The sequence below is a fragment of the Cupriavidus sp. HY129 genome (assembly GCF_059492215.1).
In genome coordinates, this window is record NZ_CP083255.1 from 344,766 (window position 1) to 402,436 (window position 57,671).

The 57,671-nt window shown below is 61.2% G+C and carries 54 protein-coding genes and 2 pseudogenes (2 of these 56 cut by a window edge); 38 read left to right on the forward strand and 18 right to left on the reverse strand.

Annotated elements, in window-relative coordinates:
• The 10 genes from K6G35_RS17935 to K6G35_RS17980 form a co-directional block, all read left to right on the forward strand.
• Positions 1–1,833: the 3' portion of a LuxR C-terminal-related transcriptional regulator gene (locus K6G35_RS17935; RefSeq protein ID WP_035880803.1), read on the forward strand. 933 nt of this gene lie to the left of the window's left edge; the window shows 1,833 of its 2,766 coding nt (coding positions 934–2,766); its start codon lies beyond the left edge, outside the window; the stop codon is at positions 1,831–1,833.
• Positions 1,834–1,945: 112 nt separating this feature from the next.
• Positions 1,946–3,085, forward strand: coding sequence for an acyl-CoA dehydrogenase family protein (locus tag K6G35_RS17940; RefSeq protein WP_035880799.1), 1,140 nt, complete (start codon positions 1,946–1,948; stop codon positions 3,083–3,085).
• 22 nt (positions 3,086–3,107) lie between these two features.
• Positions 3,108–4,295: a lipid-transfer protein gene (locus tag K6G35_RS17945; protein ID WP_008641216.1), complete on the forward strand. Its 1,188-nt coding sequence runs from the start codon at positions 3,108–3,110 to the stop codon at positions 4,293–4,295.
• A gap of 33 nt (positions 4,296–4,328) precedes the next feature.
• A complete protein-coding gene (locus tag K6G35_RS17950) occupies positions 4,329–5,309 on the forward strand; it encodes a Bug family tripartite tricarboxylate transporter substrate binding protein (protein ID WP_008641214.1) in 981 nt (326 codons plus the stop codon).
• A gap of 48 nt (positions 5,310–5,357) precedes the next feature.
• Positions 5,358–6,290: an SDR family oxidoreductase gene (locus K6G35_RS17955; protein ID WP_008641212.1), complete on the forward strand. Its 933-nt coding sequence runs from the start codon at positions 5,358–5,360 to the stop codon at positions 6,288–6,290.
• A gap of 15 nt (positions 6,291–6,305) precedes the next feature.
• Entirely contained in the window at positions 6,306–7,859 is a 1,554-nt protein-coding gene (locus K6G35_RS17960) for an acyl-CoA synthetase (protein ID WP_495676828.1), read from the forward strand.
• On the forward strand, positions 7,856–8,959 hold the full coding sequence (locus tag K6G35_RS17965) for an NAD(P)H-dependent flavin oxidoreductase (protein ID WP_495676829.1): 1,104 nt from the start codon (positions 7,856–7,858) through the stop codon (positions 8,957–8,959). Before K6G35_RS17960 ends, K6G35_RS17965 begins: the two co-directional genes overlap by 4 nt.
• Positions 8,943–9,716, forward strand: a complete 774-nt coding sequence (locus K6G35_RS17970) for an enoyl-CoA hydratase/isomerase family protein (protein WP_008641206.1) — start codon at positions 8,943–8,945, stop codon at positions 9,714–9,716. Before K6G35_RS17965 ends, K6G35_RS17970 begins: the two co-directional genes overlap by 17 nt.
• A gap of 26 nt (positions 9,717–9,742) precedes the next feature.
• Entirely contained in the window at positions 9,743–10,900 is a 1,158-nt protein-coding gene (locus K6G35_RS17975; RefSeq protein WP_035880788.1) for an acyl-CoA dehydrogenase family protein, read from the forward strand.
• A 12-nt stretch (positions 10,901–10,912) separates the two neighbouring features.
• Positions 10,913–11,911, forward strand: coding sequence for an acyl-CoA dehydrogenase family protein (locus K6G35_RS17980; RefSeq protein WP_035880785.1), 999 nt, complete (start codon positions 10,913–10,915; stop codon positions 11,909–11,911).
• 408 nt (positions 11,912–12,319) lie between these two features.
• On the opposite strand, the gene K6G35_RS17985 is transcribed toward K6G35_RS17980, so the two are convergent.
• The gene (locus tag K6G35_RS17985) at positions 12,320–12,505 is read right to left on the reverse strand and encodes a hypothetical protein (protein ID WP_495676830.1); all 186 of its coding nucleotides are present in this window, start codon (positions 12,503–12,505) and stop codon (positions 12,320–12,322) included.
• A gap of 3 nt (positions 12,506–12,508) precedes the next feature.
• On the opposite strand from K6G35_RS17985, the gene K6G35_RS17990 reads away from it, so the two are divergent.
• Entirely contained in the window at positions 12,509–12,925 is a 417-nt protein-coding gene (locus K6G35_RS17990; protein ID WP_008641192.1) for a RidA family protein, read from the forward strand.
• Positions 12,926–13,008: 83 nt separating this feature from the next.
• Here the strand turns inward: K6G35_RS17990 and K6G35_RS17995 are convergent, their stop codons facing one another.
• The 7 genes from K6G35_RS17995 to K6G35_RS18025 all read right to left on the reverse strand — a co-directional run bounded on the left by K6G35_RS17995 (position 13,009) and on the right by K6G35_RS18025 (position 18,316).
• Positions 13,009–13,260, reverse strand: a complete 252-nt coding sequence (locus K6G35_RS17995) for a DUF1488 family protein (protein ID WP_008641190.1) — start codon at positions 13,258–13,260, stop codon at positions 13,009–13,011.
• 69 nt (positions 13,261–13,329) lie between these two features.
• A complete protein-coding gene (locus K6G35_RS18000) occupies positions 13,330–13,647 on the reverse strand; it encodes a hypothetical protein (protein WP_008641189.1) in 318 nt (105 codons plus the stop codon).
• A gap of 335 nt (positions 13,648–13,982) precedes the next feature.
• The gene (locus K6G35_RS18005) at positions 13,983–14,285 is read right to left on the reverse strand and encodes a hypothetical protein (RefSeq protein WP_035880780.1); all 303 of its coding nucleotides are present in this window, start codon (positions 14,283–14,285) and stop codon (positions 13,983–13,985) included.
• A 589-nt stretch (positions 14,286–14,874) separates the two neighbouring features.
• Positions 14,875–15,177, reverse strand: a complete 303-nt coding sequence (locus K6G35_RS18010; RefSeq protein WP_080709612.1) for a YkgJ family cysteine cluster protein — start codon at positions 15,175–15,177, stop codon at positions 14,875–14,877.
• Positions 15,153–16,778: a hypothetical protein gene (locus K6G35_RS18015; RefSeq protein ID WP_035880779.1), complete on the reverse strand. Its 1,626-nt coding sequence runs from the start codon at positions 16,776–16,778 to the stop codon at positions 15,153–15,155. Before K6G35_RS18015 ends, K6G35_RS18010 begins: the two co-directional genes overlap by 25 nt.
• A gap of 58 nt (positions 16,779–16,836) precedes the next feature.
• Positions 16,837–17,943 carry a hypothetical protein gene (locus tag K6G35_RS18020; RefSeq protein WP_008641183.1) on the reverse strand — a complete coding sequence of 369 codons (1,107 nt, stop codon included), beginning with the start codon at positions 17,941–17,943 and terminating at the stop codon, positions 16,837–16,839.
• Positions 17,944–17,962: 19 nt separating this feature from the next.
• A complete protein-coding gene (locus K6G35_RS18025) occupies positions 17,963–18,316 on the reverse strand; it encodes an SHOCT domain-containing protein (protein WP_234706908.1) in 354 nt (117 codons plus the stop codon).
• Positions 18,317–18,640: 324 nt separating this feature from the next.
• Here K6G35_RS18025 and K6G35_RS18030 point away from each other — a divergent pair, with 324 nt between their 5' ends.
• The 5 genes and pseudogenes from K6G35_RS18030 to K6G35_RS18050 form a co-directional block, all read left to right on the forward strand.
• Positions 18,641–19,720, forward strand: a complete 1,080-nt coding sequence (locus K6G35_RS18030; RefSeq protein ID WP_495676831.1) for a helix-turn-helix transcriptional regulator — start codon at positions 18,641–18,643, stop codon at positions 19,718–19,720.
• 38 nt (positions 19,721–19,758) lie between these two features.
• A complete protein-coding gene (locus K6G35_RS18035) occupies positions 19,759–19,965 on the forward strand; it encodes a hypothetical protein (protein ID WP_035880754.1) in 207 nt (68 codons plus the stop codon).
• A gap of 44 nt (positions 19,966–20,009) precedes the next feature.
• Positions 20,010–20,339 carry a hypothetical protein gene (locus K6G35_RS18040; protein ID WP_234706903.1) on the forward strand — a complete coding sequence of 110 codons (330 nt, stop codon included), beginning with the start codon at positions 20,010–20,012 and terminating at the stop codon, positions 20,337–20,339.
• Positions 20,340–21,050: 711 nt separating this feature from the next.
• Positions 21,051–21,725 (forward strand): GGDEF domain-containing protein, encoded by a 675-nt coding sequence (locus K6G35_RS18045; RefSeq protein ID WP_234706902.1) that lies wholly within the window; start codon positions 21,051–21,053, stop codon positions 21,723–21,725.
• Positions 21,726–22,435: 710 nt separating this feature from the next.
• Positions 22,436–22,714 (forward strand): annotated as a pseudogene (locus K6G35_RS18050) (helix-turn-helix domain-containing protein); the annotation flags it as partial.
• A 665-nt stretch (positions 22,715–23,379) separates the two neighbouring features.
• On the opposite strand, the gene K6G35_RS18055 reads toward K6G35_RS18050, so the two are convergent.
• A complete protein-coding gene (locus K6G35_RS18055; protein ID WP_017513087.1) occupies positions 23,380–24,714 on the reverse strand; it encodes an aminotransferase-like domain-containing protein in 1,335 nt (444 codons plus the stop codon).
• A 282-nt stretch (positions 24,715–24,996) separates the two neighbouring features.
• Between K6G35_RS18055 and K6G35_RS18060 the strand changes: the two genes are divergently transcribed.
• A complete protein-coding gene (locus tag K6G35_RS18060) occupies positions 24,997–25,755 on the forward strand; it encodes a sulfite exporter TauE/SafE family protein (RefSeq protein ID WP_017513088.1) in 759 nt (252 codons plus the stop codon).
• A 147-nt stretch (positions 25,756–25,902) separates the two neighbouring features.
• Here the strand turns inward: K6G35_RS18060 and K6G35_RS18065 are convergent, their stop codons facing one another.
• Entirely contained in the window at positions 25,903–26,508 is a 606-nt protein-coding gene (locus K6G35_RS18065; protein WP_024570074.1) for a TetR/AcrR family transcriptional regulator, read from the reverse strand.
• Positions 26,509–26,671: 163 nt separating this feature from the next.
• On the opposite strand from K6G35_RS18065, the gene K6G35_RS18070 reads away from it, so the two are divergent.
• Complete coding sequence (locus tag K6G35_RS18070; RefSeq protein WP_215242909.1) at positions 26,672–27,445, forward strand: alpha/beta hydrolase; 774 nt, start codon at positions 26,672–26,674, stop codon at positions 27,443–27,445.
• A 554-nt stretch (positions 27,446–27,999) separates the two neighbouring features.
• Here the strand turns inward: K6G35_RS18070 and K6G35_RS18075 are convergent.
• Entirely contained in the window at positions 28,000–28,755 is a 756-nt protein-coding gene (locus tag K6G35_RS18075; RefSeq protein WP_215242910.1) for an IclR family transcriptional regulator, read from the reverse strand.
• Positions 28,756–28,858: 103 nt separating this feature from the next.
• Here K6G35_RS18075 and K6G35_RS18080 point away from each other — a divergent pair, with 103 nt between their 5' ends.
• The 11 genes from K6G35_RS18080 (at position 28,859) to K6G35_RS18130 (ending at position 42,534) form a co-directional block, all read left to right on the forward strand.
• Positions 28,859–29,824: a Bug family tripartite tricarboxylate transporter substrate binding protein gene (locus K6G35_RS18080; protein ID WP_413227152.1), complete on the forward strand. Its 966-nt coding sequence runs from the start codon at positions 28,859–28,861 to the stop codon at positions 29,822–29,824.
• A gap of 108 nt (positions 29,825–29,932) precedes the next feature.
• Positions 29,933–30,631 carry an RraA family protein gene (locus K6G35_RS18085; protein ID WP_215242912.1) on the forward strand — a complete coding sequence of 233 codons (699 nt, stop codon included), beginning with the start codon at positions 29,933–29,935 and terminating at the stop codon, positions 30,629–30,631.
• Complete coding sequence (locus tag K6G35_RS18090) at positions 30,628–31,560, forward strand: NAD(P)-dependent oxidoreductase (RefSeq protein WP_215242913.1); 933 nt, start codon at positions 30,628–30,630, stop codon at positions 31,558–31,560. The genes K6G35_RS18085 and K6G35_RS18090 overlap by 4 nt, the downstream gene beginning before the upstream one ends.
• 9 nt (positions 31,561–31,569) lie before the next feature.
• Positions 31,570–32,640, forward strand: coding sequence for a cyclase family protein (locus tag K6G35_RS18095; protein ID WP_215242914.1), 1,071 nt, complete (start codon positions 31,570–31,572; stop codon positions 32,638–32,640).
• A 31-nt stretch (positions 32,641–32,671) separates the two neighbouring features.
• Entirely contained in the window at positions 32,672–33,637 is a 966-nt protein-coding gene (locus K6G35_RS18100) for a tripartite tricarboxylate transporter substrate binding protein (RefSeq protein WP_215242915.1), read from the forward strand.
• 788 nt (positions 33,638–34,425) lie between these two features.
• Complete coding sequence (locus K6G35_RS18105; RefSeq protein WP_215242916.1) at positions 34,426–35,295, forward strand: helix-turn-helix domain-containing protein; 870 nt, start codon at positions 34,426–34,428, stop codon at positions 35,293–35,295.
• A gap of 296 nt (positions 35,296–35,591) precedes the next feature.
• Entirely contained in the window at positions 35,592–37,163 is a 1,572-nt protein-coding gene (locus tag K6G35_RS18110) for an LVIVD repeat-containing protein (RefSeq protein WP_495676832.1), read from the forward strand.
• A gap of 118 nt (positions 37,164–37,281) precedes the next feature.
• On the forward strand, positions 37,282–38,901 hold the full coding sequence (locus K6G35_RS18115) for an LVIVD repeat-containing protein (protein WP_495676833.1): 1,620 nt from the start codon (positions 37,282–37,284) through the stop codon (positions 38,899–38,901).
• 119 nt (positions 38,902–39,020) lie between these two features.
• Entirely contained in the window at positions 39,021–40,343 is a 1,323-nt protein-coding gene (locus K6G35_RS18120) for a DUF6765 family protein (RefSeq protein WP_215242919.1), read from the forward strand.
• 230 nt (positions 40,344–40,573) lie between these two features.
• Positions 40,574–42,064 carry a hypothetical protein gene (locus K6G35_RS18125; RefSeq protein ID WP_495676834.1) on the forward strand — a complete coding sequence of 497 codons (1,491 nt, stop codon included), beginning with the start codon at positions 40,574–40,576 and terminating at the stop codon, positions 42,062–42,064.
• Entirely contained in the window at positions 42,031–42,534 is a 504-nt protein-coding gene (locus K6G35_RS18130; protein WP_495676835.1) for a hypothetical protein, read from the forward strand. Before K6G35_RS18125 ends, K6G35_RS18130 begins: the two co-directional genes overlap by 34 nt.
• Positions 42,535–43,968: 1,434 nt before the next feature.
• Here the strand turns inward: K6G35_RS18130 and K6G35_RS18135 are convergent.
• Positions 43,969–44,337 (reverse strand): hypothetical protein, encoded by a 369-nt coding sequence (locus tag K6G35_RS18135; protein WP_215242922.1) that lies wholly within the window; start codon positions 44,335–44,337, stop codon positions 43,969–43,971.
• 271 nt (positions 44,338–44,608) lie between these two features.
• On the opposite strand from K6G35_RS18135, the gene K6G35_RS18140 reads away from it, so the two are divergent.
• The 6 genes from K6G35_RS18140 (at position 44,609) to K6G35_RS18165 (ending at position 52,628) form a co-directional block, all read left to right on the forward strand.
• Positions 44,609–45,976, forward strand: a complete 1,368-nt coding sequence (locus K6G35_RS18140; RefSeq protein WP_215242923.1) for a DUF1214 domain-containing protein — start codon at positions 44,609–44,611, stop codon at positions 45,974–45,976.
• A 48-nt stretch (positions 45,977–46,024) separates the two neighbouring features.
• Positions 46,025–47,071, forward strand: coding sequence for a DUF1254 domain-containing protein (locus K6G35_RS18145; RefSeq protein WP_215242924.1), 1,047 nt, complete (start codon positions 46,025–46,027; stop codon positions 47,069–47,071).
• Positions 47,072–47,250: 179 nt separating this feature from the next.
• Complete coding sequence (locus K6G35_RS18150; RefSeq protein WP_215242925.1) at positions 47,251–48,411, forward strand: IS30 family transposase; 1,161 nt, start codon at positions 47,251–47,253, stop codon at positions 48,409–48,411.
• Positions 48,412–49,187: 776 nt separating this feature from the next.
• Positions 49,188–50,654 carry an MFS transporter gene (locus K6G35_RS18155; RefSeq protein WP_215242926.1) on the forward strand — a complete coding sequence of 489 codons (1,467 nt, stop codon included), beginning with the start codon at positions 49,188–49,190 and terminating at the stop codon, positions 50,652–50,654.
• Between the two features lie 40 nt (positions 50,655–50,694).
• On the forward strand, positions 50,695–51,957 hold the full coding sequence (locus tag K6G35_RS18160) for a M20 family metallopeptidase (protein ID WP_215242927.1): 1,263 nt from the start codon (positions 50,695–50,697) through the stop codon (positions 51,955–51,957).
• A 26-nt stretch (positions 51,958–51,983) separates the two neighbouring features.
• Positions 51,984–52,628 carry a trimeric intracellular cation channel family protein gene (locus tag K6G35_RS18165; protein ID WP_024570072.1) on the forward strand — a complete coding sequence of 215 codons (645 nt, stop codon included), beginning with the start codon at positions 51,984–51,986 and terminating at the stop codon, positions 52,626–52,628.
• Here K6G35_RS18165 and K6G35_RS18170 read toward each other — a convergent pair.
• Both K6G35_RS18170 and K6G35_RS18175 read right to left on the reverse strand, forming a co-directional pair.
• Positions 52,617–52,799, reverse strand: a complete 183-nt coding sequence (locus K6G35_RS18170; protein ID WP_215243239.1) for a hypothetical protein — start codon at positions 52,797–52,799, stop codon at positions 52,617–52,619. The genes K6G35_RS18165 and K6G35_RS18170 overlap by 12 nt on opposite strands.
• Entirely contained in the window at positions 52,796–53,875 is a 1,080-nt protein-coding gene (locus tag K6G35_RS18175) for a type IV toxin-antitoxin system AbiEi family antitoxin (RefSeq protein WP_024570071.1), read from the reverse strand. The genes K6G35_RS18170 and K6G35_RS18175 overlap by 4 nt, the downstream gene beginning before the upstream one ends.
• 184 nt (positions 53,876–54,059) lie before the next feature.
• Between K6G35_RS18175 and K6G35_RS18180 the strand changes: the two genes are divergently transcribed.
• A complete protein-coding gene (locus K6G35_RS18180; protein ID WP_017512363.1) occupies positions 54,060–54,311 on the forward strand; it encodes a hypothetical protein in 252 nt (83 codons plus the stop codon).
• A 74-nt stretch (positions 54,312–54,385) separates the two neighbouring features.
• On the forward strand, positions 54,386–54,772 hold the full coding sequence (locus K6G35_RS18185) for a GNAT family N-acetyltransferase (protein ID WP_235697790.1): 387 nt from the start codon (positions 54,386–54,388) through the stop codon (positions 54,770–54,772).
• Between the two features lie 70 nt (positions 54,773–54,842).
• On the opposite strand, the gene K6G35_RS18190 is transcribed toward K6G35_RS18185, so the two are convergent.
• From K6G35_RS18190 to K6G35_RS18205, 4 genes and pseudogenes are all read right to left on the reverse strand, one after another.
• Positions 54,843–55,133: a DUF2471 family protein gene (locus tag K6G35_RS18190; protein ID WP_215242930.1), complete on the reverse strand. Its 291-nt coding sequence runs from the start codon at positions 55,131–55,133 to the stop codon at positions 54,843–54,845.
• Positions 55,134–55,252: 119 nt separating this feature from the next.
• Positions 55,253–55,825, reverse strand: coding sequence for a ProQ/FinO family protein (locus K6G35_RS18195; RefSeq protein ID WP_029700283.1), 573 nt, complete (start codon positions 55,823–55,825; stop codon positions 55,253–55,255).
• A gap of 246 nt (positions 55,826–56,071) precedes the next feature.
• Positions 56,072–56,551: pseudogene (locus tag K6G35_RS18200) on the reverse strand (deoxyribodipyrimidine photo-lyase).
• Positions 56,552–56,645: 94 nt separating this feature from the next.
• Positions 56,646–57,269 carry a TetR/AcrR family transcriptional regulator gene (locus K6G35_RS18205; protein ID WP_215242931.1) on the reverse strand — a complete coding sequence of 208 codons (624 nt, stop codon included), beginning with the start codon at positions 57,267–57,269 and terminating at the stop codon, positions 56,646–56,648.
• A 154-nt stretch (positions 57,270–57,423) separates the two neighbouring features.
• Here K6G35_RS18205 and K6G35_RS18210 point away from each other — a divergent pair, with 154 nt between their 5' ends.
• On the forward strand, positions 57,424–57,671 hold the 5' end (the start) of the coding sequence (locus K6G35_RS18210) for an NAD(P)/FAD-dependent oxidoreductase (protein WP_215242932.1). 1,048 nt of this gene lie beyond the right edge of the window; the window shows 248 of its 1,296 coding nt (coding positions 1–248); the start codon lies at positions 57,424–57,426; its stop codon lies beyond the right edge, outside the window.

Consider the following 57,671-nt stretch of genomic DNA (forward strand, 5'->3'; position numbering starts at 1 on the left):
CCAGACGACGGCCCCGAGATTGGGCGTCGGCTCGGTGGCCTCGCGCTGGACGGACTCTTCCTGGTCCGCATCGGCGACGCTGCCGGCGACCACACGTGGTATCGCCTGCATCCCCTACTGCGAGAAGTGCTGGAGGTTCGCGGCGCCAACCTGCCTCCTGTCGAGCGCCGGTCAGTCCATGCTTCCGCCTGGCAGTGGTTCGCGGCGAACGGACTCGTGGAGGAAGCCGTCGGCCATGCAGTGCGCGCCGGCGAGCCCGACGTTGCAGCCGACATGGTCGAGCACAGTGCCATCGACCACCTTAAACGCGGCGAACTCAACCGGCTCGCCGGGCTGCTGCGACGACTCCCGTCCGAGACCATCGCCAGCCGGTTCCGACTGGAACTGACGATGGCATATTTGCACATGTATGCCGGCGAAGCCGATGCCCTCGAAGCGAGTCTGCATCGCCTGCAGGTCTGGTCCGACACACCCGACAAGACCTCCGCACACCGACGCTATGCGCTGGCAGTGCTGCGCGGAGGCCTCGCACTCGTGCGCGATGACACCGACGCCGTGGCGGCATTGTTGCCGGAGCTGCATCGCCTGCCACCGGGCAGCGATGACTTCACGCTCACCGCACGCGCCAATATCCTGTCGTGGATGCACATCTATCGCGGCGAGTACGGCGAGGCTCGCGAGGTCATCGAGGATGGGGCACCGTGCGATGGTGCGCCCCGCGGGATTCTTCTTGGTCGTTGCATGGGTGGCATGACCCACGCCGCCGAGGGCGACGTCATGGTCGCCGAGCGAATTTTCCGCGATGTGCTGGCAGCGTCCGAGTTGCATGGCCGAACCTACGCGGGCGTTGCGTGCATGGCATCCGCGTTGCTCGGCGAGGCACAGTACGAACTGAACGACGTGGAATCCGCGGCGCGAATGCTGGTGGCACGCATCGACGTACTGGAACGCATCTCGATCCCCGATACCGTACTGCGCGCGCTGCAGACGCTATCTTGCGCAGAATGGCTTGCCGGCCGCCGCATCGAGGCAATGGCTTATCTCGATCGGCTCGAGCGTTATGCGCTACGGCATCAAACCGACCGCCTGCTGGCGTCGGCGCAATGGCTGCGCGTCCGTTGCTACCTCGAAGCCGGGAACACGGATCGCGCCGCCGCAGTGCTGCAAGCGCTGGAGACACTGGCAGACCGATACCGGGGCGCAACGCGCAGCACCGCATGGGAAGTGCGCGTCTGCGCGGATCTGGCGGCCACGGCGATGCACCTGCATCACCATGATTTCGACAGCGCGCTCGCAAGGCTGACGCCGCTGCATGCCCTCTCGGAGGCTGGCGGCCGCTGGTGCCGGGTTGCCGGATTGCACCTGCTGATGGCGATTGCCGAGAATGGCCGTCGCAATACCCGTGCAGCCCATGATCACCTGCTGTCCGCGCTTCGAATCGGCCATCGCCTCGGGCTTGTTCGCAGCCTGCTGGATGTCTCGCCCCAGGTGGCAGGCTTGCTGGCCAACGTGGCCGGAGACGCCGCTGTCGATCCTGTACTGGCGTTCTACGCCCAACGTCTGACAAATGAGGCCGGGCGCGGCACCGTGCCCGCCGCGCCTGCGGCATCGCACACACCAACCCCCTTCGACGCGCAGCTCAGCGACCGCGAGCGTGAAGTGCTGACGCTACTGACGCATGCCTTGCCAAACAAGAAGATCGCGCGGATGCTCAATGTCTCACTCGACACAGTGAAGTACCACTTGCGCAACGTCTACGCCAAGCTCGGCGTCGCTGGCCGCGATGAGGCGGTGGCTCGGCTGCGTGAGGCCCAGTCGCCACGTCTGGGCTGATTCGCCCTACCCACCTACACCACCGGTGTAGGGATTCTTTCCCTCCCCGCATCCACACTCCCCTCATTGCGGTGCCGAACCGGCGCCGCCAACCAGATTGGGGGAAATCACAGTGGAGATCCAGCGCAGCGTCTATCGCGATGATCATGAGATGTTCCGCGCCACCGCGCGCCGCTTCTTCGAGCGCGAGTGCGCGCCACGGCAGGCAGAATGGGATGCCGCTGGCCAGGCGGGGCGCGATATCTGGTTGAAGGCCGGGCGCGAGGGTCTGCTTTGCGTGACCGTACCGACGGAGTATGGCGGTGGTGGCGGCGACTTCGGTCATGCCTGCGTTCTGGCGGAGGAGTACCACCGTTCGAGCGTATCCGGGCCAAGCTTCTCGGTCCACTCCGACATCACGGCACCGTACATCGTCCGCCTTGGCACCGAGGAACAGAAGCATCGCTGGTTGCCTGAGATTTGCCGCGGCGAAAAGATCCTGGCCATTGCGATGACCGAGCCGGGCACCGGGTCCGACCTGAAGTCCATCCGTACCTCTGCCGTGCGTGACGGTGACGAGTGGGTCATCAATGGCAGCAAGACGTTCATCTCCAACGGGCTGAACGCCGACCTCATCGTCGTGGTCTGCAAGACCGATCCGGCCGCTGGCGCCAAGGGCGTAAGCCTGATCATGGTCGAAGCCGATCGCGCGGGTTTCCGCCGTGGACGCAAGCTGGAGAAGGTCGGCCAGCATGCGGCCGACACTGCCGAACTGTTCTTCGACGATGTTCGCGTGCCGGCAAGCAACCTGATTGGCGTGGAGAACCGCGGCTTTATCCACCTGATGGAAGAGCTGCCGCAGGAGCGCCTGATCATCGGCGTCTACAGTGCGGCCCGCCTGGAGCGCCAACTCGAGTTGACACTCGACTACGTGAAGTCCCGGAAGGCTTTCAACCAGACCGTCTGGGACTTCCAGAACACCAAATTCAAGCTCGCCGATATCAAGGCCCAGGCAGTCGCCGTCCGCACGCTGATCGACCACTACATCGGCCAGCACATGGCGCGCAAGCTGACGCTGCAGGAAGCCGCCATCGCCAAGCTGTTCGCCACCGAAACCATGTGGAAATGCGTGGACGAGATGGTCCAGTTGCACGGCGGCTACGGCTACATGCTCGAGTACCCCATTGCCCGCTCGTTCGTCGACATGCGCGTGACGCGCATTTTTGGCGGCACCAGCGAGGTCCTGCGCGAACTTATCGCGCGCAAGCTTTGATCACTAGCGGAGAACAAGCACCATGAGCGAAAAAGTACTGGTTGCTGGCGTTGGGATGATTCCCTTCGCCAAGCCGGGCGCCTGCCTGAGCTATACCGAAATGGGCGCCGAAGCCACACGTCGCGCGCTGGCCGACGCCGGTATCGGCTATGACGACGTGCAACAGGCTTTCGCCGGCTATGTGTACGGCGACTCCACCTGTGGCCAGACCGCGCTGTACGAGGTTGGCATGACCGGCATTCCGATCGTCAACGTCAACAACAATTGCTCGACGGGATCGACCGCCCTCTATCTCGCACGCCAAGCCATTGCCAACGGCGACGCCGATTGCGTGCTTGCGCTCGGCTTCGAGCAGATGCAGTCAGGCGCCCTCAAGTCCCACTGGGACGATCGCCCTGTCACGCGCGCCCGCTTTCAGCCGATCATGCACGGCCTGACCGCCGACATGGCCCACTTGCCGCAGGCGGTACGCACCTTTGCCGGCGCCGGCCGCGAGCACATGCAACGCTATGGCACGAGCCTGGAGACCTTTGCCGCGGTGCGCGCCAAGGCCAGCCGCCACGCCGCCAACAATCCGCTGGCGCTGTTCCGCAAGGTGGTGACCACCGAGGACGTGCTGAACGACACCCCGCTGTTGCCTGGGGTGATAACCCGCCTGATGGCATGTCCGCCCACCTGCGGTGGCGCGGCGGCCATCCTTGTATCGGAACGATTCGCCCGCAAGCACGGCCTGCGCACCGACGTGCAGATCCTGGCGCAGTCACTCACGACGGATCCGCCTGCCTCGTTCGACCCACCGTCGATGCTGAACTACGTCGGCACGCACATGACCCGCTCGGCGGTCAACAGGGTCTACGAGAAGGCCGGTGTGGGCCCCGAGGATATCGACGTCTGCGAGCTTCACGACTGCTTCGCCCAGAACGAAGTCATCAGCTACGAAGCCCTTGGCTTCTGCCCCGAAGGCGGTGCGGAGAAGTTCGTGCGCGACGGCGATAACACCTATGGCGGCAAGGTGGTGGTAGGCCCATCCGGTGGGCTCCTTTCCAAGGGGCACCCGCTCGGCGCGACCGGGCTAGCCCAGTGCTTCGAGCTGACGCACCAGTTGCGCGGCACGGCCGAGCAGCGCCAGGTGGAAGGTGCGCGGCTGGCTCTGCAGCACAACCTTGGCCTGGGCGGTGCCTGCGTGGTCACGTTGTACGGCAAGAACTGACTGACATAAATAAGCAAGCAGGAGGAGACAAACATGAAGCCATCGCTGCTCACCCGCTTGTCGGGCCTTGGCCTGGCGTTCGCCATGCTGTTGCCGACGCTGGCAGGCGCCGCCGACAGCTACCCGTCGCGGCCACTGCGCTTTGTCGTCCCGCTCACGCAAGGCAGCGGTTCCGACACCGTCACCCGCTTCGTCGCGGAGCGCACCGCCAAACTGCTGGGACAGCCGGCCGTGGTGGAGAACCGGCCCGGCGCCGACACCATCATCGCCACGCAGAGCGTCCTCACGGCACCGCCCGACGGCTACAGCGTATTGATGATTTCGCCCAGCTCGATGGTCATCAATCCGCTCGTGCACGACCGCCTTCCGTACGATCCCAGGCGCGACCTGCGTCCGCTCGCGGCAGCGATTCGCGCCACGTCCGTGCTGGTGACGGGCCCTTCGTCGCCATACAAGACGTTCAGTGACTTTCTGTCCGCCGCAAGGAAAGCCCCGAACTCGGTCAGCCTGGCGAACTACAGCTACCACTACCGGCTCGGCGCGCTGCAAATGCAGCAGATGGCCGGAGTCGAGTTCAACCACGTCCTCTACAAGGGCGCTTCTCAGGCCCAGACCGACGTGATGGGGGGCGCCGTGGACGCGGCACTGCTCGATCTCGGCGGCGCGCTGCCGCTCATTCGCGCCGGCAAGCTGCGCCCGTTGGCTGTCACGACCCGGGCACGCCATCCCGAGCTGCCCAATGTGCCGACAGTAGCCGAAAGTGGTCTGCCCGGTTACGAGCTCACGGTCTGGCTCGGCTTCGCGGTCAGCGCGAAGACGCCGGAGCCTGTCGTCGCCAAGCTCGAGGACGCACTGCTCAAGGCAATCGGGTCTGCAGAGTTCAAGAGCTTCGCCGCACAGACGCTGTACGCCGGCGTACTTGGCATGAGCGGAACGGAGATGAGCCGGATGATCGAGGCCGAGCGCGGGCGCTACGCATCGATCGTCAAGACCTACGACATCAGCGTGCGCTAGTTCACTACGTCAGTCGACGCATCCATCGAAATATTCAGAGAAGCCACCATGCAACAACAGATCTGCAAAGACCGCGTCGTCGTCATCACCGGCGCCGCCCGGGGTATCGGGCGTGAATATGCGCTTGAATTCGCCCGGCAGGGCGCCAAGGTCGTCGTGAACGACCTTGGTGGGAAGAGCGACGGCTCCGGTACTGCCAGTGCGCCTGCGCAGGAAGTGGTCGCCGAGATTGCGGCGATGGGCGGACAAGCCATCGCCAACTTCGACGACGTCGCGGACTGGGAGGGCGCAAGCCGCATGATCCAGACCGCAATCGATCACTTCGGCGGTCTCGACGTGCTGGTCAACAATGCCGGCATCTTGCGTGACCGCACCCTCGCCAACATGACGGAAGACGACTGGGACGCCGTTATTCGAGTGCACCTGCGCGGCACCTTCGCCCCGGCGCGCCACGCGGCCGCGTACTGGCGCGACGAAAGCAAGGCCGGCCGGCAGCGTGCGGCACGGCTCATCAACACCAGTTCGTCGTCGGGACTCTATGCAAATCCGGGGCAGGCCAACTATGCGGCAGCGAAGGCCGGCATCGCATCCATGTCGATCGTCGCCGCACGCGAACTCGGCCGCTATGGCGTAACGGTCAACGCGATCTACCCCACCGCCATGAGCCGGATGACCGAAGCGCTCTTCGCCGCCAATCACTTCAAGCATCTGGACGCCGCGGCCGAGGGCTTTGACCAGTTGAATCCGGCCAATGTCGCGCCTCTGGTCGCCTGGCTTGGGAGCGAGGAGTCCGGGGACATCACCGGCCGGGTATTTGGCGTGCGTGGCGGCCGCATTACTGTGGCCGAAGGGTGGCATGCCGGCCCGCGCATCGAGAAAGCTGGCCGTTGGGATGCGGCTGAACTCGGTGCGCAGATTCCTGCGCTGGTACGCCAGTCCGCGGCCAACGCCGATGTCTCCGGCGAGATTCCGCAGCACTGATCGCGAGCACACGCCATGACGATGACCCCGAAATACCTCGGCGACCACGCCACGCTGACACCCGACAAGCCCGCCGTCATCAACGGCACCACCGGGGATCGGCTCACCTATCGCGAACTGGACGAGCGCTCGAACCGCTTCGCCCAATACCTGTACGCGCTGGGCCTGCGCCGTGGCGACCATTTCGCCATGGTGCTCGAGAACAATATCCGCTGCTTCGAGGTTTGCTGGGCAGCCCTGCGCTCGGGCCTGCTGGTCACGCCGGTCAACCGTTATCTGACCGCGCCGGAAGCGGCCTACATCATCGCGGACAGCGGCGCGCGCGTAGTCGTGACCTCGTGGGCCATGCGCGACCTTGCCGTGCAGCTGGGCGACATCATGCCGGCCAACGTCGGGCGGCTGATGATCGACGGCACCATGCCCGGCTGGCGGAGCTATGAAGACGCCGTCGCCGCGTATCCGGCCGAGCGGCTGGCCGACGAGTGGCTCGGCGCGACGATGGTCTACAGCTCGGGCACTACGGGTCGTCCGAAGGGCATCATCCGCGCGCAGCCCGCCGGCAAGGTCACCGAGGGCTCGGGGTCGGCGCGTCGACCGCAGTTCGACCGCTACGGCTTCGGCGTCGATACCGTTTACCTGTCACCGGCTCCGCTGTACCACACGGCACCGTTGGGCTACGGTCTGGAAACGCAGTTCGGTGGCGGCACCGTCATCTTCATGGAGAAGTTCGACGCCGAAGACGCACTACGCATGATCGAACGTCATCGCGTCACCCATAGCCAGTGGGTGCCGACCATGTTCATTCGCATCCTCAAGCTTGATGACGCCACGCGCGCCGCGTACGACCTGTCGAGCCATCGCGTCGCCATTCATGCCGCCGCGCCATGCCCGCAGGAAACCAAGCGCGACATGATCGAATGGTGGGGGCCGATCCTGCACGAGTACTACGCCGCGACCGAAGGCAACGGGTCGACCAGCCTCGACACGCAGGAATGGCTGGCCCACCCGGGATCGGTCGGCAAGGCACTGCTCGGCAGCATCCGCATCTGCGACGACGATGGCAACGAACTGCCTGCCGGAGAAACCGGCACCGTGTACTTCGAGCGCGAGGCACTGCCCTTCCACTACCACAACGATCCGGACAAGACACGCGCCGCGCAGCACCCGCGCCATCCGACCTGGACGGCGGTCGGCGATGTCGGGCGCGTGGATGCCGACGGCTATCTGTACCTGACGGATCGGAAGGCGTTCATGATCATCTCTGGCGGCGTGAACATCTATCCTCAGGCGATCGAGGATGCGCTGGTGATCCATCCCAGCGTGGGCGATGCCGCCGTCATCGGCGTGCCGAATCCGGAGATGGGCGAGGAGGTCAAGGCGATCGTGGAACCGGCGGCCGGCATCAGCCCGACCCCGGAACTGGCGGAAGAACTGCTTTCCTACCTGCGCACGAGGGTAGCCAAATACATGGTTCCGCGCTCGGTCGACTTTATCGACACAATGCCCCGCTTGCCGACCGGCAAGCTCTACAAGGCTTCGCTGCGCGAACGCTACTGGAAGCCATCATGACGGCGGCGCCGTTCCGCACGCGCCTGACCGACCTGTTTGGCATCCGTCATCCGCTCCTCCTTGGCGGGATGCATCATCTCGGCGAATCCGGTGTGGTGGCGGCGGTTGTCAACGCCGGGGCGATGGGCTTCATCACAGCACGCTCGTTCGCCACACCCGACGCGCTGCGACGGGATCTGCGCCGTTGCCGCGAACTGACCGGCGGCAGGCCGTTCGGCGTCAACCTGACCCTGGCGCGCCGGGTCGGCCGCAACGATGCCGTAAAGGACTGGATTCGCATCGCGCTTGACGAAGGCGTGCGTCATTTCGAAAGCGCCGGCAATTCGCCAGCCGATTTGGTCGCGCCGATCCAGCGTGGCGGCGGCGTACTGATCCACAAGTGCCCGAGTGTGCGTCACGCGTTGTCAGCCGAGCGGCTTGGCGTGGACGCCGTGGCGCTGGTGGGCCTCGAGGAAGGTGGCCATCCTGGCGCCAACAAGCTGTCCGCCTTCGTCAATGGTGCGTTTGCGCTGGACCGCGTGCGCGTGCCGCTGGTGATTGGTGGCGGCATCGGCAGTGGCCGCCAGATCGCCGCCGCGCTGGCGATGGGCGCCGACGGCGTGGTGATGGGGAGCCGTTTCATGGTGGCGGAGGAAATCATCGCGCATCGGGCGCTGAAGGCCCGTATCGTGGCGGCCGACGAGCACTGCTCGGTCGCGATTCTCGACTCGCTTGGCGATACATGGCGCGTTCTGGACAACGACACCGCCCGGGCTGTGCAGCAGCTCGAAGCACAGGGCGCGCGCGCGCATGCCGATTTCGGCGATCTGATCCTGTCGGCGCGCACGCGCGAACGCGTCTACGAATCCGGCGACGTGGAAGCCGGAATCGTATCGCTGGGGCCAGCTGGCGGCTTCGCGGACCATATCGAGCCGGCGGGAGACATCGTTGCCCGGTTGATGGCCGATGCCGGACGCGCGGCAGCCTCCCTTTCCAGCGTCTTGCGTCATGAAGCGGTTCCGCACAGCGCCACGCCGACTGTCGACGTCGAAGCACTGCCCAGCAATGCCCTCGGAGCCCGTGTTCCAACGAAAGGAGATACCTATGCAGACCAATCATGACTATCCGGACATCGCCGTTCGCCGCAAGGAGCACGTCGCCATTGTCGAGTTGTGCCGCCCACCCCATAACTATTTCGACGAAGCGTTGATCCGAAATCTGGTCGAGTGCTTCGAGCAACTCGATGCCGATCCATCCTGCCGCGCCATCGTGCTCGCATCGCATGGCAAGGCCTTTTGCGCCGGTGCGGACTTCACTGGCGGGCAGACCGACCCGCAGTTGCCCCGGCGGCTGTATCGCCACGCAGTGCGCCTGTTTCGCACGCGCAAGCCCATCGTCGCCGCCGTGCACGGACCGGCCATTGGCGGTGGCGTGGGGCTGGCGCTGGTCGCCGATTTCCGCGTTACCTGCGAAACGGCGCGCTTCGCCGTCAACTTCAACCGACTCGGCATTCATCCGGGCTTTGGACTGTCGGTAACGCTGCCGCGTCTTATCGGTGCCCAGCAGGCGGCGATGCTGCTGTTCACCGGGAAGCGGATCGACGGTCGCAAGGCGGTCGAGATCGGTCTTGCCGACGTGCTTGCCCCCGCAGACGAGGTACTCGAGCACGCCGTGGCGCTGGCGGAAGAGATCGCCGCGTCCGCGCCCCTCGCGCTGATGTCCACGCGCGATACGCTGCGCCAGGGCCTGGCGGATGCCGTGCTCGCGGCGGTGGACCGCGAAGCATCGGAGCAGGAATGGCAGGTCCAGACCGCCGATTTCACCGAAGGTGTCGCCGCTACCGCTGCGCGGCGCACGCCAGTGTTCCAGGGCAAGTAGAAAGCGTCACGGCAAAGGAGTCTCCGTTGAACCAACTATTGCAAACATTTCGTCTCGCGCAACTTCCGCCGGAAGCAGAATCCTTTCGTGCCGAAGTCAAGCGGTTCCTTGCCGAACACCTCCCGCAAGTGCCGGCCGATCGGCGCGCCCGCTCGTGGATGGGCTTCGACGCCGATTTCAGCCGCCGCCTGGCCGCGCGCGGCTGGGTGGGACTGACATTGCCACCAGCCTGCGGCGGCGCCGGCCTCGATGCCTTCCGCCGCTTTGTGCTGGTGGAAGAACTGCTGAGTGCCGGGGCTCCGGTGGCCGCGCACTGGATCGCAGACCGCCAGAGCGGCCCACTCATCCTGCGCTATGGCAACGAGGCACAGAAGCTGGCATACCTGCCGCGCATCTGCCGTGGCGAGGCGTTCTTCTGCATCGGCATGAGCGAACCGAACGCCGGCTCCGACCTTGCCAGCGTGCGCAGTCGCGCCGTGCGGACCGAGACAGGCTGGCGCATGAACGGCCGGAAGATCTGGACCACCAACGCCCACCACTGCCAGTACATGATCGCGCTGGTACGTACCTCCGGCGCACCCGAAGACAAGCAGAAAGGGCTCTCGCAATTCATCGTCGACCTGTCGCTGCCGGGTGTGAGCATCCGCCCGATCCACGACCTGACCGGCGACGCGCATTTCGCCGAAGTCGTCTTCGACGACGTCGTGCTGGCCGACGATGCGTTGGTTGGCCAGGAGGGCAGTGGCTGGGAGCAGGTCAACGCCGAACTCGCTTTCGAGCGCAGTGGGCCAGAGCGCATCTACTCCAGCATGGTGCTGCTCGACCTGTGGGCAACGCATCTGCGCCGTCACGGCGCCACGCGCGAACAATCCGCGGCACTGGGCCGCTTCGTATCGCACATTGCCACGCTGCGCAGCATGTCTGTGGCGGTGACCGCGAAACTGGCCCGGCACGAGAGCCCGGTAGTGGAAGCCGCACTGGTCAAGGATCTCGGCACGGAGCTCGAACAGGCGATTCCGGCCTACGTCGAGAGCGCGATGTCCGCCGACCCCGATTCGCCGCCCGATCCCGTGCTGTACCGGACCGTGGCCTATCTCAGCCAGATTTCCCCAACCTTCTCGCTGCGTGGCGGCACGCGCGAGATCCTGCGCGGGATGATTGCCCGCAGCTTGGGCTTGCGCTAAGGAGCACCTGATATGTTCGTGGAAGCCATCGACGCCATCCTGCAAGACCAATTCACACCTGAGACCGTTCGCGCCATCGAGTTCGGTGGCAACGCCGCGCCCGCGTGGCAGGCGCTCGCCGCAGCCGGTTTCCTGGAACTGCTGGCCCCGGAAGCAGCGGGCGGCGCGGCACTGGAGCTGCCCGACCTGTTCCCCATCCTCACGACGATCGGCCGCCACGCGGTGCCGGTGCCGCTGGCGCAGAGCATCGTGGCCCGGGCCCTGCTCGCGCGCGCCGGGGCGACAGTGCCCACGGGCATGGTGACGCTGGCCCAGTCGTGCCGGCTCGACAACGATGGTTCGCTGGTCTGTGCCTATACCCCCTTCGGCACCATTGCCGATTACGTCATCGCGGGCAGCGCCGATGGCCTCCTGCTGCTCGATTGCGCCAGCGCGCAACGTGAGGCTTCGGGTGTTCGCGGCAGCCAGTGCGCGATGTTGCGCTGGCCCGCCGCCCAACCGGTCACGCCGCTACCCGGCGTCGACGCGGCGGACGTGCAGACGTGGGGAGCCGCCCTGCACGCCGCGCTCATCGCTGGCGCCGCGGCACGCGTCGGGGAAATGACACTCCAGTACTGCCAGGATCGCTCCCAGTTCGGGCGCGCCATTGGCAAATATCAGGCGGTCCAGCATCAACTCGCCGTCATGACCGAGCACATAGCCGCCGTCACGGTGGCGGCCGAGATCGCCTTCGCCACCACGGGGACCCAACCTTTGCGACTGGCCGCGGCTGTCGCAAAGTCTCGTAGCAGCGAAGCGGTGCAACTAATTGCCGCGACGGCCCATGCGCTGCACGGCGCGATCGGCGTGACGGAGGAGTTTGATCTGCAGTTGCTGACGCGACGGCTTCACGAATGGCGAACCACACACGGGTCGGAGGCTTGCTGGGCTGCCGTGATCGGCGATGCATCGCTGGCGGACCAGATTGCGATCGTGGACTTTGCCAGAGGGGTGGCTGGGAACACCTGCTGATCCGCGGGACGGACGGCCACCTGACGCCCTATCCCTCGTTCGCCAACGACGCACATCAGCAGCGCGCGGCGAGGGATGAAATTTATATCTGGGTATAAATACAGGGCAATCGTGGCACCCCCCACAACTTCTGGATGCAAAGTCCGCGGTACCGGGTCGCCGTCAGCGCCGTATGCGCCAGAGACCGGCCGAGCAGGCTCGATGGCGATCGCTTCAGTCCCATCTAGCGGCAGCCAGGCGCCGCATTCGGCTCATTTCAATGCGATCACATATCAACAGGCGCAGCTTGTAGCGCGCTAACATTCGACGCTGACGGCACAAGCCTGCCCTCAAGCCCGAGGTATTTGATTCAACGGCATCCCCATCATCGAGTGCGAGGTCCGGCAGGAGTTAGGCGTAACAAGCCCATCACCGGGTCTTGATAACGCCAGCGATCACGCTGCCGCATCGCATCGAGCGGCGCAGTGAGGACGGCTTTGGCGAAGGCGATTTCAAGGCGATTTCAAGGCGCTGTTCGAATTCCTGGAGCAGGATCAGGATCAGGATCAGGATCGGCGCGGCCCGCCCATCGGTTCCCACATCTTCAAGGTACACACCATGCAATCCAAGACGACAATCACCCTTGCGGATCCGCACCCCGTTCTCGGCAGCACCCAGGTTTTCAAGACTTTCAATTACGCGCCGGCTGTTGCGGCAGGCGGCCTGCTATTCATCGCTGGCCAGATCGGCATTCGCGCAGACGGGACCGTGCCTGTGGATGTGGAGGAGCAGATCGATCTCGCATTCCAGAGGCTGGGCGCGATTCTGCAGGCGGCTGGCCTTGGATTTGAGGATCTGGTTGAGCTGGTCAGCTATCACGTCGATATCGACAAGCAACTCACGGCGTTCCGTGAGATCAAGGACCGATACATCAAAGCGGATGCACCGGCCTGGACGATACTGGGTGTGGCCGCATTGGCCAGACCGACGCTGTTCATCGAGATCAAGGCTGTGGCTGCGACGCGCGCCGTGTGATCGGTCAACCGTGGAGGGCCGGAGATTCAACCAGTCGACTGCACACTCCGTGGAGGCGACGAATGGCGCTACCCTCCCTTCCATCAGTGCAGCGTGTAGAGAGTCTGTCGCCCCTTGGCATAGAGGTCCATGGCGATCTGCAGGATCTCATCGCGATGCCGGTCGAAGGAGTCCAGCATCCTCGCTTCACCGGAACCGAGAGCGGGGTCGAAACTCATCAGTACGCGATCCTCCACCAGGAAGGTAATCTCGCCTGTGTTGTCATAACCCCAGAACCACACGCCACGCTTGGCCTCATCATAGGTGCGGCTTGGATTGGGAAAGGTAAGTGTCATGTGTCGTCCTGTGTCCAACGCCTTTGATTGACCGCGTTGCGCGCACACTACCACCGCGATGCGCCCCAACTAATGCGTATCGCGTTTCATGCTCTCGGCTTCCATCGCGGCATGCAATTCCTCATATGCCTCGACTGGCTCCATGTCTTGATCGACGAACGCGGCTGCGCGCTCTGCTGCAGCCAATGCGTCGCGCGGGATATCGGTCTGGCTGTCGTCCTCGGTACTTGGCGGCAGCAGCATGTCCTCAAGCATCCCTCGCAACTCCGGCGTATTCCATGGCTTGCCCAGCCTGCTCTTCCTGTTCAGGTAGTGACGGATCTCCGAGTCTTGCTCGGCGGTGAGCGGCAGCCCCCGGAAAGTGGGGTCAGTGTTGTGATGGATCATGATACGCCTCCCGAAGCGGTATGCGCCCGCAATATAGAGATTTCGACTCCCCGCGGTGTACGTTACAAGTTACGCGTGATCACTGTGCCGCGTGTCCGCGGCACACCGATTTACGTCTTCCTCTTGGCGACACCTTCGTTTCCAACGCGCGAATGCGTCGTGCCAAATGGGGTTCCCGGCACGGCTGGCTTCTTGGGCTGCTTGGGCTTTTTTGCTTCGCGAGTGCTGCGTAGTTGACTCTTAGCCATGGTATTGCTCCTGATTACCTTGCTTGCCAAGGTGCGGCAGTACCAGCATACGCGCTTGGAGACGCCAGCAGGATGATTCTCTCGACGCTAGAGCGAAACAACGGATTCGCCCGCGACCAGTCCGTTGATGATGTCCTCGCCAAACTGCACCGCTCCCCTGCGCGCGGTACCGATGTTCTCCCAAAGCGTATTCTCAAGCCGGAAAACGCGGGTATGTTCGCTACCGGGGCGATATCCCGTCCGGCAGATGACGATCGATGCATTGAACCTGCCGTCCGGCTTGACTCGCGGCCAAGTCTGAACAGGCTGGTTCTTGTAGACCAGAGGATAGAGGTCGAAGCCCTTGTAGAAGGCGAAGGGTGGGGCGTTACTGATACTGGCAATGCTCACGACTGCTCCATGCGGCGTAGCGCCGCTGTTGCCCAGTTACGTCATGGGCTGTGTTGAGAATGCCTGTTGACGACAACAACGCTCAGAGTGAAACAAGGGATTGGCCGAGAATTGCGCCGTTGATGATGTCCTCGGCATAGCGAAGCACAACGTGCTCGCCTCCGGCGATGTCCGTCTTCGCGACAGATCACCACAGCGGCATTAACAATCGGTCTGGCCAGTGCCCCCGTCGTGCAGGCTCCGTTGCCGTTACGGCTTCCATTAGCCACTGTACTCTACTGGTGAGGCAAGGAGTGCTTTTATTCCACCAGGGAGAACAACTGCGCGACCGGCGAAGAAGCGAATCAATCGCACCCGCAACCTGAGCTTCCTCCCTCCTTAACGTACCGCACGACAACCGTGGTGAACCGGAGGCCGTTCTGCCTTGAAAGCCGCCATTGTGTCTGCACTGGGTCGATTGGCAGTTCAGGGGCGGCGCCGACCTCCTGGCGCCGGCGTAGCGGAACTCGGGTTCGACAGGTGCTTGCCCGCCAGAAGCAGACGTACGAAACCACCGCACAACGTGTGCGAATCTCGTTCGAAGCCGTGACTATTGCCTGGCCAGCGATTGGAGCTGGTCGCACGCGTGCAGATTCAAAGCAATGAACTCATCCCAAGTGTGCAGGCGCGCGTATCGCAATACATACATCCGATCTACCCGGCAAATGTCCGGGCGTTCGCTGTAGATGGAACAGGCTTTGCTCGCTGCGTGGTAGTGCCTGCATGTTCCATCACCACGATCGAGGAAGAGTGTTTCGTCGGATAGATGAACGTTCTCACAGCAACGCCCGCACTGCGTACAGGGAAATGCGCGCGAAATCGGCGTGTTCACTTCGCCAGGGACGCCAGCCATTTACGTGTGCTCGTCGCGTTGCCCATTTCGTAGGGCAACTCAATGCCCTGCTTGGCGATTTCATCTTTCAGAACGAGACCGCGCTGCATTTCATCGTTGCAAGCGGACAAGTCACGAGAGAACGCTGCCAACTCCTCGGTGTCCATGTTGAATTCCTGGCGCGCCAACTCGGTCAGGTAGACATCCAGCTCGGCATTGATGGCTTGGTACTTCTTCACCGTATCCGCATGCGGCATCATGGATTCGAGATAGGCCCAAGCCCGTTGCGCCACGCTGCCATGCAACAAGACGTATGTGAACCCAAGCGTTGCCAAGCCGGTTACCAAAGCGCCCACAAACGACGCCAGTTCAGCGCCGAACGGAAAGTTGCACAACGGCAGTAATTGCGCATGGGCGATCGAGCCCACCGTCACGCCCGCGGCCGCCGACAGGACGCCCATGACGGCCTTGCACAAATCAGTAAAACCCAGTTTCTCAGGGTTGAAGAAGACCAGCTTGAACGCCTTGCACAACTGGCCCCAGATCTCCCGAATGATCTTGATCGTAGCCTTCTGTGTGGTGGCAAAGATGTTGAAAACCGTGGTCGTCAGGCTCGATACGATGCCACCAAAAACACCGTCCTTGAAGCTGGTCAGGAAGTCCTTGAAGCGCAACCGAATACGACGCCAGATACCCCGAAAAGTGCTCTGGATGTCTTCGACGAACTTCTCGAAGCTGAACTGTTTTTTAAGGGTGTCCAGAATAGTCGGAACTTGCGCGCGTAGCTCGAACCAGACTTCCGCCATGACCAACCCAAGCATTTGGCGAGTGCCCATCTTGAAGCCGGAAAGACCCGCAGCAACGCCAGTTTGCTGCATGAACTTGCTGCCACCGTAGTAAGCACGATCGATTGCTCCGTCGTATTTCTTTCGAGCCTGCTGATCTTTCTTTCGCATTGCATCAGCATCGATAGACTTGAGGCCTTCTATTTTCTTCTGTGTCTTTCTGATTTTCTCTTCGAGAACGTCCACCTTGTGCCGCTGCTCGGGGGTCTCGCGCGGCAGGTTGCGCAATTTCTCCTGCTTTCTGGCCAAGTCTTTCTCATGACCTTCGACGAGCCTGGGAAGATTCTTCAGATAGTCATCGATCGGTGATTGTTTCTTGGACTTGTTAATCGTTTCCAGCGTCGTTTGCAGGTTGCTGCCCTGGTTAGCCAACTCCACGCCGTCGAGCTCTGCCAACACCCGGCCAGCGTCGTCGTGGATTTCCTTGGCGGCAATAATATGGTCGAGATTGCGTTGCTCGTCCATTGCCATGACCTGACCGCGATAGGCATCGTTCAGTTGCCCAGCTTGATGCAGGGCCTTGTCTTTTTTGCCGGTCGCTATGTAATTCGGATGCGTGTGATACGCCGTGCCATCGTACGCCCCGCGCTGCTCGAAGGCTTGCTGTTCCTTTTCCGTGCCCCAGATGCCCTGACGTACGTTATGGACTGTGTCCACGTCGCCGCCAACCTTGTCCTTGAACAGAAGGAAATCCAGGCCAAACGTGGTGACCAGACTGTTGACCACGGTTTTCTCGAGCTCTTCGGCCCAAGGGTAGTTGGCGACTGCGGTGGACATGTTTTCTTGTGATTGAGATGAAAAAATCGTGTGCCGCGCCAATCGCGGCGCACGTAATTCAGGAACGAGCCGCCTCGATGTTTCCTGCCTGAGACTCGGCCTGGCGCAAGGCCAGATCCAGTTCGGCATCGTTGAGGATCATGGAGCCATCGGCATCCTTCTCCATCTCTGGCACACCGTCCTTGTTATGCACGACCTTGCCATTGATCTTTGCAGGTCTGAAGATTGGAACGATGATGAGGTTCACCAGGATTGCCGCCAGCGCATAACCGTTCTCGATGACCCGGAGAACATCGTCGCCAAGTTTTTCGATCTCCGCGCCTACGTCGACATTCCGGCCCTTGATGTCATCCATAAAGCGGTCGATGCCCTTGAGGGTGTCGAAATAGCGCTGGAACTGCCCAGAAATCGTGGTCAGTTCGACCTTGATCTTGCGAGCATAGACTTCAGTCTTCGTAAGCTGCTCGCTGGCCTTCATCAGCTTTTCAACGGCACGGCTGACTTCGTCGTTGGCCTTGCGGGCATTTATGAGAGCTTCCTCGCCGTGACTATCGTAAGCCCAGCCAGCAATGGCAAGCACCGGCGCTGCCACGGCTGCGCCCAGAATGACCGTGCCGCCGGCCATACCCAGGCCGCCCGCCGACAGCGCGCCGCCGCCCAAGGCCGCCAGGGTGGCATTGGTGGCAGCCACACCAGACAGGGCCGAGATGGCAGTGCCGGTGGAAGCCGCACCTAGCGCCATGACGCCGCCATAAACAGCGAATCCCACCGCAGCACCTGCAGCACCCGCCCCAACCGCTGTGCCCAGAACACTGATAGCTGTGATGCTGTAGTTCTCGATCTTTTGCAGCTCATGCTTGGGAATGCTGATGTTCAGCTTGTTATCCCGCCCGGCATTGAGTTGCTGCAGGAGTTTGTCGGCCAAGGTTTTGAATTCGCCAATGCTCTTGCCGATCTCCAACTCTTTCTTGCCCAACAGGTCGAGCGCGACAGTCGTTTTCTCTTCCTGGGTGTCGACCGCAGATTTCCTGCGTTCGTAACGGGCCTGAGCATCCTTGACGATCTCGTCAGCTTCTGAGTGCTTTTGATAGCCGTCATAGCCTTTCTTGGCACCATAAGCAGCGGTGACAAGTGCGGCGGCGCCGATGATGAATGGCAGAGGCATGATTTGGAACCTTTCAGGTTTAGGGGATATCACGGAAGTGTCCGCTTCTGCGGACACTTGACATTGAATGCATGGCGGACAGCAGATGGCGCTTCCAGTCTTGAAACTCCTCCTTGGTAAGCGCGCCTTGCTTGTGCAGTTCATAGAGCTCGCGCAGCTCGCCGATATAGCCCTGACACGATGGAGCAGCCTCCTTCGCGTTCACGGACTCGGTGGTCTCCAACGTAACGGGCGCAGGCAATGCCGCCGTTGCCTCATCGTTGCGCCCATTGTTGAGCAACCGCGTAAGCCCACGTTGGATGGTCTGCACGCCCGCTGAAATGCCATACAGCACGCAGACAATCGCAAACAGGCCTAGCAGAAACATGATCATTCGCATCACGCGCAATCCCTTGCCAGAGAAGAAATCGTCCTACTTTCTGTTCTTGATAAGTAGTGATTCGGGCCTCTGGTCGTCAGCCTTGTCCTTGAAGCGAAAGAAAGCACCTTCCTTTCCTTCATCCAGCCGACTTTGGGAATGGTCCCTGTCCAGAGGCATATCGACCCATTGCCCGATACTCGATACCCCTCTTTGGAATGGCGGGATAGCTGGGCTAACGGGGCGTCAAAGATCGAGTTGCCCTGATGCTATTCGTGAATCTGGTCAGATGGTGTCCATATTGCTAGCATTGCATCCACATTCAGCGAACGCCCCGTCATGAAGAGGAACAACACCCACGCGCAGCCACTCAGCGATCTCGCGATCGCTACCCTCGAGCTGATGGCGAGCCGCCCCGACGGATATCCTTCTGGCGAGTTGCAAAGCGCGCTCGAAGGACATGCAGACAGAAGAACGATCCGACGCGCCCTTTCTGAACTAGAGAACGGCGGTCTCGCGAAGCCGGACGGTGCAACGAAGGGACGCGTCTGGAAGGCGTTGTCGCCAACGCCGGGCGGGCGTCGACCGTCTGTCAACGAGGCCATCGCGCTCCTGACACTGCGGGACCTCGCCTACCGTCATCTTCCCGCCAGCGTCGTCGGAGCATTGGAGGCCGACTTCATCGCGGCAGCGCACGTCCTCGAAGAGCATCCCACCGCGTCGAACCTCGCGGCCGCGCGCCTCTGGCTGGACAAGACCGCTCGGCTTCATGCGGGCTATCCACTCGTCGCGCCCGCGATCAAGGATGAGTTATTTCAAATCGTCGGTCACGCGCTCTACAACGATGAGTCGCTTGATATCACCTATCGAACATCGCGCGAGTCCGCACCCAAGCAATATCGCGCCCTCCCCCATGCCTTGATCGAAAAAGGGCCGCTTTGGTATCTGATCGTCAAGAACAAGCGCCGCACGGCCGAGGGTTCGATCTTCTCACTGCGAATGGACCGCATCATCGAGGCCACGCCCGCTGGCATCGATCTGACCCGCGACCGAGCATTCAACCTCGACGCCTATATCCGGAAGGATAAGAGCATGGAGTTTTTCGCAGGCAAGCCGGTCCAGCTTGTTCTGCGAGTCAACGAAATGATTGATGCCAAGCGGATTGAACACGCCTTCCGTTCATTGCGTCTGAGTGATGATCAGACCATTGTCGAAGAGGATGGCGGCTTCCTGCTGGTGGCGACGGTGGTGCCTTCGGTGCCGCTAACCAATCTGCTGTTGGAGAAGAGCACTACCGTGGAAATCGTCGCGCCGCCAGATATGCGTGAAGGCATGATTGCTCATTTAAAGCGCGCGTTGTCGCGCTATGAGCATGGAGCGGCGCCCATCGAGAATCTGGACACCACCGGCCCACATTAGTCCCTACCATTTGGATCGTTCTCACTACGGAGCATGCAATGCGCCTCGAAACGATCCGCGATCCACGTAGCCTGCTCATGGGCTTCATCGCCACGGAAGAGCATGGGAATGGCGTTGCCCACGACGCCCATATGAAGGTGCTGGGCACATACAGCGTCGAACGAAACTTCACATATGATTCACGGGGTTGCCCGTTCGCCCGCGGCAATAGGTTACTCGCGTTGGTTCACCGCAGCGCCGACTGAGGCCTTTCACCATGTGGATGCCTTGCCATGATGAGTTCAACCTCATGTGGGCGGACAAGCCCGGTACCGGCCACTATTTTGCGCCGCCGATTCACCCCGACCCTCGCATGTACAAGTACGTTTGGTGGATCTGGACCCGTGCATCGCCGTGGGATGGAACCGCCTTTTTTGCGAACACGCCTGCGCTATCTATGGGCCAGTTTCGTCAGATCGAACGGCAGTTGATTGATGCGAGGGAGCATTTCTTTGTCTATGGCATTCAGCGTCCGCGCCGTGGTAGTGCGCTGGAGCGATCTACCCCTCAATGGGCGCACGCCATATTCGCCCCCGCGTATGACGAAGACGATGACATCGCGTGGCAAGGTCACAAGTAGCGACCGGAACGCGAAGCCATAATGCACACGGACACCGGGGAAACGAGTAAGGTCGCTGCTTCCCTTCGCGTCCCATGTTCATTTGATTCCCTCGAATCCAGGGACTTACGCTGAAGATCGCTGTCTGGCGCGCATCACGCTACGCGTTCAAAACCTGGCTCGGCGAGTCGGACAGTGCAAGGCGAACAGGGAGCCGTCTGGCACAATATCAAATCGTCTGCCCCAACCCACAAGCCAATGCCACAATCGACCGAGGTCTTCACGCTGCCGCGCTGGAAGATAACAAGATGGCTTACGGACACAGACAGAGACGTCCCTACTGACATCAAGCGTGCGCTTATCGGAAGCTTGTTCGGGACGTTGTCCATCTTCGTTGGCGGGGTCATCAACACGCTGTTAGTCGCTGCGTTGATAGCCTGGCATATCCAACGCCCAGCATTCTTTGCATGGTTCGGATTGGAGTGCCTGATTTGCATCGCTCGAATCAGCATCTTGGTTTCGGCGCGGAGACGAGCGCGTACGGCACGGTCGACCCATACCGACTTGCACCTGGTGTTTAGTCTGGCGTGGGCCTTTAGCGTAGGATTGGGAGCCTACCTGAGCATTACAAGCGGAAACTGGCTCGCTGCCGCCCTGGCATGCCTTTCTTCCGCTGCAATGATTGGTGGCATTTGCTTCCGGAACTTCGGGGCACCCAGGATGAGCGGGCTAATGATTCTACTGGCTCTGGGTCCATGCTGCCTTGGTGCAATCGTCGCACGTGAACCGCTGTTCCTTCTGACACTGATTCAATTGCCCGTCTACGTGGCCAGCATGACGAGTGCATCCTTTCGCATGCATGCAATGCTGGTTGCAACGATGCAGTCGGAGCGCGAGAACGCACACCGCGCGCGCCACGATTCGATGACTGGACTTCTGAATCGAGGCAGCTTGCTGGCTGAAATCAGAGCGGCAATGGAGTGCAATGCCAGTTCCCCACTGCGCTCCGCGCTCCTCTATCTTGACCTGGACGGCTTCAAACGAGTCAACGACGTACATGGCCACGGCTGCGGAGACGAACTGCTCCAGCAAGTGGCAGGCCGAATGCGAGCGACGGTGCCCGAAGGCACTCACGTCTCTCGAATTGGAGGAGATGAGTTTGTCATCTTGCTGCACCACCATGAGAGTGATGACGTGCAAGCGCTCGCGCAACGGCTGCTACGAGACATAGCTGTACCGTATCTGCTGGCCAATGGAGAGAAGGTGGCGATTGGCGTAAGCATCGGCATTACCCATATTTCTCCCAACGGACAAAGCGCCGATGCAGTCCTTAATGTCGCCGACCGCGCACTGTATGTCGCAAAGGCGCGCGGCAAGGGATGCTTCCATTTTTCGGAGGCGGTTTAGTCGGTCTTCGGATGCAGCGCTGCTTGTTGATTGTCCGTACGAATTCGCGGCATTTCCGCTAGCCTCAACCAATTCGATGTACTCAGTCGGGTCGGAGGCTTGCTAGCAACGCTTGGCTCGAGACCCTGTCAACCGACGCGATACAGCCCGTTGCTGTCTGAGACGAGCACTGCGTCTCGTGAAAAAAAAGGCTGCAAGCCTTGCTGGACAAGGGTTGCAGCCTTTTTTTTGGTGTGCTCAACAGCTGTAGCTTGTGCTGTTTGCACTTATGTTTTCTTCATTGCTCCAACCCGCATGGCACGCGACAACAAGGTCGGTACGCCTGTGTACCAATCATCAAAACCATGAAAAATTTCACTGAAATCAGCAACTTAGCATCATGCGCATAACGTGATGTTGGGCTGTTGGTGTCAAATCCATATAAATGTGACTCTCTTTCGCGCTTCTTTTGGCGCGACATTAAGGTCGGTACGCCAAGCCTAGGTGGCTAATCGACATGCACGTGCTGCAGTTCACGGTCGCGAAAGGATCGGTCCTTTGCTTGATGCGACGCGGACGCCCGAGTTTCTGGGCCACGGCGGGATTGAATGACGCCCCTTGCCGATAGCTGCCAGATCTCGGTGTCTATTGCCAGAGGTCCGAGATCGGCTGTGGATTCAACCGGTCGATGCAACACACTAGACGCTGCATGAGCAGCGGAGGTGTTGCAAATGAAACAGAGGCGCCGGATCTACTACTCCGAGACCCAGAAGGCACTAATGTGGGAGCGGTGGCGGAAAGGTGACACGCTTCACCAGATCGCCCGACTGTTTGATCGGTACCATTCATCTGTGCAACGGATTCTGGCGGAGTCCGGCGGCATCCAGCCAGCACCCCGACACCGCTCCAGGCTAGCCCTGACGCTCGCCGAACGAGAGGAGATATCTCGTTCCGTCGTGGCTGGGCTGTCGATCCGCTCGATTGCATTCCGGCTCGGACGCGCCCCATCTGCTCCGCCCCTCACTCCGGCATCGGTATTCATTCTCATGGTGTCAGCCATTTGTCTTTTCCCTTCGCATCCGAAGCAAGGTTCTCACGTTCCGTACCAAAGCCTGTATTGAGTTCATGCCGCCTTTACACCGGCTGCCATCAGGTCCGTAATCAGGTGCCGTCCCAACTGATCCTGGAGTAAACTTACGACTCCAGTTTTGACAGCGCTTTAGATAAGTAACGATGCGTCGTCGGACGGTTTGCTTTCGCTCATCTACTCAACACGTACCTGCCACCCTCTCCGGGTGACTTTTCCACGGTCGCTCACCACCGCGTCTTTTGGACGCAGCAGCACCGGGCGGTTTGAAGCCTGCTCCTGAAAGCCGACTTCGGGAGACCTACTCCCATCTTCAGTACAGCACCGCAGGCTCCCGCCTGCGTTCGTGACACACAAAGTTTTCTTATCACAAGGCCAAGAGCAGGCCCGAAACAGAGGACCTGGAGAATGCGGGAGACGGCCGAGACCGGCCACTAGGGGTCGTAGAAAATCCATGGCCAAACGTCGCCTGCGGAGTGGCTTTCAGCCGTTCGGCAATCGGCAACGCCGTCCGCCGGACTCATGCGCAGATCAATGCTGCTGCGAGCTCGACAACTGGCGTCAGCCTGCGATTGTCGGACGGAACACCTACAGGCAAGAGAAATCGTCCACCACCTTGGCCACAGTCCCAAGGGCATGTCCGAGCGCGTCAAGACCGATAGAACCGAGTGCCAGTCGAATGGCGTGCGGCACATGCTTCGAGACGGCGTATGGCTGTGCCGTTGACACGGAGATCCGCTCCCGCAGCAACGCCTTCGCCACCGCATCGGCGCGTACATTCTCAGGCAGCGGAAGCCAGACGAAATACGACTCGGGATGTCGGACCGGCTTCAGGTGACTCAGATATTCGGTCACGACGCCTTGGCGCAATGCGGCGTCACGTCGCTTCTCAAGCTCGAGTCGCGCAACCGTTCCGTCTTCGATCCAGCCGCAGGCGATTGCCGTCATCGTTGCTGGCGTAGTCCATGTCGTGGCACGAATCGCCCGCTCCACCTTGCTGATCCACTCCCGCGGGGCGCAAACCGCTCCCACGCGCAGGCCGGTCGCGACGCTTTTGGATAAGCTGGACACGTACACGGTCGCCTCCGGAGCCAGCGCGGCCAGCGGGGGGGGCGAGCGATCCGCCAGGAACGCATATGCTGCATCCTCGATCAGGATCAGTCCGTGTTGCCGCGCGATGGTGACCAGTTCACGCCGGCGTCTGGCGCTCATGACCCATCCCAGCGGGTTGTGCAACGTCGGCATGGTGTACACGGCACGCACTCGCCGTCGACGGCACAACGCTGCCAGGGCGTCGAGGTCCGGACCGCGGGCAGATGAAGGTATCGCAACCAGTTCGAGCCGGCAGGCCTCGGCAGTGAGCTTGAACCCCGGATAGGTCAGGACGTCGACAGCGACCACGTCTCCAGGCTCCAGCAAGGCCATGGCCGTGACGGTCAATCCATGCTGACCTCCACTGACGAGCACAGTGTTGTCTGCGTTTGCCGCCAAGCCTCGTCCGGCCAGATGTCTGGCCATCGTTTCCCGTTCGTGCTCACGGCCACCATGCGGATGGTATTTGAGCAATGCTTCCAGGTTCCCTGATCCTGCAAGCCCACGCAGGGCTGCCCTAAGAAGCTCCCCCTGCCCTGGCATCGAAGGATTGTTGAAGCTCAGGTCGATCGTGTCGTCGCTCCAGGGCTGAAGATCGATGCCGTGGCCACGTGGCAGCACCTCTTTCACGAACGTGCCGCGGCCGGTCTCGCCGCTTACCAGACCCATTGCGTGCAGCTCCGCGTAGACACGCGTAGCGGTGACCAATGCCAGACCCTCCCGGGCTGCAAGTTCACGGTGGGTTGGCAATCGCGTTCCGGGACGCAAACGACCCTCATGGATGTCGGCCGCGAACTGGTCGACCAGTTGCTTGTAGCGGTGTCGGGGCATGTCAGTGGTATCCACGACAATTGTCGGAGCGTATTGATTATTGCGCCTGCATGCCTGCTACACAACACGAACGTACATGGCTCGCATCACGCGAGGATTTGGACTGCATCCATCGCATGTGCAGCCTCAATTTGCCAGTGGGCGAAGCTGGCAATCGTATCCATGACAATCATTTGATTGAATTGGTTCGTCGCACTACGATGGACTCCATCTCGGACGATGCCAAGGTGCTCAGCAGACTTGCTGCACTGTCTAGTCCAGTATCAGACGGAGCCCGGCAGCATGGAACTGAACGCCACCACCATTCTCGTCACGTTCACAGGCGTCTTCCTGATCTGTTTCATGAAGGGCGCTTTCGGTGGAGGATTCGCCATCGTTGGCATTCCACTGTTATCGCTCGTCATGGACCCTGTCACGGCGGGTGGTCTGCTCGCGCCCTTGTTTGTCGCGATGGACCTGTTCAGCCTGCGCTACTGGAAACCATCCACGTGGTCAAAACCCGACCTCATCCTGCTTGTGCCAGGACTCGGGATCGGGATTGCCCTGGGGTACGTGCTGTTTCGGGTATTGGACCACCGGGCGATCGCTATTGTCATGGCGGCGGTTACGCTGATTTTTGTGGGCCTGTGGTTTATCCGCGGTGGCGAGACAATCGTACGGCCACGTTCGTCGTCCAAGGCCGTCGCCGCCGGCGTGACGTCGGGCATCACGACCATGGTGGCGCACTCTGGCGGCCCACCATTGGCGATGTACCTGCTACCGCTCGGACTTGGCAAGCAGGTCTATGCTGGCACCACCAGCATGTTCTTCACCGTCGGCAACTTCCTCAAGGCGGTCCCTTGGCTGGCGTTGGCGCGCCCGGCGGGAACCACATGGACGCTGATGGCGATTTGCCTCCCAGCAGTTCCCGCTGGCGTCTGGCTGGGTTGGCGCCTGCATGGCAGGTTGGACCCGCAGCAGATGTACAGGGCCTGCTACGGCTTGTTGGTGTTGACCGCCATAAAGCTGCTGTGGGATGGCGCATCGGGCTATCTGCACTGACCGTCATTTCCCGGTTGACAAAGTCGCCTGACTGCCAAGTCGGCGTGACGTTTTGGGGAGACCGTCGGCCCTACCTCCTGAATCGGTACGACTCCTCTGCTCAAGCCATTTCATGCTCAGCAGATTCAGGCATCACGTGACCAGGCATCACGCGGATCTGCCGGCTTTGCGCTGCACAACCAGCCGCTCCAACGCGCCGTCACTGACTTCCTTGAACAGTGCGGCGCCCCCATAGGCGCGCGCCGCCAGCATCGCGCCGTAGATCAACGAGACGAGCGTTGCGGCTTCGGCCTGCACTGATGCAGTGAGTTTGACGCGCTTGCCTCTGGCCGCGGAGTCGAGGACTGACTCAAGCCAGGCAGTGAGGCTTCCAAAATGCGCCCTCACCTCGTCCGCCACGTCATCGGGCAACACCGGCAGTTCAGCTCCTAGCATGCCCGCAACACAGAATGGCGCGCTGTCATCGGCGACGCAGCGTTCCCAATGTTGGACGTAGGCCCGCAACTGTGCGACGTCGTCCGCGCCGTTGGCGCGAAGCGCCGCTACGTCCGCATCGAACATGTCCTGCGAATGCTTCACAACGGCAATCGCGAGGTCGGCCTTCGAGGGAAAGTGATGATGAATGCTCGCCTTGCGAATGCCCGTTGCTTCAGCGACATCCGCATAGCTGAATCCGGCGTAGCCGCGACGCATGATCAGTTGCCGCCCGGCTTGCAGGATCCTTGCAGACGTGTGATCTCCGGCCACAGTCATATCTACCTACCATCTAGTTGGTTGATTGAGGGACAGTCTACATCAATCGCTCAGATTCCGTATTGTGAGATTTCTTTGAATTTTTACCATCCTACTAGTAGGATGATTTTGCCCGCAACGCATAGTTTGCCACCCATCCTGCAAATACCCTCTGGAGCAAAAAATGAAATTCTCATCACAACTCGGCCGCTTTGTGGCCGCTGCCGCCTTGTCCATCTCCGCCGTCTTCGCGCATGCGGCAAGCCCGGCGCCGGTCAAGAACATCGTCCTCGTTCACGGCTTCTTCGCCGATGGTTCCGGCTGGCAAGCCGTGGCGAAGATCCTGACGCGCGATGGTTATAAAGTCTCCGTTGTACAGCAACCAGAGACCTCGTTCGAAGATGACGTGAAGGCGACCACCCGCGTGATCGATGCGCAGGATGGCCCATCCATTCTCGTAGGCCACAGCTATGGCGGTGCGGTGATTACCGAGGCGGGCAACCATGACAAAGTTGCGGGGTTGGTCTACGTCGCGGCGTTCCAGCCGGATACCGGCGAAAGCCCCATGGACCTGACAAAGAAGATGCCGCCTGCAACCAAAGCGATCAAGGCGACTGAGGATGGATACCTCTATTTCGATCAAGCCATGTTCCACGCCGACTTTGCTGCCGACGTACCTGCCCCCCAAGCCAGTTTCATGGCGATCTCGCAGGTAATGCCCGCTGCAAAGGCGTTTGGCGTTCCCATCTCAAAGGCGGCGTGGAGGACGAAGCCTAGCTGGGCTGTCGTTGCAACAGCTGACCGCGCTATCAACCCGGACCTGGAACGCTTCATGACCAAGCGGGCCGACAGCAAGACCATCGAGATTCGCTCCAGTCACGTCGCCTACATCTCGCATCCTGCGGAAGTCGCAAAACTGATTGAGCAGGCTGCAACGCAATCAGCCAAGTCTAAGTAATCGATTTTCCGCCACTCCCGCGCAATCGCCGGATGTGGCCTGTCTCAGCAAATCACGCCGTGGGCCCCACTCTCATGAGTGGGGCCTGCCCCGATTGCCCGGCACCGCAGAATCTGGCCAATTCGGGGCCGATGGGCAGGGGGCGGCCGAAAATTGCACGAACCCAATCTAGGTTACATGCTCGCCAGGCGTGTTTTTTTGCGGTGCAGCATTGATGGGGATCTGTAGGGCGGTGGTGCAGGCCTGAAGTGGCAGAGTTGGAATCAGAGCCAGTGCCCAGAAAACTCCGCAACGGTCAGACCCGGCGCCCATCGCCCGAGTCCGCCGATCAGAGAGAGCCGCGGTCCTGACGTGGGCGGACGGCAGAGACCGGCCACTACCTGTCACCCGCAATTCGAAACTTAACGACCAGAGTGCGCCAAACATCGGTCGCTGACCGCCTCAGGGAGGTGCCTTTCCCGTAGCGCCCCATACGATCAACCATTCATCTGGCTCCTAGACACTTGGCTCTCATGAGGTAGTCAGAGCATTGGCTAAAAATCGCCTTCTCGAAATCAGGGATGCCATGTCGTAGGGCGGACAGTCTGATCTCGGGAGCCGGAAACTGCATAGGACACTTCCTTTCCGGCTGCCAGCATCAGATCCACATACTCCGCCAACTTATCTCGCGTCAGCCGACTAATGGGCCCTGAGATGCAAAGAGCCCCGACCAAAGTCCAATTGATTCCGAACACCGGGACAGCCAGGCTCGAAACTTCAGGCTCCCGTTCGCCCATTGAAATGAAATAACCATCTTTGCGAATGGCCTCGTATGGCTCGCCGCTTTCGCCTGCGAATGCCCGCAAAACTCTGCCCGGCGCTCCGGTGAGAGAAAGCCTTTCCCCGACGCGCACGTGGTGCCGCACCGCGCCCGGTCCTTCGACTCGCACCAGGCAGGCCCGAGTGTCTCCCTCCCGGACATAAAAGGCCGCGCTTTCGCGTGTTTCGTAGCTGATTCGCCTGAGCACGGGCTCCACCGTTTCATTCACGCGAAACGCAGCCTGATAGCGCGCGCCCAGCCATCCCGCGGCCGCGCCGAGGCGCCATTGTCCATCTTCGCGTTGGACCAGATACTCGCTTTGCGCCAGTGTCCGCGCCGTGCGCAGCACGGTCGATTTGCCCATCCCGACCCGTCGGCTCAACTCCGACAGGGTCAACGAAGCGTCATCGGCGGAGAAGGCCTCGAGAATTTGCAAAGCACGGGTGACCGCAATGATTGTGTCTTTATCTGCACCTTCCGGCGCCTTTTCAGGCTGAGCATTCCGTTTCATGGCACATGTTCCGCTATGGACAACGCAATTGTATAGCACGGAACAGCAATCTATAGTCAACGCACAAATACAAGGTTTCGATTGGAGACACCCCTTGAAGATCATCCTTCGCGTTCTGGCGGCATGCGCCATTGCTGCAGTGCCTGGCCTTCCTGCGTACGCCGCAGATACCTATCCGACCAAGCCCATTCGCCTCATCGTGCCCTTCCCTCCGGGCGGGGCGCCGGATACCTTCTCGCGCGAAATCGCCCAACAATTTAGCCGGGACCTGAAGTGGACCATCATCGTCGACAACAAGCCAGGGGCTGGCGGCAACCTCGGCGTGGAAGCTGCGGCCAAGGCATCGCCTGACGGCTACACGCTGGTATTCGGCCAGACCAGCAATCTTGCTATCAATCCGTCGCTGTACAAGAAGCTGCCGTATGACCCGACGAAAGATCTGACGCCTATCGGCTTGATTGCCTCCGCACCGCTCGCGATTGTCACCAACAACAGTTCACCGTACAAGAATCTCACCGACGTGCTTGCCGCCGCAAAAGCCAAGCCAGGCACGGTCACGTTCGGCACGCCGGGCAACGGTACGGTCGCCCACCTCGCCATGGAACTCCTGCAAAAGCAGGCCGGTGTGAAGATGCAGCACATCCCATACAAGGGTGCATCGCAGGCTCTCACCGACGTTCTGAGTGGCCAGGTGGAGATCTATATTGGCTCTGTCCCGACGGTGATGGGTCAAATCAAGATGGGCAAGTTGCGCGGAATCGCCGTGACCTCTGCGAAGCGATCGCCGCAACTGCCCAACACGCCGACCGTAGCGGAGGCGGGCGTAAAGCAATTTGACGCGGACACATGGTTCGGCCTGCTTGCACCCGCCGGCACCCCGGCACCCATCGTCACGAGACTCAACGCTGAATTGAATCGCGTACTCCAGGTCCCCGCCGTGCGCTCCAAGATCGAGGCGGAAGGCGGACAGCTCCTGGGCGGTAGTACCTCGGCGTTTGCCGGCCTATTGCAAAAGGACCTTGCTCGCTGGCGAGTCGTGGTCAGCGACTCGGGCGCGACCATCGATTAACGCATCGGCGCGCGTCCGCGCGCCGGATTCCACTTTCGCAGTTTCACGATCCGTCAGTTGCCTTCCCAACTGCGCGGCTGGCTTCACTCGCACACTTTAGGAGCAACTATGTCGCCCACCCAGCAACTCCCTGATGTCATCCGTAATTTCGAACGCGTTTCGCCCGACATCGTCAAGCAGGCGTCCGAGTTCGCGTCGTCGATCTTTGCCGATGTCGCCGGCCGCCGCGGCGGCCTGCACGGGCGGATCGCACCACTGAGCCAAAAGAACAAGTTCTGCGGTCCGGCTGTCACCGTGGAAGTTCGCCCCGGCGATAACCTCATGATTCACGCCGCGATGGCACTGGCCAAGCCTGGCGACGTCATCATCGTTGACGGCAAAGGCGACCAAAACAGCGCGCTGATGGGCGCCATCATGGTCAATCAGTGCATTGCTCTCGGTGTCGCGGCCGTCGTTCTGGACGCCGCTGCGCGGGATGCCGAAGAGATCATCGAGACGGGCTTCCCCATGTACTCCGTCGGGCTGAATCCCAACGGGCCGACCAAGTTCGTACCCGGCCGCGTCAATCATCCGATTCAATGTGGCGGTGTTACGGTGCGCCCGGGCGACCTCGTCATCGGCGATGCAGACGGCGTGGTCGTCATCGAACGCGAAAAGGCGCCGGCTCTGATCGAGGAGGCTGCAAAGAAGGTAGCGGCGGAGCGTAAGCGCATCGAAGGTATCAAGTCTGGCGAAGCACTGCGACCATCCTGGCTGGATGATGCCCTGCGTGCCGCCGGTGTCCTGAAGACTGGAGAAACGCTGTGAGTACGCCGGACAAGCCCGTAATCGTTGTGACCGCGGCGAACATTGCGCCACAGGCAGTCGCGCTGCTGTCCGACTTCGAACTGGTCTATGCAGGGAAAGCGGCAAGCGAAGAAGAAACCGCAGAACTTTGCCGGCGTTATGCGCCTGTGGCGATCATCGTCCGCACAAGCAAGGTCGGCGCCATGGCGCTCGACGCGGCGCCGACGATTCGCGTTCTGTCAAAGCACGGAAGTGGCATCGACAACATCGACCAGGAAGCTGCGAAGGCTCGTGGCGTCAGGGTCGTGGCCGCGACAGGTGCAAATGCGGCAGCCGTGGCCGAACAAGCGCTGGCGCTGATGCTAGCCTGCGCAAAATCGGTGGTGAGCCTGGATCAGCGCACACGCAGTGGCCATTGGGACAAATCGACGCACCAAAGTCTCGAACTGCAAGGACGCACGCTCGGTCTTATTGGCCTGGGTGCGATCGGCCGGCGCTTCGCGCGGATCGCCTGCGCCATGGATATGAAGGTTATCGGATATGACCCATATGCCGCCGATCTGCCGACGTGCATCGAGCCCGTCAGCCTTGACGCGATCTGGGAAAACTCGGATGTCATATCGTTCCACTGCCCACTGACCGCCGAGAATCGCGGACTGCTCAACGAGGCGAGCCTGGCCAGATGCAAGGACGGCGTTATCGTCGTCAATACCGCACGCGGTGGGCTCATCAAGGAAGACGCCCTTCTGGCGGCCGTTGAAAGCGGTAAAGTGGCCGCAGCAGGCCTGGATTCGTTGCAGCAAGAGCCGCCACCTGCCGATCATCCCTTCTTCAGAAACAGCAAGTTCATCATCAGTCCGCACATCGGCGGCGTAACGAGCGATGCCTTCGTCAACATGGGTGTAGCCGCCGCGACGAACGTGCTGGCCGAACTCGCGAAGCTGCAGTAAGGAGCCGACATGAGTGAAGCACCAAGGCGGTGGCAGCGTAAGCCGGACGGCAGTAATTGGGGCGAATTTGGGTCAAACGATCAGCGTGGGCGCATGAACCTCGTGGATCGCAGCAAGGTGCTCCAAGGCGTCGCAGAAGTACGCGAAGGCATTACGTTCTGCCTTTCGCTGCCCCTCGATTACCCCGGCGGCCAAACCATGAACGTGCGTCGGCAACCGCCTCGGCGCTTCGCCGTCCTTCGGGATGGAAAGAGCGCCGGGCAGCAGGGGTTCTGCTGGTCGTACCGTTCCGAGGACCCCGACCTGACGGACGTGGTCAATGACGACGTCGTGCTCATGAGCCTGCAGTATTCAACGCAGTGGGACAGCCTCGCACACGTGGGCAGTCATTTCGATGCCGACGATGACGGCAGCGACGAAGCTGTCTTCTACAACGGCTTTCGGGCCGGCGAGGACATCAGAGCCGGTGTCGAGACTCAAGCGCCGGAGGCATGGGCAAGATACGAGAACCCGGAAGCAGGCGCGTTGAGTATCGCCGTCCTTGCTGAGCACGGTGCGCAAGGCCGCGGCGTCATGATCGACATCGAGCGCCACATTGGGCGCAAACGACAGGCTGTCGGCTACGACCAGCTCATGCGCATTCTGGAAGCAGATAACGTAACCGTCGAGCCGGGTGATATGGTCTGCCTCCATACCGGGTTCGCCGACACATTGTTATCGATGAACAAGTCGCCCGATCTCAAGGTACTCCACGAATCCGGCGCCGGACTAGATGGCTACGACGCGAAGCTGCTCAATTGGATCACCGACTCGCGCCTGGCATGCCTGCTGGCAGACAACCCCGCCGTGGAGCTGGTTGTGCCGAAACCGCTGACGCCTTCCCCCATTCGCGGGCCACGACTGCCGCTGCATGAACATTGCCTGTTCAAAAATGGCATTCACCTCGGCGAGCTGTGGCATTTGACACCATTGGCAAACTGGCTGCGGGAGAACAATCGCAGCCGCTTCCTGCTGACCGCGCCACCTCTGCGCCTTCCCGGCGCAGTAGGTTCGCCGGCGACTCCAATCGCGACGGTCTAGTACACAACTACAACATTCTGGAGACGAGACAATGTTCAATTCCGTTACCGGCGCCATTGCCGGCCTCACACTGCTGTGCGTCGCCACGTGTGCCAGCGCCGCCTATCCCGATCATCCAATCCGTCTCGTCGTTCCATATCCTGCAGGCGGCGCTGCCGACACGGTCGCCCGCATCTTAGCTGCGCCTCTGGGTACCAAGCTGGGTCAGACCATTGTCGTAGACAACCGCCCCGGTGCAAGCGGTGTGATCGGCGCCGGCGCGGTCGCCAAGGCTGCGCCGGACGGCTACACCCTGCTACTGGATGCTACGGCTCACTCGGTCAACCCTAGTCTGCAACCGAAGCTTCCTTACGATACCGCGAAGGACTTTGCCCCCATCTCCCTGGTGGTACTAGTGCCAAACCTTTTAGTGGTTCCTCCAAACTCTCCGTTCAACTCGCCCAAGGATATCGTGGCGCGCGCGAAGGCTACGCCTGGAAAGCTCACCTATGCGTCCGCGGGCTCCGGCACCGCACAGCATCTGGCAGCAGAGCTGTTCCGTCAACAGTCTGGACTGAATATGCTTCACGTTCCCTACAAAGGGGGGGCACCAGCCTTGAGTGACTTGATGGGTGGCCAGGTGGACATGATGTTCAGCAACATGGCAGCGTCTTACCCACTGGTCTCCGGCAAGAAGTTGAAGGTACTGGCGACCACAGGCGCAAAGCGCTCCCCCACGTTGCCCGATGTACCCACCGTCTCGGAATCCGGACTTCCCGGCTACCAGGTGTATGAGTGGAATGGCTTGTTCGCGCCTGCTGGCACATCTGCGGAAATCATAGAAAAAATCAACAAGGCAACAATCGAAGTCTTGGCACAACCCGCCATCAAGGAACGTCTCGCGGCAATCGGCGCGGAGGCTTCTGGTGATAAGCCACAAGAATTTCGAAAGTTCCTTGATGCGGAGCGCGCAAAATGGGCGACAGTCATTAAACAGGGCGATATTCGCCCGGATTGATGTTGGGTCTGGAGAAACGTACTGCGCTGAGTGTCGATGGCCGCTACGTCGGTCGTTACGGCCATTGGCATCTCCGTGACAAACGGCCGAGAAGGGTCGATCCGGGACGGTCGCACTTGGCGTCCGCGACGGGTGCCCACGCGACACTCTGGGAGCGAGCCTAGGCCAAAGGGGATGCGCTTCGTCATAGGGATGGTACGGGGCAAATCAGCGAATGCGACCCCATCGAGAGCCACCGCCGACTACACATCCCAAAAGCGATACCGGCCGGATTTCATCGATTGATATGGTCTGACCGGCGCCCTCCCCGCCGCACCACGCGGCGGCGAGGACGCCCAGCGACGCGCGCCTGAGCGATGCGAGCGCCCGATTGTTCCGACAATACTGACGCGATCGGGGACTTCTGGCACTGCGGTCGGGACGCAGACTTCCTTCAGCCCACGGGCGCCTTTGGCCTCTAGGTGGTCGGATCGATCGGTCAGTGCGTGCTCGCGTGCCGCACTAAACACGTCGGCGCCGCCGCGCTTTCCGTTGGCGGCCCGCGCACCGGTCCTCTCGCTGGCGGCACTGGCAGCACCGCCAGCGCTCAGAAATATGTCCGGATTTGAAAAGTCGCCGGAAGTTATTGAAAGTCGATTGCAGGGCGCGTCGTTAGCATTGCTTGAAATTGCAAACAAGAACCGATAGAGGCAACATGCTGCGAACAAGCCCTCGGAAGCGCCCGTAGCATTCGCTTCCAAAGTGCGGTCCTGACAACTCCGCGGATGTCTCACGAAAGCCTTATTGCCATGAAACCCAAAAGCATTGGCGAGCAGCATCCCCCCACTGTTTTGATGAGATCCACTTCCGCGTGGAATGGTTTGGCTTTTTCGCATGTCGCGGCCTTGCCCATACCGTTCATGCGCCGTGGCGCCAGCGAAGTTCCGTGGCTGGGGTTGACTGTCGCGGGCAGCAGTAAACTGAAGTGGAGCGTGGGGACGGATGATTTCCAGGCGCTGGTATGCGCCGGTACCGTGACCTACATGGACCACGACTATGAACTGGAGAGATTGAGTTCCAGCGGAGAACTGAAGGGCTTTGTCTTGGAGTTGGATACGCTAGAAATCGAACAATGGACTGGCCGCGACCCGTCCGCCGGCGCGCTATTGTCCCGGCACATGCCACGCCACGTCATCGATGCGGATCCACACATTGATGCACTGATGCGTGGCATGGAGGCGGAGATTCTCAATGGCTGCCCGTCAGGTCGGCTTTACGCAGAATCGATCTCACTCGCGGTTGTCAGCTATCTGTGGGGCCGATTCTCGCGACGTCATTCCACGCGCGAGCTGAACGGCCTGTCGTCCGCCAGCTTGGTCGTGCTCAAGGAGTACATCAGAGCAAATGTCTCCTATGATGTCAGCCTGGCGCAGATGGCGAGCATTGCCGGGCTCAGCCCCAAACACCTGTGCCGGTGTTTCAAGCAAGCGACGGGTAAATCTCCGTACCAGTATTTGTTGCAACTGCGCATGGATGAAGCGAAACGTTTGTTGCGCAACGGTAGCCCGTCCATCACAGAGGTTGCGCTTTCGACCGGTTTTTCCAATCCAAGTCATTTCAGCACCGCTTTCCGCAAGGCCGTAGGCCTCTCGCCCAGCCAGTTCCGGAAACGCCTTTGAGTTATCCAGGCGTATCGTTGCCCCGGCTAACACTCTCCGTCATTTTTTTCCGCGATTATTCTCGGCGGCATCCCTCCCCGCTTGACCGCTGATGCGCTGCGCAGCGGCACCTGCTTTATTGTCTCAGGCAGCGTCACGTCGTGCCCCGATTTTAAAGATCTGAAGACTTTTTTGAAATTCAGTTAGCTAGCGCGCAGCTAGTATTCATTGGCATTTCAAATTAAAGAACAACGGGAGACAAGATGCGTCAGACTGAACTCGCGCGATGGGGCCGCTATCTGGCCACATGTAGCGTCGTGGTATTGGCAGCGTGTGGTGGTGGTGACGACGGTGGCAATAGCGGAGAAGTTGCCGCGCCGCTCGGCAAGCCAGTCGAGTTTGCCGCCAAGGTCAGTGCATGCGGGACGGATGACAAGCCGGAGGCCGCATTGCAGGGTCAAGTGCCCGCAGCGCAACGTCAGGCCGGCTTCACGGGAACGCGCTGCAATATGGAGTTGGTGGGACAAGTTCAGGGTGAGGGCGGCACCTGGTCTGCCGCTACGTTCCGCGACGCCAGGGGCAATACCTGCGCGTACCATGCCACCGGTGGGTCCACCAATCTGCTGACGGGCGAGACTGTGGCCCGGGAACATCCCGGGGTGCCGGTCATCGACATTACCGATCCAGTCAAACCGGTGCGCGTCACGTCCCTCACCACCGCCGCCATGCTCGATCCATGGGAATCGTTGCGCGTCAATAGCCGGCGACAACTGCTAATCGCTGACAACGGCACCAATAGTCGCGGCGGTCCGGAAGTCGATGTCTACGACATGTCCGGGGATTGCCGGTCTCCGCAGTTGCTGGCCTCACTGGCTCTGGAATATGCGACGGGGGATATCGCCGCGCCGAACAAGCCCATCAACGGGCATGAAGGCAACATCTCCCCGGACGGCTTGACCTACTACGTTGGAGACACGACGAACGCGAAGTATCACGCGATCGACATCACCATTCCCACGCGGCCTCGATTGATCGCAACATTCGATATGGGCAAGGATTCTCCGATCGGGAAATCCCCGCACGGGTTATCGGTAAGCCCAGACGGCAATCGTCTATATGCCGTGGCGGTGGCCGCCCCCACTCCAGCGGAGGTGGGCGACGCGAGTATGGTGCCGCAGAACGGGTTTGTGGTACTGGACACCTCCGAAATTCAGGCGCGAAAGCCCAATGCAGCGATGCGCCTGGTGTCGCAGGCGGCGCACCGCGATGGGAGCGTCGCGCAACATACCATCGAGACCAAGATTGGAGGCAAGCCCTACCTCGTGATGGTCGACGAGGGCGGATCGGGTGGAATGTTGGGGGATCCCGCCACAGTCAAGAATGCGTGCAAGGCCGGCCTGGCACTGTTTCCAATGGCGCGGATCTACGACATGACCGACGAGAAGAATCCGGTCCTGGTGTCCAAACTCGGCCTGGAAACACATGATCCGAAGAACTGCGACAGCATTCTCCCAGACATTACGGGCCTGGGCTCCTTCACATACGGCAGCCACTATTGCAGCGTGGACAGCCGGGAAAATGCGACCGCCATGGCCTGCTCCTACTTCAACTCGGGCATCCGCGTGTTCGATATCCGCAATCCGGCGCAGCCCAGGGAAATCGCGTACTTCAATCCGCCGAGTGCCACCAAATACATGCCGGGTTCATTCCATGCCGTGATTGGTGAATGGAAATCGGGGGGGCCTGACTGGTGCACCTCACGCTTGGACTTTGACAAGGCTCGTGGGTTGCTCACGACGATGTGCCAGGACAACGGGTTGCTGGTCATGCGGTTCAAGAACGGCGTCTGGCCATTTCCTGAAACGATGGACTCGACACTGCACAATTAAGACAATGAATAATGTTGTGTCCATATTTGGAAATTTCGAGTATTTTTTTTGCAATTCATTTTACTGCCGTCTCTTTATGATTAATTGGAATTCAAATTAAAAAATGACAGGAGACAACATGCGTCGAAACGAACTCGGGAGGTGGGGCCATTATCTGGCGACCAGCTTTGCGGTGGCATTGACGGCTTGCGGCGGTGATGGCAATGGCGAAACTGGAGAAGTTGCCGCGCCGCTCAGCAAGCCAGTCGAGTTCGCCGCCAAAGTCAGTGCATGCGGAACGGATGACAAGCCGGAAGCGGCGTTGCAGGGACAAGTGCCTGCGGCACAGCGTCAGGCAGGATTCAAGGGAACCCGCTGCAATATGGAGTTGGTGGGACAAGTCCAGGGCGAAGGCGGCAATTGGTCTGCCGCCACGTTCCGCGACGCCAACGGACACACCTGCGCCTACCATGCGACCGGCGTACTCGGCAACATTGTCACGGGCGCGCCGCTAGTCCGGGAGCATCCAGGGGTACCGGTCATCGACATTACCGATCCGGCAAAGCCGGTGCGCGTCACTTCGTTGACCACGGCCGCCATGCTCGACCCGTGGGAATCGCTGCGCGTGAGTAGCCGGCGGCAACTGCTCATCGCCGACAACGGCACCAATAGCGCAGGGGGCCCCGAAATCGATGTGTACGACCTGTCCGGCGATTGCCGCTCTCCGCAACTGCTGGCCTCAATGGCCATGGAGTACAAGACGGGGGATGCCACCACACCGACCAAGCCCATCAACGGGCATGAAGGCAACATTTCCCCGGATGGGCTGACCTACTACGTAGGGGATTCGACAAACCTGAAGTACCACGCAATCGATATCACCATCCCTACCCGGCCTCGATTGATTGCGACGTTTGACATGAGCAAGGACTCCCCGATTGGCAAAACACCGCACGGGTTATCGGTAAGTCCGGACGGCAATCGTCTTTACGCGGCCGCACTGGGCGTGCCAAGTGCGGCGGAGGTGGCGGATGCAAAGACGGTGCCGCAGAACGGCTTTCTGGTGCTGGACACCTCCGAAGTTCAGGAGCGCAAGCCCGATGCGCAAATGCGCCTGGTGTCCCACACCGCGTACCGTGATGGCAGTGCGGCGCAACATACCATCGAGACCAAGATTGGCGACAAGCCTTATCTCGTGATGGTCGACGAGGGCGGGTCCGGCGGATTGAGCGATGCCGCGGGCGTCACGACGGCTTGCAAGGCTCGGCTGGCAACGTTTCCGATGGCGCGGATCTACGACATGACTGACGAGAAAAATCCGATCCTGGTGTCGAAGCTCGGACTGGAAACACATGACCCGAAGAACTGCGACAGCATTCTTCCGGACCTGACCGGCTTGAGTCTCTTCACGTACGGCAGTCACTATTGCAGCGTGGACAGCCGGGAAAGCGCAACCGCCATGGCCTGCTCCTACTTCAACTCCGGCATCCGCGTGTTCGATATCCGCAATCCGGCGCAGCCCAAGGAAATCGCGTACTTCAATCCGCCGAGCGCCACGAAATACATGCCGGCCTCTTTCCATGCGGCCTTCGGTCAATGGAAAGCAGGAGAGCCTGACTGGTGTACGTCGGGCCTGGCCTTCGACAAGGACCGTGGACTGCTCACGACGATGTGCCAGGACAACGGGTTGCTGGTCATGCGGTTCAAGAACGGCGTGTGGCCATTCCCGGAAACGACGAATTCGACGCTGCATAACTGATCCGTGCCGGACGGGGCGCCAGCGCTATCCGCGCCGCCCCGCCACCACGTTCGGTTGCATGCCCTTCACCGCCTCAATTTGCAGCGGGAGCCCCCTTGCGCAAAGCACTCACATGTCGCATGGCGTCCACCGTCATGACGATCCTTTTGTTGACGCCCGCGTCGTCCCCCGCGTTTGAGGCCGATGTGCATTACGGGTTGACGCAGTGGCTTGCGCTTCAGGCGGGTTACTCGGCGCAGCAGGCGGAATCTATCGCACGAGGCAACCAGCAAGCAGATTCTGGCCTCATGGATTCCATGTTGCCCATGCTGGAGTATGCTTGCGTGTCCCGTTCTCCCGCCATGGCCAGGGCCGCGCAGTCTTACCACTTCGCGTCGGCCGTGCCCGTGCCGGCCGCTCCGGAGCGGCGCGAGATCGTTGCCAACAGCGACGCTGCCCGCCGCAAGCTCGATTCCGTGATGCGCGCCGCCAAGAGGATGGCCGATTCGCATCTGCTGAAACTGGGCGAGGCGCTACACCTGCTGCAAGACAGTTGGGCCCATCAAGGCGTGCCGGGTAAGCCCATTCTCCAGACGCCAGCGGTGCAGTGCGACGCAGCACTGGCCTGGGCCACACCTGAGACACGCGGCGGCTGGAGCCGCCACAAGGCCGACGTGGCCAGCCAGTGGCCAGAAGACACCGTGGCGATGGCCGCTGCCACCTATCAACACCTCATCGCCTATCCGCCGCTGGCCGAGGGCGCGCGCGCTGCCAAAGCCTGGCCTGAGGTACGCCGGCAGCTCGACGGCTTCCTGTTGGCTGGCACCAAGGCCGGACAGCGCCGATGGTTTGTCGCCAATGGCGTGAATCAGGTGGCTTTCCTGCAGGGCACATCGCTGCCAGATGGCGCGGGCTTTGTCAGCCAGGGGCCGCTGGCGCTGCCGCGCGCGTTGCCTGTGCTGCGCAGCGACACCACAACCCAGTACACCGTCAAACAGGACGCCAAGGATTTCTTTGACAGCTTCTTTGCACGATGGCTGATGTCGACCCAGCCGGCAAGCGCGCTCGGAAGAGCCGCCCCCCCCGCACAGCGGGATCTCGCCGCGCGGCTCAAGTTGTGGCGTCTGGAAGACCACGGCGCCGCGGCTGTTCTCGCCCATGCGCCGGGCACGCTGACTTCGGCGCAGTTACAGCAGGTAGACAGGCTCGCGCGCAAGCCGGGCGCGTACGTGACCTACGCGAAGCTGGCCGACGCGTTTTCCCCGCTTCTGGAGGACAGCCCGAAGGCCACACCGCTGCTGCCCTACATCATCCATACGCTGCCGCAGTCGGAACAGGGCAAGGAGAGGATGATCGCGATTGTCAAACTGCGGCACGCGCCCTATGACGAACTGGGTGTGATTGCCGAGCATGCCGACGGCCAGTGGCACGCCATTGATCTTGCTTCCATCGTCAGCCACTAGCGAATCATGCCAACGATTTGTGTTCTTGAGTGCTTGCGCTTTTCGAAGCTGGCCGCTGTTCCTGTCCTGAGCCTTGTGTGTGCCATAGGAGACACCACTCAATATCAACCGCTGAGTCCGGTGGGTATCGGCGTGATAATGGCGCGCGAAATCTGTCACACCAACGGCACCGGTCCCACAGCCGCACCCTCTGCAATGCATAGGCCCCTATCGGCATCGGTTGGGTCGCCATGAACCGGCTGCAAGCAGTGTCGAGATTGCCGTGGGCGAAGGCATTGTGTTCTGCGCTGGCCTGTGTCGCACCCAGTGCCGTCCATGCCCATGCGTTTGCAGCGCCGTACACGTTGCCGGTGCCGTTCTGGATGTATGCCTACGGCGCCTCGGCGGCGCTGGTGGTTTCGTTCGTCATTGTCGGCTTCTTTGCGTCGGCCTCGGGCGAACGGAGTACGGCACTCGCGCCCATCCACGCCGTGGATTCGCAGCACAGCGTCAGGCCGGTTCCGCAGACGATGGTGACGACGCTTCGTGCCATCGCGCTGTTGTTGCTGGTGCTGTGTGTCACCAGCGGCCTTGTGGGCACCAGCAACCCTTTCCTAAATATCAACATGACGATGTTCTGGATCGTGTTTGTGCTGGGTCTCACCTACGCCACGGCCCTGGTGGGCGACATCTTTGCGTTTGCCAACCCTTGGCGGACGTTATGCGAAGGCGCGCACCGCGCAGGCTTGTTGTCACGCAGTGGGCGCGTCGCGTACCCACCAATGCTCGCGTCATATCCGGCGCTGCTGTTGTACCTCGTGTTCATCTGGGTGGAGTTGTTCGGGCACACCACGCCGCTGCAGTTGTCGATCTATCTACTTGGCTACACGCTGCTCACGCTGTATTTTTCCAGGCTCTTTGGCATTGACGCCTGGTTTCGGCACGGCGAACTTTTCTCGCTATTTTTTCGTCTGGTGGGATTGATGGCGCCGGTGGAATACCGGACGTGTGCAAGACGCGGCGTGGAATGTCGACTGCGGCTGCCGTTGTCGGGCTTGCTGCAGCGGCAGCCGGTAGACACCAGCCTGGTGCTGTTCGTGCTGTTCATGCTGGCGTCCACCGCGTTCGACGGCGCGCACGAAACCCAGCCGTGGAGCCGATTGTTCTGGCGCGGTGTGTATCCCTGGATAGAGCCTGCGGTGGCAGCAACCAGCGTGCAGCCCTATACGGTGGCGGCGCGCCTGTACTACCGGTGGCAATGGCTGATGTTGGCGCTGTCTCCCTTGCTCTATTTTGGCCTGTACGCCGGCTTCATCGCGTTAAGCAGGCACGTATCGGGCAGCACGCGTAGCACAAGGGAACTGGGCCAACTGTTTGCGCAGTCGCTGCTGCCCATCGCCTTTGTCTACCATCTCACGCACTACTACACCTTGCTGCCCGCGCAGGGCATTCAGTTCATCAAGCTGATTTCCGATCCGCTGGGCTGGGGCTGGAACCTGTTCGGGACGGCACGCATAGCGCCACCGCCCGTTCTTCTAGACGCAAGTGTCATCTGGCACTCCCAAGTTGCGCTCATTCTGACCGGGCACATCGCCAGCGTGTTCATTGCCCACATGGAAGCCCTGCGGGTTTTTCCCGACCAACGCGGCGCGGTGGCCAGCCAGATTCCGATGCTGCTGCTAATGGTCGGGCTCACCGTCGGAGGCTTGTGGATTCTCTCGCTGCCGATGGGATCGGGGTGAGCGGCTTTTTCATTTTTCCATCAACACAGGAGATTAAGATGTCAGTTCCAAAGCGCTCGCTCACGTGGGTCGCATCGGTGGCCGCGTTGCTCATCATGGGGTATTGGCTGGCAAAGCCCATGCCACACGCCGGGGCTGCTGCAACGATTCCACCCTCCATGGCCGTTGCGCCAGCCGTGGATGCGGCCGCATCGGGCAAGACCTTCACTGTGCGCATCGCGGCACCCGGCGCACAGCAGGAGCAGCCGGTTTTTCAGATCACAGAGAATGACGACATCACGATACGAGTGCTATCGGAACAGACGGGCACCGTGATGCTGCACGGCCTCACCGATAGCGTGGTCGTTGCCAGAAACGGCGAGGCATTGGTGCATTTCAAGGCGATCCATACCGGACGCTTTCCCTTGCATTTGCATGGCGAGAGCGGCAGTCATGTCGAACTTGCCGTGATGGAGATCCTGCCGCGTTAGCTAGCCGGTCGCCAGGCGCGCGACCAATTGCAGTTGTCCAATACATATGCGGCAACAGGCCCACTCTGTGGGAAAGGAGGAAAGTCACCATCTTCCGATGGCGATCTTTGGACCGAGATACCGATGGTCGACGGATTGCCGGGGTGGCGCGCTGATGAACTGATTCCATCGTCACTGAGTGCCATCCACGACGGCGGCTTCGCGGTGTTCGCCACTATCCTCCGAGCATGGGCGATCGCTACGCTCACAATGTGCCCGACGAGTATCAGGCCAACCTGAATTTGCCAGACAGCCTTCGGAGCGGATGCCACGTCAGGCAACGCCATCGCCCCCGTACCGAACAGGTTCCTTCCCCGCTCAAGCGGATCGCAGATCAATCTCGCCATCTGAATACCCTGCGTCGTGGGCAGCAGTATGAAGTAGTGCGCCATGTGGTTGGCGACCGCAATGGGCACCAACGTAGACCGAAGTAAGTATGTCACGGTTGCGACAGTAAATCTGTCAACCCTGCGCCAGACCTTGCTGGCCAAGCGTTTGCAGGTTGCGAACTGAATTTGTCACCAGCAAGCTGGGGCCGATGGGCTGGTTCCTGCCAGGCCCGACCAAAGGCAGGGATCGGCCAGAAGCAGTCATGGGCATGGGCGGCACAAAGCAGACAGTTGATCAACGCTGCTACGCGCAAGACGGACTTCCGGGTAACGCAACGCTTACTCGAAGCCCTTGATCGCCTCACCGCCGGCACGGACGCCGTGGGATTCCGCGGATGGGGGAACGGTTTAGGCGAGCCCGCCGGGAATCAGTTCGAGGAGGTGCGGCACGAGCTCGAAGTCCTCCTGGCCAAGACACCCTCCCAGACACGCCTCCTCACAGGTGCCGACTTCGACCCAGCGACGTTCCAGCGCATCTGGCAATCGTCAGAGGTCCAGATGCGCAGGCAAGGAATTTGGCTGGCGCCGCGTGGCCGAGGCGGTCTGGGCTGCAGCGTTTCGCAAAGCGCGTGTAATATGAAACTCGCCCCTGCAAGTGGCAACCTCACACACCCCACCATACAGAAAATGCGGCATGACGAGGCTCTCCACAGAATCAGCCGATAACGAGGCCAACTTTATTGACCTAGCGCTTCAGCGCGCCGGGTCATTTCCGACGATTCCCGGCATCGGAGGCCCTTACACCGGCTTCACCATGGTTGCGGATGGGCGCCGCTACTACTACGTCGCAGGCAAAGATGAGCAGCACAATCCACGACTCTTCGAAGTGTTCCAGGTCAATATGGCTGGCGAACTGAGCGCGGTCCCTGCCTATCTCTACCCCAAGGTCATTCTTGAGGTCTTTCCCCGCGACTTAGAGATTCTGGGACCGTCAGATTCCTGCGATACCAGCAAGATTGGTGTAACCACATGCCGTCCAGAGGCTGGCCCGAACATCGGGGCGAGACTATTCGCTGCACCTCGAACGCCCGGGACGCAACTGCAAGACTCCCCCGTCAAGAGATAGTGCAGGCACCTCATCTTCAGACAGGATCCCGCCCGCCACTAAGCTCCGGATTTCATCCGTTCCTGGATCGCTCGCTTGGCGGCTGCCCTTCTGTCGCCACGTCTGCAGGATCTGATTAATCGCACCTGCCTTGGCCCGAAGCATCAGCGCCAAGGGGAAAAGCCGCTCCATCACATCAGGCGTGGCCGCCTCACCAAGAATCTCGCCAATCTTCTCTCGCACGTCGTCTATACCAACGATCATCAGCGGTGCAGGCACTGGTACCAAGCCCGCAAATTGCTCCACGTCAACTGCCAGTCCAAGTTGCATCGAGCTGCGGCTCTTCTAAAGGAAATGTCCATGCGAACCCGGCGGGCGCGCCTAGGAAAGGTCGGCTTGCTGGCTTTGGCTCCAACATCTGACAACATCCGTATAAGGATGGGAGCGTTCGCGAGATCTCCGGATCAGTGGTAGTTTCCCGCCCTCCCGAAGCGGGAGGGGCGACGCGCAGGCGGATCGGCGCTTAATGGCTGGACGCCTGCGGCGCTTGCCAAAGTCACTGCCGGTGCCCGTCCAACATCACTTCCGGAAAATCCGCGCTATGCCAGTGTCCCGCCTGAAATGCCTGGCAGCCACCGCCGCAGTGGCTGCCGCCCCGCTACTGCTGGGCGCATGTCAGTCCCCCCCGCCATCCGTTGCGGCCATGCCGGCTGCGGTCGCGCAGGCGGACGTGTCCGACCAGCAGATCAGTGACGCCTATATCTACCTGCTGGGCCGCCTGCTGGTGCTCCGGCAGCAGCGCCTAGATTTCGCGGGTGGAATGGTGTGGAACGAGATCGCGCACCGCGAGCCAGGCCAGGTCGATTGGCCGAACCCGAATCTCGACGTAGCGTATTCCGAGGCTTGGGTCGCCACGGACGAGCATAGCTGCACCATCCTGAGTGTGCCGGCGATCCAGGGTCGGTACTACACGGTGCAGTTGCTGAACGGCTGGGGCGAAACCCTGGTCAACATTAACGAGAGGACGTTTCCGCAACAGCCGGCCGGCGACTTCGCGCTCTGCCTGCAGGGCGCGAATGTCGCGCTGGCGCCGGGTGTGAGGCGAGTGGACCTGCCTGCGCGCTACACCCGCATCCTTGCGCGAGTAGAGCTGGGCGCCGACTGGAAGGAGGCGACTGCGCTGCAACACCGCTTTACGCTGCGCGCGACCGGCACACCGCGTTTGCCCGACGTTCCGAAAATTCCCGACTTCGATCTGCAGAAGCTGCCGGGCGTTGAAGCCTTCGACAATGCGCGGGCCGTACTCGACAGCGACCCTGACATCAATCCAGGCATGGCGCATTTGCAGGCGGACGCGCTGACGCTGTCTGCCGCTATCGCCAATCCGGACGAGCGTGCGCGCGTCGACCGCGTGATTCACCAGCGTGCCTTTGCGGACTTTGCGCGCGCGGCCCGCACCATCGGCCCGGCCACCACCCGAAACGGCTGGACACGTCCCGCCGTCTCCGGCAGCTATGCCGAGGATTACCTGACGCGCACGCTGTTCAACTATGGCGGCATCTGGGTGAACACGCAGGCGGAAGCGAACTACTACCGCGGGGCCGTCGATGCAACCGGCATCCCGCTAGACAGCAGGAAGACCTATTCGCTGACCTTCCCACGCGACCGGCTGCCGGCCGGGGAAGCGCGCTATTTCTGGTCGGTGATTGCAATCGACAGCAAGAACTTCAAAGTACTGCCCAATCCGCAGCATCGCTTCCTGCTTAACAATCAGTCGCCGCTGCGCTACAACGCCGATGGCTCGCTGACCTTGTACTTCGGGCCCGTCCGGCCGGGCCAAGCGCCGGACAGCAATTGGCTGCCGACCCCCGCAGGACATCAGTACCGGCTGATGCTGCGCTTCTACGGACCCAAGGATGCCGAAGCCGCTCGCAATTACGTGCCTCCCGCGGTGATCCGCGTTTCCTGAGCCTTGTCTGCGCTGACCTTCATTGAATCTTGCACGGAGCCTCCGACGATGCCGAAACTCATCCCCTTAACAGCAGCGGCTACGCTGCTTGCCACCGTGCTGACTGCCGGCGCGCAGGGCACTCCCGCGCCTCAGTCCGCGGCGTCTGTGACAGTAACCGTGGACAACTTCACGCACGCCGAATCCGACCGCTATTTCGCGCTGACGGTAAAGCGCGGCGGCTTCGGCAAGTTCGCGCATTTCCGCGAACTGGTGCCGATCGATACGGCCACCGTCGTCCGTCCGAACCGCGATACGCTGTATTCGACGGCCGTCTTCGACCTCAATGCCGGTCCTGTCACCGTAACCATGCCTGACGCCAAAGGGCGCTTCATGTCGCTCTCCGTGCTGGACGAGGCCGCACATGTGTTAGGCGTGCACTACCAGGCCGGCAGCTACACCTTGCGCCGGCAGGATGTCGGCACGCGCTACGTCATGGTCGGCGTCAGGACGCTGATCGATCCAGGCAAGCCCGAGGACGTCAAGCAAGCGTGGGTTCTGCAGGACGCCATCGCCGTGAGCCAGCCCGGCGGGCCGGGCCGCTTTGAAGTGCCGGCCTGGGACAAGGAAAGCCAGACCAAGATCCGTACCGCACTGATCGCGCTCGGCACCACCCTTGACGATTCCAAGGGCATGTTCGGCAAGCCGGGCGAGGTGGACCCGCTGCGCAATCTGATCGGCAGCGCGATTGCGTGGGGCGGGATTCCGGAAAAGGACGCCTTCTACCAGGTGGTATGGCCCGAGCGCAACGACGGGCAAACGGCCTACCGCCTAGACTTGCCGACCGTTCCGGTGGGCGCATTCTGGTCGGTCAGCGTCTACAACGCGGCCGGCAGCTTCCAGCGCAACGAGCTGAATGCGTACTCGATCAACAGCCTGACCGCGAAGCGTGCGGCGGACGGCTCGGTGTCGATCCAGTTCGGCGGCTGCTCGAACGCGTCGATCAATTGCCTGCCGACGCCGGCGGGCTGGAATTACATGGTGCGCTATTACTTGCCGCACGCGGAAATCCTGCAGGGAACGTGGAAGCTGCCTACGCCGAGGCCTGCGCCCTGATTGCGGAGACGTTGCGTAGTTTCCCCGACCATCGAGTCGCCTCTGACTGCCGTCTTTGGCGATTGACGCTGTCCGACTGAGTGAGCGCTATCTGCCGCCACGAGTGTCCCAAGTGGGTTGTGGATTCAACCGGTCGATGCAACACACTAGACGCTGCATGAGCAGTGGAGGTGTTGCAAATGAAACAGAGGCGCCGGATCTACTACTCCGAGACCCAGAAGGCACTAATGTGGGAGCGGTGGCGGAAAGGTGACACGCTTCACCAGATCGCCCGACTGTTTGATCGGTACCATTCATCTGTGCAACGGATTCTGGCGGAGTCCGGCGGCATCCAGCCAGCACCCCGACACCGCTCCAGGCTAGCCCTGACGCTCGCCGAACGAGAGGAGATATCTCGTTCCGTCGTGGCTGGGCTGTCGATCCGCTCGATTGCATTCCGGCTCGGACGCGCCCCATCTACTATCAGTCGGGAGCTACGACGTAATGGGGGCAGTCAGGGCTATCGCGCGAATCAAGCTGATGAACTTGCCTGGGTTCGAGCGCATCGTCCGAAGACCTGTAAGCTCATCCGAAATCGTACGCTGGCTCAGGTTGTGGCAGCCAAACTAACGAAGCAGTGGTCCCCGGAGCAGATTGCAGGTTGGCTCAAGCATGTCTACGCGGTCAACAAGGACTACCAGGTGTCACACGAGACCATCTATCGTAGCCTCTACGTGCAGGCCCGCGGCGCTCTGAAGAAGGAGTTGCTTCAACATCTGAGGCGGCGCCGGATCATGCGCCACTCGCGCAACTATTCGGCCAAGACCGACGAGCGCGGAAGAATCCGCGATGCCGTTTCAATAAGCGAGCGACCTGCAAACGTTGAAGACCGCGCGATACCTGGCCACTGGGAAGGCGACCTGCTCTTCGGCAGTGCAAACAGTCAGATCGTCACCTTGGTCGAGCGTCAGACGCGCTTCCTAATGCTCCTGAAGGTCTCCGGCAAAGACACTGAGACTGTCGTCAATGCCTTGATCCGGCATGCAGGAAAACTGCCGCAGGAGCTGTACAAATCGCTGACGTGGGACCGTGGCAAGGAGTTGGCGGACCACCAGCGCTTTACCGTCTCGACCGACATCAAGGTCTACTTCTGTGACCCACAGAATCCCTGGCAACGCGGGTCCAACGAAAACACAAACGGCCTCTTGAGGCAGTACCTCCCCAAGGGGATTGATCTCTCTGTCTATTCCCAAGCAAAGCTTAATGGCATAGCCCAGCGCCTCAACGAACGTCCGCGTAAAACACTAAACTTCGATACACCCGCTGAACGATTCCATCAGACCGTTGCATCGACCGGTTGAATCCACAGTCGGCTACAGCCTGTCGTCGCCGACAGGTCGGCCGCCGACTCGATCGGGCTCTTCCCGGCCATGGTGAGACTCTCGTCCGATGCGCTGTCGAGACATTCACATGGCAACTCCACTTTGCAAGCGGTCGTTCGATCGTCGAGAAACGCCGTCCCGTCATCGGCCGACTGGACCATGCAGAGTGACGGACGACCTAACACCTACCATTTGCGCTAGGGCGCTCTCGCGAATGGGAGGTTTTCCCGAATGCAAGTGGATAGTCTAAACAAGTGCTCAGTGATGAGCGGCCTTCTGGGGCGACCGGCCGCCTCGTTTCTCCATTCGTCCTTCCCGCAACCTGCTTCCGATCAAGCATCGCGTGCAGCTCTCGCTAGCCATTCTTCTGAGCGATTGCGTAACTCGCTAGCCCTGTCAAAGCGGATGATATGACAGCACCATATCTACGCGGGTAATGAAATTCGCCGGCTCAATGAATGTTGCTAAGCTTTCTTGGAGGCTTATGATCCGCTCCCCCGCTACCATGTCCGTGTCGCGATCAGCACATCTGCGGATGCAGTGAATGGCCCAGTCAGCAAGTTGTTGATCTTGCCAAAGTTTTTGTGGGCGTCGACCGGAAACCCGCATGAGTACTGGGGGCTGCCACCCCGATAGACTGCAGCGAACGAAGGGATATTGATCGCCAATACACTAACATGGTGTTGATCGATTTGATCCTCCCGATAATGCGGCCGTCGGGATAGGCCAAGTTTTCAGGCGCAATGGTGAGCGGCATGGATGCCAATGTTGAGTCCGAGGTGGTGTACGAGGGCAACGATCGGCTGCTTCTCGGCATCATCATGGGCGTCGTGGCCTTCTGGCTGTTCGCCCAGACCACTCTCAATATTGCGCCGGACATGAGTCGCGACATCGGCTTGGATCCGAGCGTGATGAACGTCGCGGTGGCTATCACCTCGCTGTTCTCGGGCATCTTTATCGTGGTGATGGGCGGCTTGGCCGACCGTGTAGGCCGCCTGAAGGTCACTCGGATCGGTTTCTACCTGAGCATCGCCGGTTCGCTGCTGGTCGCAATAACGCCACAGGGCCCGTTGGCTGCACCAGTCATCTTATCGGGTCGGGCGCTGCAAGGTCTGTCGGCCGCGTGCATCATGCCGGCCAGTCTGGCATTGGTGAAAGCCTATTGGGATGGTGCTGGACGCCAGCGGGCCATCAGCATGTGGTCGATCGGTTCCTGGGGTGGTTCGGGCCTGTGCTCACTCTTCGGTGGCCTGATGTCGCAGAACTTTGGTTGGCGCTCGATCTTCTGGGCGGCCATCGTAGTTAGCGTACTCGGCCTGTGGATGATGCGCGGCACGCTGGAGAGCAAGGTAAGAACCACGGGCGGCTACAAGTTCGACGCGTCTGGCGTGTTGGCTTTCATGGTCGCCATGGTGGCATTGCAGGTGCTGGTGACGCAGGGCAACAAGCTGGGTTGGACCAGTGCGACGGGCCTGGGGCTACTGGCTGCAACGGTGGTGTTCGGCTTGCTGTTTTTCCACATCGAAAGCAAGGTGTCCAATGCGTTCTTCGACTTCAGCCTGTTCAAGAACGCGACCTACACCGGTGCGACGATTTCCAACTTCCTCGTCAATGGAGCAGCAGGCACGCTAATTGTGTCGCTGCAACTGGTGCAACTCGGCGGAAACATGGACCCCCAGCAGGCCGGCTTCCTGACGCTGGGCTACGCGATTGCCATCATCGCGTTCATCCGCGTGGGCGAGAAACTGCTGCAACGCCTCGGCCCGCGCAAGCCGATGGTCTGGGGCTGCCTGATCACGGGCTTGGGCATCCTGCTGGTGTCGCCTGCCAACCTGCTGCTGTCGGACTACAAGCTCCTCGCGATCGTCGGCTACACACTGTTCGGCGTCGGTCTGGCGTTCTATGCGACGCCCTCGACCGACGCGGCGCTCTCGAATCTGCCGGCTGCCCAAGTCGGGTCTGGTTCGGGCATCTACAAGATGGCCTCCTCGCTCGGCGCCGCCTTCGGCGTGGCGATTTCCGCCGCCATATTCACCGCGCTCAGTGCTAACAGCGAAAGCGTGAACTGGCTCGACGGCGTGATCACCTTCGCCGGCCGCCAGGACAACCTGGCCGTGCGCGAAGCCGCCATCGTTGCGCTGGGCTTCAACGTCCTGATGGTGGCGATGGCCACGGTCTCGATCGTGCTCACGGTGCCCAAGGGGATGAAGGTGCAAACCTGAACCTCCTGTTCAACTTCACTTCGAAACTTCTGGAGCCATCATGAATCCCCTCACTGAAGTCCTCGACCGCGCCGGTCCCGCCCTGGTGGCCGAACTCGAGGCGTTCTACAAGGACATCCACCAGCACCCGGAGTTGTCGATGCAGGAAGTTCGCACCGCGAAGATCGTCGCCGATGCCATGGAAGGTCTGGGCTACGAGGTGACGCGCAACGTCGGCGTGACTGGCGTGGTCTGCGTGATGAAGAATGGCACAGGCCCGACCGTGATGCTACGCGCCGACATGGATGCGCTACCAATGGCAGAGGACACCGGACTGCCGTATGCCAGCACTGTGACCGCGCGCGACGATGAAGGCGTAGAGGTCGGCGTCGCGCATTCATGCGGCCATGACATGCACGTAACCTGGATGATCGGAGCCGCGCGTATCCTGTCTGCAAATCGCACCACCTGGACAGGCACACTGATGATCGTGTTCCAGCCCGGTGAGGAAACGGCCGAGGGCGCATCCTCTATGGTGGGCGAATGGGGCGAAGGCCGCTTTCCGAAGCCCGACATCATCCTCGGGCAGCACGTGATGGTCGGCGCTGCCGGCACCGTTAGCTACCGTCCCGGCATTACGCTGTCTGCCGGAGATAGCCTGAAGATCAAGCTGTTCGGGCGCGGTTCGCACGGCTCTCAACCGCAAACCTCGATCGATCCGGTCATCATGGCAGCAGCGACCACGTTGCGCCTGCAGACCATTGTCTCTAGGGAAATCGCGCCGACCGAACCGGCGGTGCTCACAATCGGCTCGTTGCAGGCCGGTACCAAGGAGAACATCATCCCCGACGACGCCACCATCAAGCTGAACATGCGCACCTTCAGTGAGGACACGCGCGAATACATGCTTAATTCGATCCGCCGCATCTGTTGCGCCGAGTGTGATGCCTCCGGTGCCGAGCGTCCGCCCGAGTTCACCACGATCAACAGCTACCCGTTGACCGAGAACGATCTGGCCGCCACGCAAAAGGTGGCGCAGGCCTTCGACCACCAGTTTGGCGAGAAGGCGTCGCAGGCACCCGGTCCGGCATCGGCCAGCGAAGACTTCAGCATCTTCGGTCGCACTTGGGGCGTGCCCTATGTATTCTGGTTCGTCGGTGGTACCAACCCGGAGGTGTACGCGAAGGCCAAACAGGAGAGGACCATCAACAAAATCCCTAGCAACCACTCACCGAAGTTCGCGCCGCAGATCCATCCGACGCTCGAGACCGGCTTGGAGGCCATGCTGACGGCCGCCAGCGCGTGGTTGTGTCCCAGTGTATGAACGTCCACGAATTGGCCCTTGCCGGCCTGAATGACCACCGTCTGTTCACGTTTCTCGATCTGGCCGGCACATTTGCCTTTGCCTTCAGCGGCGCGGTCGCGGCCAGAGACCGCGGCCTCGACTGGTTCGGTGTCATCGTCATTGCCTTTGCGGTCGCTTGCGGCGGAGGCGTGCTGCGCGACCTGTGCATCGGCGCCGTGCCGCCCGCCGGACTAACCGATTGGCGCTATCTCTCCGTCGCAATGGCAGCGTCATGGGTGGTGCTCGCTGCGCGCGCGCTGGTCGTGCGCCTTGCACACCCGGTGACCTTGTTCGATTCTCTGGGACTGGGATTGTTTGCAGTGACCGGCGCGCAGAAGGCGTTGATTTTTGGCCATAACGCCGAGGTGGCAGTGATTCTCGGCGTAGTTACCGCCGTGGGTGGTGGCGTGGCGCGTGACGTGCTACTCAATCGGGTGCCGATGATTCTTCGACGCGAGGTCTATGCGTCAGCGGCTCTGGCGGGTGCCGTCATCGAGGTGTCCGGCGAGCGCCTGGGATGGGTGTCCAGTGGGCGGACCTGGGCCGCCTTGATGGCGTGCTTCGCGCTGCGTTACCTCTCCCTGCGCTACAACTGGAATCTGCCGCATTCTCGCGGGCATGATGGCAGTGGGAGCGGATCAGACAAGTGATAAGCGTATGTCGTCGTTGGCAAGCAACAACCATGGGACGGCACCGCCGATGACGGCGAACTTGCCCCGATAGCTGCCAAGAATTTGGCCCATCTCCACCAAGACCGCCTTGACGGCCTGCGTGGTGCGATCATCGTAGTCGGTCGCAGATTGCGGTTCAGTAGGTGTCATTGGGCTAGATCGAGTAGTTCGCGGCGAAGGTGCTCGGCGGCCTCCTCGCCCCGCTCCCCGGAGAGGGAGAGATCCAGGTAGGTCTGGACCGGGCTCGTACAGATCGCGCCGGGCGCCACCTCGATGGCATCGACAAACAGCCCTTCGTCTTTCGGAAGCCAGACCACCACATTTTCGCCTTTCGAGGCGGGAGCCAGGCGCAGGGCTGCCTGAAGCTGTTCCAGTCCGAGGCGGTCAGCATAGAAGTATTGTGTGCCGGTCCGTCCATAGGGCGCCAGCCAGTTCGCTGCGGAAAACGAGGCAAAGACCGCGCGCGCCGATTTTCCCTGCAAACTCAGTGCACTCCGTGCAGCGTCCTCGAAGGCTTTACCGTGCAGCGGCGTGTAGAAGCGCCGGCTTTCTCCGGCCGGGGCCGCGTAGGCGGCCTTCCACGCGTCGAGCAACGCCTCCGGTGCCGATAGCTGGAGACCCCGCTCACCAACGCGTGCCCATTCGCGGTCGAGCAGGCCTGTTCGTACATTACTGATATGGCCCAGGCTCACGCCGGTCGCATCGGCCAGTTCCGTCACACGCCAGGCCCGCGTGGGCTCGCGCAACATGGCGCGCAGCACCAAGGCCGACTTTGGCTTGAACAGGGATTTGAGTTCGCGTTGTTCTACGGCCGGCTTATCAGGCATTTCACGCTCAATGAATACCCCGCCGAACGCGATCCGGGCATTACCCGACAGATCGAGGTAGCCCACCCCGCTGTCGCGGCACATATGCCGGACGGCGGGGGACAGATAGGGCGCAATCAGGATGGGTACGGCATCGTAAGCGCCTTTCCCGACGTAGTCCCGCAGCTCCAGGAGCGCCATACGCGCGTAGCGTGGCTGCCCATTCGACTTGATTGCACACACCAACTGATAGGCTTGACCCGCGCAGCGGACGTGCGCCGTCAGGTCCAGGGCATTTTCGGACGCGGGAGTCGCATGAACGGCCCCAATCTCGATGATCGGAACTTGTTCCAAGAGCGCACGCAGCGCGGACCATGCCCGCCCGTCATCGCCATTCACTGGAATTAGACTTTTCAACATGCGTTGAAAGTAGCATATTCAATGAATATCTACCAAACAAATTTTCACAAAAATTACGCCTTTCAACACCCGCTAAAAGCCATATTTTGAGTGAAATGATGGTGGCCTGCGTGCGGCCTCCCACAGAAGTCCGATGGCGGTGCTCGCACAATGGAATATCCCAACCCGCCCAGGGAGTTCCGCCGTGCACGCTGCCACCGTCCGGCGCCAACTCGAGGCGCTGGGCCTCCCCTGTCGTGCCGCGATCGACGAAGCTGGGGTCAATGGCATTGTCGTGCTGACCGACTGGCTGCACGTCACCGTCTTCCCGGACGGCTGGATGCGTCTCGCGCAGCGCCGCGCGGATGGTGTCTTCCGGTTTGCCCCGGCCACCTGCTCGATCGAGGTGCTGGCGTGGCAGATCCGGGTGGCGTTGCGGCAGCCGCCAGCGGCGTAGCCCCTCACCGAAATGTGACTTGCCCATTTTTTGGCAGCGCCCCGCCAACCGCCTCCCACAAGGGACCGCGCCGCTTGTCCGCACCGTTGTCCCCACCGGGCGCCGACGGCGCCGCCAGCATCGCGCACTTCCACGTGGCGCTCCACGCGGGGCGCCTGATCGGCTGCGCTGCGACCGAGCCGCAGCACGCCCCGGACATCCTGCTGCGCGCCGTGGCGGTCACCCCAGACTGGCGCGACTTGGACGTCGCCACCCGTCTGGTCGCCGCCCTGCTGATCCGGGCACGTGGCGCCGACACGCGCGCCGCCTACCTGCTGTCGTCCTCGGCCCCCGCCTACTTCGCACTCTGGGGCTTCTCGCTGTTTCCGGTGGAACAGGTACCCGCCGTGGTGCGTGCCTCATCCACCTTTCAGCGGTGCTCGCGGGAGGGCGCCCTGTGCATGCGCTACGCGCTGCGATAGGCCCCCCCTCCCCCGCACCGTGCCGGCAAGCGGCATCGGTTGAGAATCGACCACGCCGATACGGGGAGTGTCAGTGTAGCCGGGGCCACAAGTCTAGGATGGCCTTGAACGCGACCGGCACGGCCCTGTGGCCGGCCAGCGAGACCACGGACTCATCCTGCGGATACCGCATCAGCCCGCTTGAGCGGAGCATGCCAAGCACCGGAGCGGAGTGACGGCCGCTCGCCGCCAAATCCGCAAAGATCCCGACCTCGATTTGGTGCAGTAGCCGCCAAGTCAGACGGCCGACGGTCCGGTGGCGCTGGATGATAGGCGGCAAGCCTTCGCGGATGGCCGCTTCGGCAGCGAACAAAGCCTGCATGAGATCTCCTCGGCTGAACGCTGTGAATTTATACAGTTCTTGCACGCGCCCCGTCTAACTCCCACCGCGATCATCCATGCGCCCTCAGGCACGCCCGCCAAGCGCGCCGCCGCTTCGCCTCACGGGGTCGTCGTGTTGCACGGCGGCGTTGCCGGTGAGGCCCTCCGCGTCTCGCGGCGCGCCCTTCCCCCCTGTTGGCGCGCCCATTTTGCCTCGGACTCGCTGACTTGGGCCGTGGGGACACCGGCCAGATCCACGCGCGCGACGCCTGCCTGCAGGCTCGCCCAGTAGCGTTGCCCCTGGCACCAGGCGCCGAGCGCCGCGCGCAGTACCGGCTCGGTCAGACCGAGTGCCGGCGCGTGCGCCTGCAGGTCGGCGAGGATGCCAACCTTCAGCGCCACCTTGGGTGCCGGGTGACGCGGAAACGCCAACGGAAAGCGCTTCTGCAGGCGGCCGATGGCCGCGCCCAGCGCTGGATCGGGTGTCGTAGCCCCCCTTGGCGCGACACCCCGAATGGCCTTGGCGTGCCCATCGGCCGATCCGAGCGTCTGCGCGGCGGCCGCAGCATGGCACGCGTCTTCGGCCCGTTCAGTGGATGGCGCCCCGGACGGGCGGGCGGTCGAAGCAATCGGGGAGGCCGCCGCGCGGCTGGCCAGCTGCGCCTTCAGCGCGGCGAGTTGTTCAAAGCCCATCGCTTGATGCTTGGTTAGCTGCGGCGTTAAGACGCGTAACGGAGAAAATCATGGCACGAACCGTAAGTGGTCGTCGTTCCCGGGGTGATCGTACTTTCCCTGCGAAAAATGGCGCTGACAGAGCGCACACCCGCCTGCAGCAAAGCATTTCGGCGCAATGGATCTCGTGCGCTCTGTGTCCTTATAAGCCATTGATAGACATGGATTTTTTAGGGAAAATCGCCAGAAAATGCACCGAAAGTACGATCACCCCGTCACGCACTCCGGCACTGTAAAAAATCTGATTCGTTGTGGCGAGGGCAGCGGCACTTCAGGGAAGTAGTCGCGTCGCGCAGCGCGCCAGTACGCGCTGAATATCTGAAATGGACGAGCCTCTCGGGTCGCCACTGCCCAAGGCTCTCGAAGAAGGTGCCCGTTGAAGGTTGAAACCGAGATTCCACGGGTCTTCAGCCCCTACTTGATCGCAGTGTCAACTTCGCGTTGCATTGCCGAGTATCTGCGATTCCAGCACACCTTGGTCGCACCAATACTTATCGCGAACGCTTCGATCACCTGCTGCTCGGGACCGCGAAGTACGATTAACTCCCCACCCGGCGTTGTGAGCGACTTGTTGATCTCTAGCAGAGACTCGTGTAGCCACCAGCGCGCTGCGGCACCGAGTGGACGAGTGTTCCGAGGCCCCGGGTCATGGACATAGACGCACGCGACAGGGTGGCCCGTGGCGATGGCATGTTCGAGCGCGGGATTGTCGGCAAGACGCTGGTCGTCACGGAACCAGACGACAATCGGCGGAAGGGACAGCGCTGAAGACGCCGGCATGCTAACTTTGGGGTGCGGTCATGCGATAGCCGTCGAAGCAGACTTTGAGCATCGCTTCAACGATTTCGTCCGGCGTCATCTTGCTGTATAGCTGCAAGTATTCAACCGCCGGGTCGCAACTGCGTGCGTAGTAGCTGAAGAGAATCACATCGGTCGGCAGCTCTGGATTCAATTCACCGGTGCGGCGCGCCTCCTCCACCAAGCCCTCAATTTGTTTGTTGAGCTTGAGCACACGTGTCACATAGCGCAGATTGCGCGTGAGCATTGTTCGCACTTGTGCGCTGGTCGACGGCAGGAAAGGTAGCCCGCCGCCCAAGCGCACGCGCAGCGCCCACTCCAGCAGCGCGCGCAACCGGCCCGTGGGGGTCAGGTCCTTCGGCTGCGACTCTAGTTGCTCGAGTGCGCCATCGACCAGGCGGACCATCACCTCCCCTACCAGGTCTTCCTTGGACTTGAAATGCTTGTAGAGGCTGGGCTTGGAGATGCCAACCTCGGCCGCCACGTCATCCATTGTCATCAGTTCGAAGCCCTTAGCCGCGAGCGTGCGCGTGGCAGCATCGAGGATAGCATCCTCGCGAAGCTTGAAAGCCTGGTCCTTGAAGCTGAGTTTGCTGAAAATACTCATTAGTAAATTTCGCTACTATGTAGTACTATTTCTTCCAAATCGGTAGCCTTATCTTAGCTCAATCTGACGAGATCAAGATGGAAATGGTGAAATGCCCGCTCAGCTTGTGCCGCCCGTTGAGCGCCAGCATCGCATTCGGCGTCAGGAACTCGCAATGAGTGTCGCACCAGGCACTTATCCGCGCGGACGGCGCATTGCAGTGGTGGGCGCGGGCATCGCCGGGCTTGCCAGCGCCTACCTGCTGGCACGCCGCCACGAAGTCACGCTGTTCGAGGCAGCAGACTATCTGGGTGGCCACACGAACACGGTCGACGTGACACTGGACGGCCAGACCTATCCGGTAGACACCGGCTTCCTGGTCTTCAACGAGCGCACCTATCCCAATCTGATCGCGCTCTTTGC

Excerpts from the sequence above, each read along its gene's own strand:
- K6G35_RS17945 (WP_008641216.1), top strand. The coding sequence starts at position 3,108 with ATGAGCGAAAAAGTACTGGTTGCTGGCGTTGGGATGATTCCCTTCGCC.
- K6G35_RS17950 (WP_008641214.1), top strand. The coding sequence starts at position 4,329 with ATGAAGCCATCGCTGCTCACCCGCTTGTCGGGCCTTGGCCTGGCGTTC.
- K6G35_RS17955 (WP_008641212.1), top strand. The coding sequence starts at position 5,358 with ATGCAACAACAGATCTGCAAAGACCGCGTCGTCGTCATCACCGGCGCC.
- K6G35_RS17960 (WP_495676828.1), top strand. The coding sequence starts at position 6,306 with ATGACGATGACCCCGAAATACCTCGGCGACCACGCCACGCTGACACCC.
- K6G35_RS17965 (WP_495676829.1), top strand. The coding sequence starts at position 7,856 with ATGACGGCGGCGCCGTTCCGCACGCGCCTGACCGACCTGTTTGGCATC.
- K6G35_RS17970 (WP_008641206.1), top strand. The coding sequence starts at position 8,943 with ATGCAGACCAATCATGACTATCCGGACATCGCCGTTCGCCGCAAGGAG.
- K6G35_RS17980 (WP_035880785.1), top strand. The coding sequence starts at position 10,913 with ATGTTCGTGGAAGCCATCGACGCCATCCTGCAAGACCAATTCACACCT.
- K6G35_RS17990 (WP_008641192.1), top strand. The coding sequence starts at position 12,509 with ATGCAATCCAAGACGACAATCACCCTTGCGGATCCGCACCCCGTTCTC.
- K6G35_RS17995 (WP_008641190.1), bottom strand. The coding sequence starts at position 13,260 with ATGACACTTACCTTTCCCAATCCAAGCCGCACCTATGATGAGGCCAAG.
- K6G35_RS18000 (WP_008641189.1), bottom strand. The coding sequence starts at position 13,647 with ATGATCCATCACAACACTGACCCCACTTTCCGGGGGCTGCCGCTCACC.
- K6G35_RS18010 (WP_080709612.1), bottom strand. The coding sequence starts at position 15,177 with ATGGCTGGCGTCCCTGGCGAAGTGAACACGCCGATTTCGCGCGCATTT.
- K6G35_RS18015 (WP_035880779.1), bottom strand. The coding sequence starts at position 16,778 with ATGTCCACCGCAGTCGCCAACTACCCTTGGGCCGAAGAGCTCGAGAAA.
- K6G35_RS18020 (WP_008641183.1), bottom strand. The coding sequence starts at position 17,943 with ATGCCTCTGCCATTCATCATCGGCGCCGCCGCACTTGTCACCGCTGCT.
- K6G35_RS18025 (WP_234706908.1), bottom strand. The coding sequence starts at position 18,316 with ATGATCATGTTTCTGCTAGGCCTGTTTGCGATTGTCTGCGTGCTGTAT.
- K6G35_RS18030 (WP_495676831.1), top strand. The coding sequence starts at position 18,641 with ATGAAGAGGAACAACACCCACGCGCAGCCACTCAGCGATCTCGCGATC.
- K6G35_RS18035 (WP_035880754.1), top strand. The coding sequence starts at position 19,759 with ATGCGCCTCGAAACGATCCGCGATCCACGTAGCCTGCTCATGGGCTTC.
- K6G35_RS18040 (WP_234706903.1), top strand. The coding sequence starts at position 20,010 with ATGTGGGCGGACAAGCCCGGTACCGGCCACTATTTTGCGCCGCCGATT.
- K6G35_RS18045 (WP_234706902.1), top strand. The coding sequence starts at position 21,051 with ATGATTCTACTGGCTCTGGGTCCATGCTGCCTTGGTGCAATCGTCGCA.
- K6G35_RS18055 (WP_017513087.1), bottom strand. The coding sequence starts at position 24,714 with ATGCCCCGACACCGCTACAAGCAACTGGTCGACCAGTTCGCGGCCGAC.
- K6G35_RS18060 (WP_017513088.1), top strand. The coding sequence starts at position 24,997 with ATGGAACTGAACGCCACCACCATTCTCGTCACGTTCACAGGCGTCTTC.
- K6G35_RS18065 (WP_024570074.1), bottom strand. The coding sequence starts at position 26,508 with ATGACTGTGGCCGGAGATCACACGTCTGCAAGGATCCTGCAAGCCGGG.
- K6G35_RS18070 (WP_215242909.1), top strand. The coding sequence starts at position 26,672 with ATGAAATTCTCATCACAACTCGGCCGCTTTGTGGCCGCTGCCGCCTTG.
- K6G35_RS18075 (WP_215242910.1), bottom strand. The coding sequence starts at position 28,755 with ATGAAACGGAATGCTCAGCCTGAAAAGGCGCCGGAAGGTGCAGATAAA.
- K6G35_RS18085 (WP_215242912.1), top strand. The coding sequence starts at position 29,933 with ATGTCGCCCACCCAGCAACTCCCTGATGTCATCCGTAATTTCGAACGC.
- K6G35_RS18095 (WP_215242914.1), top strand. The coding sequence starts at position 31,570 with ATGAGTGAAGCACCAAGGCGGTGGCAGCGTAAGCCGGACGGCAGTAAT.
- K6G35_RS18100 (WP_215242915.1), top strand. The coding sequence starts at position 32,672 with ATGTTCAATTCCGTTACCGGCGCCATTGCCGGCCTCACACTGCTGTGC.
- K6G35_RS18105 (WP_215242916.1), top strand. The coding sequence starts at position 34,426 with ATGAAACCCAAAAGCATTGGCGAGCAGCATCCCCCCACTGTTTTGATG.
- K6G35_RS18115 (WP_495676833.1), top strand. The coding sequence starts at position 37,282 with ATGCGTCGAAACGAACTCGGGAGGTGGGGCCATTATCTGGCGACCAGC.
- K6G35_RS18120 (WP_215242919.1), top strand. The coding sequence starts at position 39,021 with ATGGCGTCCACCGTCATGACGATCCTTTTGTTGACGCCCGCGTCGTCC.
- K6G35_RS18125 (WP_495676834.1), top strand. The coding sequence starts at position 40,574 with ATGAACCGGCTGCAAGCAGTGTCGAGATTGCCGTGGGCGAAGGCATTG.
- K6G35_RS18135 (WP_215242922.1), bottom strand. The coding sequence starts at position 44,337 with ATGCAACTTGGACTGGCAGTTGACGTGGAGCAATTTGCGGGCTTGGTA.
- K6G35_RS18140 (WP_215242923.1), top strand. The coding sequence starts at position 44,609 with ATGCCAGTGTCCCGCCTGAAATGCCTGGCAGCCACCGCCGCAGTGGCT.
- K6G35_RS18145 (WP_215242924.1), top strand. The coding sequence starts at position 46,025 with ATGCCGAAACTCATCCCCTTAACAGCAGCGGCTACGCTGCTTGCCACC.
- K6G35_RS18150 (WP_215242925.1), top strand. The coding sequence starts at position 47,251 with ATGAAACAGAGGCGCCGGATCTACTACTCCGAGACCCAGAAGGCACTA.
- K6G35_RS18155 (WP_215242926.1), top strand. The coding sequence starts at position 49,188 with ATGGATGCCAATGTTGAGTCCGAGGTGGTGTACGAGGGCAACGATCGG.
- K6G35_RS18160 (WP_215242927.1), top strand. The coding sequence starts at position 50,695 with ATGAATCCCCTCACTGAAGTCCTCGACCGCGCCGGTCCCGCCCTGGTG.
- K6G35_RS18170 (WP_215243239.1), bottom strand. The coding sequence starts at position 52,799 with ATGACACCTACTGAACCGCAATCTGCGACCGACTACGATGATCGCACC.
- K6G35_RS18175 (WP_024570071.1), bottom strand. The coding sequence starts at position 53,875 with ATGTTGAAAAGTCTAATTCCAGTGAATGGCGATGACGGGCGGGCATGG.
- K6G35_RS18190 (WP_215242930.1), bottom strand. The coding sequence starts at position 55,133 with ATGCAGGCTTTGTTCGCTGCCGAAGCGGCCATCCGCGAAGGCTTGCCG.
- K6G35_RS18195 (WP_029700283.1), bottom strand. The coding sequence starts at position 55,825 with ATGGGCTTTGAACAACTCGCCGCGCTGAAGGCGCAGCTGGCCAGCCGC.
- K6G35_RS18205 (WP_215242931.1), bottom strand. The coding sequence starts at position 57,269 with ATGAGTATTTTCAGCAAACTCAGCTTCAAGGACCAGGCTTTCAAGCTT.